Origin of the sequence: Mangrovibacterium sp. (assembly GCF_041596335.1) — a bacterium.
Taxonomy (GTDB): Bacteria; Bacteroidota; Bacteroidia; order Bacteroidales; family Prolixibacteraceae; genus Mangrovibacterium.
Genome location: NZ_JBFHIT010000041.1, coordinates 1 through 43,039, shown reverse-complemented (window position 1 = coordinate 43,039; position 43,039 = coordinate 1). Strand labels below are relative to the sequence as shown.

The following is a 43,039-nucleotide window of genomic DNA, read 5'->3' as shown; positions in this document are numbered from 1 at the left end:
TATTCCGAAACAAGGTTTTGGAACGAGACATCGCCCGGATGCTAATGCTTTGAAGCGGTCCGATCAGGCGGTGCAAGAAAATCGAAGCTAGTTTTAGTGAGGCTCTGGCACTCTTACGAAAATAAAAGAGATAAGGTAAACATTGGTGGCCCTGATCCGGTGTTTATTCGAAAAACAAGTCTGGGGATAAGCATGTAGAAAGCTTGTTGCTTCCTCGTTTGGACGCGGGTTCGACTCCCGCCAGCTCCACTAAAAATAAAACCACGCTGTAAATCAGTAACATACAGAAGTTAAATGTATGTTGGTTTTGTTTTTATGTATGTTTTCTTGTTTTGATAGTTTTTTTGTGTTGGGGAACGCGGGAAAAACTGAGAAAAATGAGAAGACAAAAATTGTTTAGAACACCTTATTTGTATGATGCCGGTGGCGACATACAAAAACCGTGGTGGATTGAATTCGGGTACCGCGACCCGAAGGATGGGAAAATGAAACGCAAGCGTTACCAGGAAGGATTTGCGGAATTGCGTACAAAAAAAGCCAGGATTGAGCTGGCAGATGTGCTTATCAAAAGTATTTCGGCTAAGCTGCAACGTGGGTGGACTCCTCTCGACGATAGCAACAACCAGGTTGTGTATGTTGACGAGCTGGAGTATCATCAGGCAGCAATGGTGTATGGCCGCAAACGGAAAGCGAACAAGAACATCAGGTTCTATGCAAGCGAGTATATCACGCAAATCAAGGATACCAAAGCAAAAAAAACTTTCGAAAGTTACCGGGGAAAAATCCGTGAGTTCATTGCCTGGCTCGAAAAATCGAAATTGGTTGATAATGACTTGTCAACATTTGACAATGCGGTTATCCATCAGTTTTTTGATTACCTGATTTCGGAAAGGAAACTGGCCAAGCCTACAGTTGAAAAATACAGAATTACACTTTGCAAGTTCTTCAGGCATTTAATAAACCGTAAAATACTGGTAGAGCATCCGGTTCATGATATCGATATTCCGGAAACGGATGAAGATTTTTCGGCCATGCCTTTTTTGGATGACGATTTGGAGAAATTATTACCTGCAATCCGCGATGAAGATCCTCAATTATTTTTGGCGGCGCTGCTGCAGTACTATTGTTTCATCCGTCCGGGTAACGAACTGTTAGGATTGCAGGTTAAGCACGTCAATTTTTCAGCACGGACAATATTTGTCCCGAAAAATATTGCCAAAAAACGGAAAGAGAGGGTGGTTGACATCCCAAACAAATTATTTGACATACTTCAGTTGCACGGAATTCAAGCCTTTGGGAAAGAAATGTTTGTGATTGGCCCTAACGGACGACCAGGCAAACGGCAAATTGGTATTAATACACTGCGCAACCGGTTTAATTTGTATCGGGAAAATCTTGGATTGTCGATTTCATACAAATGGTATTCGTTCAAGCACACGGGAGCAGGTAAATTATTGGAAAGTGGTGCAACCTTGGTTGAGCTGATGAATCAACTGGGTCACTCTGATTTAGCTTCAACATATAGGTATGTGAGACAGCATTTTGGGGAGCGGTCGGAGCATGTGAGGGATAAGTTTCCTGATCCTCCGGGATTATGATGAATTGCATGGATGTTATCTTTTAATTTAGAGTTTCGGGATTGATATCCAGAAAATCGGGATAATATATATGAACCACCCCTACCCTCGCACCGACAAACGCACTCCTCCCGAAAAATCGGGATAAACTCTCCTTCGAATAAAAGGAGGGGAAATTTAAGTACACTAAAAAAGCCGTCCCTTTTGGAACGGCTTTTCAGAATTAAACTAACTAAAACCTAACTTATGAAAAAACTTATACTTGATAAGTATTTTTATACCGGAGCCGGTTGCCAGCCGGAGCCGGTTAACAATTATCTGCTGTTAATGGATAACCATAGTTCGAATTTTGTTGATTGATTTTAGATGCGTGCTTTTTAATATTGTTAGCTGCATTCATCTTATTATCAGAAGGCGGCTTTTTTAATACGTATTTTCCTTTAAAACTATTATCAATCGTAACTGCTGCAGGAATCTTTACTGGAGTAACTTCTTCAGCTACCAGATTATTCACTTCAAATAGCTCGCAACTGCATAGATCCGCAACAGCGGTATATTCAACAGCGAAAACGGTTGATACCTGGTCCTGCGGTGCATACTGAAGCTCGTCAGTTTGGAATTGCGGGATGGGAACCGGCGGAGGCGAAGCATAGCAGGCCACCGCAAACATAAAAGTCATGAGAATCAAAAAATTTTTCATCGGTGAAATTTTTAAATTGTTATTAATTGAAAATCGAATTTATTGGGAATTAGGGAAAAAGGAAAGGACAGGTTTGCGGGATGCAACCCGGCATCCCGCTTTACAAACCCATTATTCAAACTGTCGATTAATTTCGTTTGATTGGGACCATCGAACTAAATGTTTCTGGACATTGTTTGTAAATAATGTAAATAATTAATGAGAACGCCGGGTATATTGGTCAGCCGCCCGTAACTGTTTTATTTTGAATAGGATTATAGAAGCGGGAATTTGCCAGTAAGCTTGCGGAAAAAGCGCGACCAGATTAGAAAGCCAATAACAGCGACGAAAACAATCACTACAATCAGTTTCCAGGGAATGTATTTTTTGATTTTGGTCTTTACTTCGGTTTCATTACTTATTACCTGTTCAGTAACCAGGTTGACGGTTTCGCTAACTTCGCTCTCGGCTGTCTGTTTAAGTTGTATTTCTTCAACAACTTTGGTTGTTTTATTTTTACCTGAAATAATTTGGCGTTTGATTATTTTTTCAGCGTATTGCTGGCCCAGCGAATCGGGTTTACTAAGTTCGGTAATGGTTTCCTCAATAAACGTACTGTCGGTTTCTGTTACACTCCCGGCAAAGGTTGAAACCGCCTGAGTATCTGTTTTAGCAACCACTTCTTTTGAAGTATTCAGCTCTGAAACTGTTTTAATTTCAGTTTCACTTTTTACGAACTGTTTTTTTGTTTGGCAGGAATTGAACCACAATAGGCACAATAGGGCACATAAGAAAAGTTGGTTTTTCATAGCCGTAATTTTTCATGAACATTAAAACTCGGACAGGCTTTGTTGGCATAATCGTTATGCCCACTTAGTTTTATGATTGTTGGATATCGTTCTTTCAGGTACCCAATCAGCATTTGAACCGATTCGAATTGCGCCGCCGTGAAGTTGTTTTCAGCGCGGCCGGTTTCGCTTATGCCGCCAACCATGCATATGCCGATGGTTCCGCTGTTGTGGCCTTCGCAATGTGCGCCAATTTGCTCAACAGGGCGGCCATCTTCCTGCGCTCCGTTGCGGCGAATGATGTAGTGATACCCAACGTCGCGCCATTTGTTTTGTTGCACATGAATTTTACGGATCCAGTCGGCGCCTATATCCATGCTTGGTTTTGTGGCGGAACAGTGGATGATGATTTCGGTTAGTGGTCTCATTGTATATCTTTTTCGTTTAAATCAATTCCGGTTTTTTCCTTTACTTCTGTTCGCATGTATTTACTGAGCGCCCGGAAAACCGGCCAGTCGGAAATTACTGTTGCGTTTTCGAGGATTGACCAAAATTCGAAGCCCACAAAAAACCAGGCTGAACATTTGGCAAAAGTGATCCCTTGAACGCCCATTTCAACATCGATACTGTGTGCAAGGCTGATAACAGTAAAGGCAAGCAGCAATTTTGACCCGGTGCGCCAGAGTTTTTTGCTTTGCACACCTTCGCGCTTTACGAACCCAGCCCATGCGCCGGTAAATAAATCTATTATAATTGCTGCGAATGTTACTATTACAAATCCCTCTGCAGGGGCGAAATAGCTGGCAGCAGCAGCCAGGAAACCGGCAATAATGTTGCCGACATGCAGAATTACAAAATTGATTGTGCGATCCATCTTCAAAAAGCGTTTGTTTTTTTATTAGAAAATAGCCCGCCAGTTGCCTTAAGGAAAGGACAAAAAAAATGGGATCTCGTTTTTCAAAATCCCATTTTATTATTGATAAATTTTGTTTTAAAGTACGGTCCAGCCTTTGGCTGTGGCGATGGATGGGTCACTTCCTGCGTACCCGTCATTAGATGAAACATCTAATGTGTAAGTTGCACCACTAACGGTTGGCAATTCGGTGTATATATCATTTAGGCATCCTGTTGTAAGTGCGGCATATATCAAAATTGTGCTTCCGCCTGTCGTCCAGCTTGTGTGACTCCAATCAAATGCAATATTTGTAAGTTTGTTTAGTTTATTGTAAATATTTACTCCCAATTGTATGGAAGCGACTTTAAATTTTGGAATTGCTATTTCTTTTATATTAGGATAATCTGAGGCTACCATGTAAAAAGACCCAGAGATACCAGTTGACCATTCATAATCTCCTGATATATATTCCAAAGCATTATTTCCCGAAATTTTCCAGAAATAATTTACAAAAATAGATGCAGCATTTCCGATAACATAATCTGGTAATCTTATTTTTTTAATTGACATATTATTTCCTGCAATTACGCTAGTAGGGGAATCGGTTGCTCTAGGCCATTCAAGTTCATCTAGTGAATAACAGTCTGTAATTACTTTTGGCTTCCCTGCAAACCCTTTTGTTTCGCCATTAAACTTTAATATTTTTAACCCATAACATTTATTTGCAAATGAATCGAAATTTGCATTTAACAACATTTCAGGTAGATTAAAAGAAAGTAGCCTTGGGGATTCGGCAATAAACCCTTGAACATTTGTTGCGTTTGGAAAACCGCCTATTACAAGCGATTCCAATAATGAATTTTGGTAGAAACAGAATGTGCAATCCAACACTGAATTTATAATTGGAATTGATGCTGATTTTAATTTTGTATTTCGGAAAGTGCCATATACCGTTGTCAATAATGGTGCAGAAAAACCTGTGGAGAATGTAATTTCCCAAAGGTCAGAAATATAAAACATAGATTTGATGGTTGACAATTTAGGCAACGATATATCAAATGTGAATTGCTCGATGCTACTGTTACTAAACATCAATTCCATTGTCGTCAATTCGTTTAAAGTGCAATAAAACTTGACTTCTTTTATTGATTTATAATACTGGAAAGCCCCATATAACTCCTTCATGTTTGGCGTGTTGGCATACATTGCAATTGTACCGACCTGAAATGCAGATGAACTTGCAGAAGACACAAGCTTTGTGAAATAGCGGCCTGCCGTAACTATTGAGATTACCATTTTCACAAATTGCGTAGGTGATGGCGGAATTGCAATAGAGGCATAATGCGTGGAGGTGCTACTTGAAGTCACATCTCCCAAAAGGTTTTCATCGCTATCATAGAATGTATATTTCAACGCACTTGACGCGTTTATTGATACTGTCATTTTATTGAAAATGCTCATCAGTGTACTATCCATTATAAAAATAATAGTTTCGGGCGGCACATCGATGTCGACTACTGTTATTGGTGCCACAAAAGGGACATTTGGGTTAGGTATATAGCCATTTTCAACCGTGCAAATATTTTCAGGCGTGAAGCCCGCAGCCGGGCAAATTACGTCCATCAAATCCTGATCTAATTTTAGGTTTCCAACTTTTATGTAATGTGACATTTTTTGATTGATTAATTATAAATGATTATTGATTAAATAAAAACTCCGTACAGGCTTACCAATCCGGCAGCAGTTGCGGTTATGGTTAGTTTTGTGTAGCGAGGCATATCAGTATTCAGGGCAATGTCAACTGTTGCATCAGTACCCTCACAAACCATTGAAGTAAATTTCATGTTGTAAGGAACATTGTACACAAACTCATCACCGGCTTCTTCAAAATCCAGGTGGAGTTCAGGAGGAGCAGCTCCGCCGGTTCCTCCACCATCTTCACCGTCTTCACCGTCTTTCACATCAAAATCAAATGTTGTTGCATCAGTGAATGTTATGCGGTAGGTTTTGGTAAGGCCAACCGTTGTATGAAGCACAATGGATGCAATGCCGCGGCCATCATCACCATCAAAATAATCAACTCCTTTAACAGGTGTTACTCCATCATCACCATCCTCTCCATCCTGCACGGTAAATGTCGAGGTTGTTGCATCAGTGTAAGTAATTGTGTAAGTTTTTGTAAGGCCAACGGTTGAAGTGAGTACGATTGAAACAATGCCGCGGCCATCGGTACCACCTCCACCTGCAGTAATTTTTTGCCAGATTCGGTTTTTTATTGCGTAAAATTCATCTGCTTCGAATTCGCCAGGGATCGAAAGTTCCTGTTTGTCGGTAATTTCCAACAACTGTTTTGAATTTTCGGCAATTGTAACAGGCGGGTGAGTGTCGCCAATTACGCCAACAATGATGGCGGCGGCGTCGTTGGTATAGCTGTCGGAGGTTCGCACAACAATTGTGTCGATGTGGAGGCGGCCCTGTTGTGGCATCCAGCTGTCGAGGGCATCGAGTTCGGCAGGTGCAGCAGCATAGGCATCGGCAAGGCTTGTATATTGTGCGCTTCCCATTACCGATATAATCTTCCGGGAAGCAGTGCCAATCTCGTTTGTGGCGAAAATATGGTACAGCACATAATTCATATCGTCCGCCTGAACTACTGCACCGCCCGTGTTGAAGCAGATGCGGGATGCGCCTTTATATATAGCATACCCGGCAACATTGTGGTAACGGGGTACAAAACCCTGTTGATACAGAATCGGCAGGCTGTCGGAACTGGAGGCAATGGTGAGTTCAAAATCGTCATGCAGCATAACGCCGCCCACAACACTGAATTTGGCGTGGGCATTGTCGGAGCCATCGCCGCCAAAGCTTGAACCAGTAATTACAAGTCCGCTTTTTCGCCGGGCATGGAAAGCCTCGTGGAGATACATGTGCATTTGTGGCTGCCACTCCGATCCGTGTCGGTCGTCGCCGAAATGGAGGGCTTCGTTGTTTGTGGCATCCCAATAAACGTGGGCAATAACTGTTTTTGTTTCGTAAATTTTTGTTTTCTGCTCCTCTGTGGGATTGAGCAGGGAAAAAACCTTTTGCGAATTTTTCTCCGGATCGAAATCGAAATAAAAAATATAAAGCCCTTCTGAAATTATTTCAGAAATATCAATCGTTTCGATGGCATTTTTGATATGGAAATTAAGTTTGTTGCGGAACTGGAAAAATGCGAATTTATAGCCAGTTGGGGCAATTGAAAATAATTTTGCGCCATTGTCCCAGTTTAGTACTGTGTCGGGAGCCCCTGCAAACCAAAACCCACTCCACCTCATAAGTACAGGATCGCGCCAAAGACTGTCGATCAGGTCTTTTATTTTTTTGTTTGTCCACCCTTCCCGCGGGGAGTTCAGTAAGTTTGAAATTAATTCGTACTTTCCGTATTCCATTTTGTTTGATTGATTTTACTTTTAAATTTTATAACCCCTAATTGTTGTTTTGCCGATGCTGTTGAACCCTATTTCGACATCCATTTCATCGATAATAAATTCGCCTTCGCGGGTGCTGAATTTGCCCGTGATATTGTTGGCAACATGCAATATTGCGTTTATAGGCATGTTAAAAACTGCCTCTACCGCGAGCCTGTTTTTCCACATCCTCGCCCATTTTTCCCATCTTTTTTTGAAAAGTCCATTTTCGCCCTCCCAATACAGGCTTTTTGTGTGTGTCGACGTGCCGTAGATGAATCGCAAAGAGAAATCGTTGTAGGTGCTTGCAAACATTTGAAGGTTTCCTTTCTGCCGTACAATAGGCATATAGTGGTTATATCCGTCATATTGCAAGGTAGAAGCCGGTGAATTTATCTCCTCTTCGTCATCCGCTGTGCCATAAAAATAGGGCTGCAACCCTGTACTGACAGCCACCCATCCCACTGCATCGGCCTGCACATTTTGCTGGTATTCGGTTTTTTGGGTTTCGGCTACCCACTTGTATTCATACACTTTATTATCGGAAAGCACGAGGCGGAGCTCACCAATTTCGGGTGTCAGCAGCAACAAGTCGGAATAATTGTCGACCGGTTCTCCGTAATCTTCGCGGCGGTGGCTCAGATCTTCGAAACTGTCGCCAAATTTCCCGTCGTCTTTATCATATTCCTGCGTGAATTTCAGGGTAACATCTTTTGTTTCGTCGATTTCCCAGGTTTCGATATGATAATCATCCAATTCAATCGTTGTGCTTTCGGAAACCCCGTTCCTGTCGATGATGTCGACTCTTTTCCCGCTTTTGAAAAAGAAAATATAGTTGAGCGTATTTTGCACGCCCAGTATAAAATTCTTGAAAGAAACCTTTGGGAGCAGATCAGAATAATTGAATTTGACAACTTCCCACAGCGTGTTTGTTACGATGTTCAGATAATAGTCTTCGTAACGCTGATTGTCTTTGTTCCATTGCTGCCAGTATTCTTCTGTGGTAATAGTAAGCGGGTTTACAATGTTGAAATTATTGTAAATTTTTATGTTTTTCAGGAACGACGTATCGTAGTTGTCATCGTCGGTCATGTCGTTCCTGTCGACAAAAAACTGGTTGAGCCTCATGCTCTCATTTATGGCGTAACGCAAATAAATGAAGGGCGAAATAATGCAGGCTGATTTAATGTCGGCAATATTGTAATTATTTACAATCCACCCGTAGTTTTCGAAGTGGTCTTTTTGAAAGATAGACCAGCTTTCGTCGCGGGTATCAGTATAGCCATCTTCATCGGTATAGTTTACAGGCGCCGGTACTTCCGACCCATTCCCTTCCCAGAATATAGGATTCTTTATTTTTGATGTCTCGTAATTGTCGATGTCGTCGTTGTATTCTTCTTTGTGTTCAAAGTTTTGCGCTGTTGGCCAAGCGAGCTGCGTGATGAACTTGTTTTTCATTTCGTCGCCAATCACTCCAATGTCGCATTGCAGCCATGCGCTATATGATTGTGCTGTAGCTTTCTGGATTTGCAATGTGCCAGACAGCAGCAGAGCGCCACTCCATCTTGCCTCGAAACCTGGGAACTTTGCAGCGTTACCTGAGATATATTTTTCAAACCTTTCGGGGTAGCCAAACAAAGCCCTGTTGTTGTCGTTTACCGGAATTTCGATTCCCATTCCTACGTCGCCCGACACTATATCTGTTTTGCAGCACGGGTTGATGAATGTTATCCGTATGGATGCGGATTCGTCGAGCAAAAGATCGCGGTTATTTATTTTAAATTCGAGCATGGTGAGTTTAGGGTTTAGGATTTAAAGTGTGTGTGGCGGGAATTACCCGCTCCGCTTCGCTCGTCCCCCTTTGCAAGGGGGACACTACCAAAATGATGTTTTTGTGTTCGTTCATGATTCTTGTCAATAAGCTTCTTCGATTTCAATTTCCACCGATTGAAGGTCGGAGATTGAATCGGTGAGGTCGAGTTCGGTGCTTGTGATGATTACAGGCACCAGTACATATTGTGAAATATCGGTAGAACCATCGGCCGGGGGGATGGCGAGCCAGGCATTTTGGGTGTCGAGCAAAATATCGATGGCCTCCATTTCGGCTTTTGTTTTGAATCCGCTGTTGATTGTCCATTTCCGGGTGCGCGATTGTCCGCCAACAAAGCGGGTGCGGTTTTTTGTTGTTTGCCCCGACTGAAACGGGCGGGAAGTGACGGTGCGTTGCCCCGTTGGGTTGTATTTTACTGCGCCGTTAAGCCAGATTGTATCGATGCCGCCAATCTTGTTATCGACAAAAAGGTAATAGTTGTTTTCCTTGTAGTCGTGGTCGATGATGAAAGTGCGTTTTTCGACATTGGGTGTGCTATCGATCCATACTTCGTAATAGAGCAGTTTTGCGCCGGAGATATAGGGGTAGAATTGCAGTCCGCGTGGCTGTACGCTGAACTCGAACATGACATCGTACCACAGCGTGCCGTCGCCTGAATAGTTGACTGTACTGCCATCATCATAATATGCTTTTGCCTTGAGTGAAAATGCGAGCGTAGTTGTTGGCGATTTCCACCACAATTTCACGGGAGTGTCGGGGCCTATGTATTGTGTAGTTGGCATGTAGGTGAGGAATTTCCCGCCCTCGGAGAAATGCGTGAACCATGTTTGCCCAAGTTCGTTGAGCCGGGCGAGCATCAGGCTGTCGAGCTTGCCTTTGACGACAAAGATTGTCCCCCACACAGCCTGGAATGATTCCTGAAGGTTTCCGTCGCTGTCGATATAGCGTTCGCCTGCATACAATTGCACGTCGTACACCTGGTTTGGGTAACCGTGCCAGCGTCCTTCGTACTCGTTGGGTATAGGCCATTTTAAATCGACATTTACCGGCTGGTCGACATAGCCTGATATGTCGAATTCGGCTTCGCTGTTGTCGTCGGGTGCAATTGCATCGATGAAAGGAGATCCAAAAAGCACATTGTCGGCGCTCACTATTTTGAGCAGTATTTTATAGTCGGTAGCGCCGGAAGGGATGCCGCCTGTTGTTGCCACCACTTTTATGCGGTTGCCGGAGAGGTGGGTTGAGGTGTTTGTTATATCGGAAAGTGTGATGCTCATAGTCCACGTGTATTTTGAATTTCTGTATAGTTTTTATCTGATTTGCGGATGTCCTCGATGGAGGTGTAGATTTTGAGGTTTGAAATTACTGTGGCAAGGTCGTCGAATTTTTTGAGGATGGCGGGGTCGGAATACGAACCACCCCCTGCCCCATCCTTGGAAGAAGAAGGGGGGGAAATGGAATCAGTTGGAGAAGCGAAACCGCCGGAGGAATAGCCTTTGGCTGGGATGGCCTGAACGATTTGGCGAAGGTCGAGACGGGCAAGGGATCCGTTGCGGCGGGCGATTTCCATAATGTCGATGATGGGGCGGAGTTGTGGGTTTTTTGTGCCTTCCTGCGGGATAACGTATTCCTCTTTGTGTACGATTCCTGCGGGTTCGTATTTTCCTCCGGAACCTGTGTCGCCACCGGCTGAAAATTCGGGGATTAGCTTATTAAAAAGAAACCCGGCTGCCCCACCGGCTATTGCAGCAGCAATGATATTGATTGGAAACGGTACACTTTTCAGGGCCTTTAAAGCAGCAATTGTAACGGCTTCCGCTATATAAGCCTTAATTTGTTGGCGGATAGAGTTAAGTATTGCTTTTCCAGCGTCCTCAATTGTTTCTGCATTTTCGATGGCAGCCATACCTGATTCAACAGCAGCGCCTATTGCAGCTTCTTTTGCTTTTTCCCTGGCTTCTGTTTTCTTTTCTTCGGATTCAATGGTTGCTTCAGTTTGTTTATCAAGCTTTTTCTGATAGTCGTCCATGTATTTGTCCATATCCGAATCGATATCGGCAAACATTTTCTTTTCATCTTCCAGAATTCTTTCAGTAATCGACTGAGAAATTTCCATCATTGCGTCGAACTGTTGTGACCAGGCTAATTTTTTATCGAGGATTTGACCTTCGATGGAAAGAAAATCCTGGTTATGCTTTTTGTACAGCTCGCGCATGGCTGTAAGGTTTGCCAATTCGAGCACGTACATTTCATCATCATACTGTTTTTTAGTTAGTTTTTTCTGAAGAAACTGTTCTTTTAGGATGTTTTGTTCTTTGGTGAAAGCAGATTCAAGTGATTTTTTGATGGCTTCGAAATTGCCTGAAGTTACAAGTCCTCCGCCACCTTCATCTGGTCGTTTTTTTAATTCAGTATCAACATTTGTGAGATGCTTTTTAAGGTTAACAAGGCGTTGCTGATTGGTTTTATTTTCATCTTCCAATTCGCGTGTGATAGCAATAGCTCTTGCGTTTGCTTGTGCCGTTAGATTAATCTTCTGAATCTCAGTAAGGTTTTTTTGTTTCCTTAATTCTGCAATGCGTTTAAGTTCAGCATCTTCATCAACTGCTTTTTTTGCTTTCTGTAACAAAGTAGCATGGAAATTTTCCTCCTCTTTAACCTGAGCCTGTAAATCATTTTTCAGGTTTTCGAGCTGTTCTTTTGAAAGATTTTTAACGATGGATGCTCTTTCTTCGAGGGTTTTGCTTTGGCCCAATAATTCATTACCTCGTTCAATTTCGTCGTTGAACCTTTTTTGTGATTTTTTTGCATCATCGGCTTTTTGGCTAAAAAGATAGAAAGCGGTTGCAGCGGTTGTAAGCAAACTGATTATTAAACCAACTGGATTTGCTTTTATAGCTGTATTAAAACCTTTAGTTATTGTAGTGGCCAAGGTAGTAACACTGTTGTATATTTTTGTGGACCAGGTTGCGGCATTAACTGCAATTGTGTAGCTTCCAATTGCAACAGCGGCGGTTATCAAAGCTTTGCGATTGTCGAAAAGAAACTCAATAGTTATACCCAACATTTTTATCATTGCTGATCCCTTGTGAATAACTGAAGTGTAAGCTGGAGCTAAGCGCTCTCCCAGTTCACGCTGCATTTGTGCAAATACTTTCTGTGCTTTTTCGAGGGTTGCCTGAGCATTCTGGTTTTTTGTATTGAATTCCTGTTGTATTGAAGTTCCTTTCACAAATTCGGCATTGCTGTAGGCTTGCTTTTCGCGGAGTTTGTCGATGTTGTTACCAAGCGTGCTGAGCACGGCTGTTGAGCGTGCGCCATCCAAACCAAGTTCGCCAAGGTTGGTTGCCATTTCGGCAAAACCGTCGCTTGTTCCTTTTGCACCTTCCAATACTTTGATGAAAGCCTCATTTGCATCGGTGTCCAAAAGCTTTGTGAATTCAGCCACTTCTATTTTTGCAATTTTGGCATAGCTGGCAGTTTTTGTGAACATGGAGCTAATGACCTTTGCATAAGTAGTTCCGGATACTTCGGAAGTTTGCCCCAGCTCGTCAAGTGTAGCTCCAAGCCCAAGTACCTGGTCGATTGAAATACCGGCAGCCGGTGCGATACCTGCTACCCGCTTTGCAAATTCAACCAAATAGGCTTCGTTGGCAGTTCCGGCAGCACCAAGACTGTTGATGGCGGATCCAACTTTTAGCAGGGATTGTTCAATACCGAATTTATCCTGAAGCTTGAAAATATCGACCAATTTACCAAGCTGGTTGATTGATTCTTCCACATCGCCGCCCAGGTCTTCAGACAAGGCTACCTTTATTTTATCGGCAGCACGAACAAACCCGAGTACATCTTTCTCTGCAGTTATTCCGAGTTTTCCGGCAACTCGCGCCAGGTCGAGTAAGTTTTGCTGAGAGGTTCGCGTGTCGATTTTCTCCAGTTCCTTGTTTAATGACATTACCTGGTCTTTTGTTAGCCCGGTAGTTTTCATTACGTCTGAAACCTTATCGTCGAATTCGGCAAAAGCTTTTATTGATGACTTAATTGTGAATGCAATACCAGTGAGTGAAGCGATGGCGGCGGTTGCCATGCCAAAATATTTATTGAACCCATCGGCAACCCGGGAAGTTAGTGAGCGCTGGGTTCGGAGTTCATTTGATATTTTATTCAGCTCAGTACGCACCAAGCCCATTTTTTTACCGTAGGCGATATATTCTTTTGTGCCACGGTTGAACTTATCTTGTTCCCTTGACAATTCGCGGAGGGCTTGCTTAAGTTCTTTTGGTTTTGCAGTTGAAAGATTTTTAAGGATCTCGTTGGTGTCGAAAGTAGCTTTCCGAAACTTGGATGCTTCCTTTTGAACTTTCTTCATCTCGCGTTCAGCATCCTTCATGCCTTTCATGTCGCCACCGGCCATGGCTTTCTGCATTTTTTCGCGCCACTTGTCGGCTTCGTTTTGCAGGTTTTTCAGGGCTGATTTTGCCTGTTCGTCGTTTAGATATACCGGAATCCTGGCTTCTTCGTTTATGGCCATTGTATTTGCAGCTTTATTTTAAGCCAAAATACAATTGGGGTTGGGGGTTGGAAAGGACAAATTTAATGCGTGAATGCGTGAATGAGGGGATGCGTGAATGGAAGAATTTTGCTAATTTTTAGGAATGTTTTCAGGGCGGCGGCCAAGTTCGGTCATTGCTTTTTCGAAAAGTAGGTTTAAATCGGTTTTGCTGTCGCGGTCTTCAAAAAAGATATTCACTTCAACTGCCTTGAGTATTTTTAGCCAGTTGTCGAGGCTGGGACAGTACCTCAACTGAAACATGCGGCTCACGTTTGAGCGTTGCAAGCCTGTTCGTTCGGCAATTACTTCCTGTGTTATGCTTTTTGATTTGGCAATTTCTGCCAAAAAAAGCACCAGGGCTTTCCAAGTGTCCTGGTGCGGATTTCTGATTTCGTTATTCATAATATTTCGATTTCTGAATTATTTCTGAACTCTTCGTAATAATTTCCGCCTGCGTGAATGGTGCAGCGACCAGTACCGCTAAGGTGAAAGTATGGAGAAGATTTTTTCTGGTCTTTTTTCAGGCCAAAAGCAGTTCCTGTAATTTTTTGATATTGCTCGGATGTAACATTACCAAAGTAATCAACGCTTTTACGTGATTTACTCCAGTTTGCAGTTAATTCAAGACTAATTCCTTTTACCCTTATTCTAATAATTTCTGGATTGGCTGCAATAATTGGTTGCATTACTTCGGTACGAATTGCTTCGTTGGTTCCTGACTGAAATTGATTCCCTTGTGTTAATTCGTTGAATGTTGTCATTTTTCTTTTTGCCGTATTGTCCGGTTGCCGCCCGGTTTCTTTGTTATTGATGAATCAAAGATAAGCATTATTTTAATACGTTGTATCAAATATGATACATTTTATTAAAATTATTTTATTTTTTTTGAACGGGCTTGTTCGTATTTCAAATCGTTGACCGGGTGCATGGCAAAAACAATTTGGCTGGCCACCTGTTCGCCAAATTTTTCGACAAGGATTTCTTTCAGTCGCATCACTTCGCGGTAGAAAACGCGGGAGTACCACTCTTTGCGTTTGCGCACCACATCGTAACCAACATCGCCATCGTTGCCTTTGAATATTTCGCGGCCAACGCCCATATCTACAAATACACCGTATAATTTAAAAGAAAACTCTACTTTATCCACGTCGTTACCGGCAGCGGTAAAAAGGGCATTTTCAAGGCTTTTATATAGTTCGCCAGTGTCCCAGGCTTTAAGTTCGGTAATGCGTTCGCGCCAAATTTTCAGGGTAATATCGGCCCATGCACGAACGGTTTCTTCTTTATTCCATTGTCCAGGCTTCGGCATCGAATACAAGGTTTACCGGGTTTTCTACATTGAATATAAAATATAGTCCGCTGCAACCAGTTGCGAACGCCGGAGGGACTTCGTAGAAGCGCACACGCTCCAGGTCGAGAACCTGTATCGAATTTTTATCTTTTATGAGGCGGCTCATAATGTGGTGGTAGATTGTTTTTGCTTCTTCCAGCACCGCAGCGCGTTGCTCCATGTTGCCATAATCGGCTTTTCCCAAAATAAAAACAGTGTAGGGCCGCCGTTCAAAATATCCGCCATTGCGGAAGGTGGTCCCATCCTGGCTATCGTCGACAGCAAAGAAATATTTTTCGCGGCGCGAGTTTTCCAAAATACCTTCGAGGGCATTCAGTCCGCTTACTTTTACAAACTTGTATTTATCCTTGAGCAAATTTAACTGGCCGTGGAGCTGCTGCAGGTATGGAATTGGATTGAACATGTCAATTTATTATTGATTGGTGATTATTGATTATTTGTTGTTTTTATAGGCTTCTTCGAGGCGGGCGGCATCGAGGGCGCGTTGCTCCATCTCGTCGAGGGCATTCCAGACGGGTTGGTTCATTAGCTGGTTGTTGAGTGTGATGTTTCCGCCGGATAACTGGTGGATCATGCCGTTAATGTAGTTGCGCACATTGAAATCGCCCGATGATTTTTTGCCCGCAAAAAGGTTGGGGCAGCGTTTTGGCACCAATGCCCGGAAACCGATGTACCACATAAAAACCGAATTTTTAACAGCTGGATCCACTTTTGCAAACTGCTTTGCACGGGATTGTATTTTATCGGAGTTCCACCTGTGCCAGGGGCGGCGGTAGAGAACAGCCATAAGTTTGTTCAAATGTTCGTCTTTCCGGGTACCCACAAAAGCAAAGTAATAGTTTTCGGCCATCAGATATTCGCCAAAAGTGGCATTGTACAGGCGAAAATGCCGGGCGCGGGCAAAATTAATCCAACGCACCGGGCGCACTTCTTCAGTGTCGAGCAGAAAGCGGCATTTTTCGGCCATTTGTGCCAGCAATTCGGTATCGATAATTGTGGGTTTCCGGATTGATTTGTGTTTGAAATACATATCATCCCCAATCCCTGGGGATTTTACAATCTTCAAATTACTCAAGAACAAGAAAGCTTTTATAAGAAATTCAGTTTCGGAATATCCCATCAGGAATAAGCGGGAAATGAAAATTAGTTGCCTTTGTGTAAGGTTAAGTAGGGTTGTTGGAATTGTTAGTTTCAATGCTGTCATTTTTGTATTTCTTTTTAAATTGTCCGGAAAGCCACTTTAGATCATCTGTGGGCGCAAAAAGTATCCAAAGAGAAAAACCAAAAACCATTTTTATCCTTCGCCAGAGATAATATTTGTTTTTCATTGATATATGCTGCTAAAGATTTGGGAATCGGCGGTGTTGGTATAGTTTTCCGACATGCGGGCCAGGTATTCAGAGCTATTGGAATAGGTTGTGAAACTTGCCAAATTATTGTCGATATAGCGCAGGGCATCGGCGGCAATTTTACGAGCTGCTTCGTGGTTGCCGGTAAGCAGGCAACCAAGGCTTTGTTTAATCAACAGCGACACCTTCAGGTCATCGGCTCCCAAATCTCCGTCGCGCTGCTTTTCAATCAGTTCGGCAATATAATCGGAGCTGAGCACGGGTTCAATTCTAAGCATTGTTTCCTGGATAAGTTTCGGTCGCAGCTTCAGGAAATCTTTGCGGGTGCCTGTCCATTCGCTAAAAGTTTCGAGTTCGTGGGCAGTTTGGATAAGGCAATCAGAAAGGATGCTATATGCAGGGGAACCTTTCCAATCATCGTGATAGATATCTGTTTGCTCAAGGAAATCAATCAGGTTTTCCACTTCGTTGTCGCGGCGGATAAGGCACTGTTCGCGCAGGCGTTCAACACGCTCTTTGCTGGCCGGTACACGGTTGTTGGCACTTATAACACCAAACCCTGAATTGGTATGCACCAGGTCGAGAAAAGGGATGGCATCCCAGTAGGCGTGGTTGGCAATTACGCTTATGCAAAGCTGCAGCAAGTCGGCATCAGCAAAATCTTCAATGTCGATGGCTGCATACAAATCTTTGCCCAGCACATTGTTTTTAATCCACAATTCGGCGCTGTTGCAGTAGGGCTTCAGGTCTTCAAATTTTTCGACTTCGGCAGCGGTTGGCATGGCTGCTATGAATTGATCAATCGTTGTTAGTATCATCGGGCTGTGTTTTTTGTGATGTTTCTTTGGCGTCGGTTTTTTGGTCGAGAGTAGTGAGCATGAGGTCGGGAATATCGAACTCCAGTTCCCATCCGTTGAATTCGATAAGCACATAATAGGGGCCCATCATAATATCGCGTGGCAATTTCTCCATAGCCTGTTTCATAGTGAACAGCTCGCGGGCTTCGGTGCCGTTTATGTTTTTCCCTTTCCCAGGGGAACTGCCAATTAGGGATGGATGCACACCCATTGCATAGCTGACAATATTGGCGGCCTCTTCGGCATCCTCAATGTAGTCGCCACCTTCCTTTTCGCCACCAACACGCTCGATGCGGACCATTTTTTGTTCCTTGCCGTTGGGGTCGATATAGTAGGTGCTGAACCAGCTTTTGTTTTGGTTTTCGACACCGGAAAGAAAAGATTTTATGTTTTCGATTTCGAGTTTTTGGCGGGCTTTCTTTTTTTCAGGGTCGGTAATTTGTTCGGTCGAAAACAGTTTATTGAAATAATCTTTGTGCAATTCAACCAGGTACTTAATAACCATGCCATTTTTCATTTTGGCAATTTTGGCGATGGGTATCATGGCTTTCAGTACCGACCACCCGCTGTTGAACGTGCTGGCATAGTATGGGAACGGATAATACTTCATTCCCGGTGTTGGAACGCGGTTGACGATTGCAAAAATACGTTCCTTGGTTGGCGTGTCGTTTTTGCCCGTTTTGGGGTTTGGTTCTTTTCCGAAGCGTATCATCAAATCGCCAATCGGGTCGTCTTCGTCGAGCAGCGGGATGGCGGTCACATTTTCATCTTCAGGTTTGTCTTTCCAATTGGCATAGAAAATATTTTCGATGCGGCCAGTGTCGGGGTTGCAGGTTTCGAAACGGCAGTTGATGGCTTCTTTGTGGCGGATTTGCACCACTTTTTTTCCTTCGTTATCGACAATGAGTACCAGTACCGAAAAGAAAAAATGTTTCATGTCGGTAAACTGTTCGCTCCAGTACTTTACCATGTTGTTGCGGCGGAAGAAACGTTTTATTTCGTCGGTGGCAACCGGCTGGCCTTTTTCGGTAACAACAAACCCACGGCCATAGGCTGTAGCAATGTTGAACCACATGTTTGAACTCATTACCTCGTCGGCACGTATTTTTTCGAGCATCTGGCAAGGCTGCTCATTGTCTTCGCCCCAGGGAACGTAGCCGCGATAACCTTTTTTAATGTCTTTCGGCTTCACGTCTTCATAATCGAAGATATTGCGAGAATCTTCGGTAAACACTGCACCAAACTTATCGACAGGTCCGTCGATTTCGTGGATGCCCAAACTTGTAAATTCGTCGGTAATATTTTTCATACGAAAACCTCCTCTCCGTTAATATTGAAAATGTGCAGGGCTTTTACTTTCCGGAACTGTTCGGAATCGAGCCACTTAAAGTTGAACGAGTTGTTGTGGAAATTGGAACTTGTGCACACCACATTTGTTGCTTCAACAATTTCGCCATTCTTTTTCCAGAATGAAATATCGATGGGCTGGTGTGTTTCGATTATTTTTCGGGCTTGTGCCAGGTGCAGCATATCTTTTTTTTTTTGGAAAGATAGTGGGCGGGGCGGTGGTGGGAAAGGACAAAGAGGGATGGGTGAATGAGGGAGTGGGTGAATGAGTGATTAGGTAAAGAAGAAATCAATCGACAAAAAAAGCCGAAAGGATTTCTTTGATGTCTTCCACCAATGAAATTCTTTCAGCTTCAGGTAAATCTTGTTTTAACTTTTCGAGCAATTTATCTAATCGCTCCTTGTATTTTTGTGTATTCATAAAAGCCCCTCCCATCTTATTTGCACAACACAATTCCAGAAGGAATAAATGTATTAAGACAGAAAGGGCCAATTTTTGACCCTCCTGTCCTTCTGGAATGAAAATAAACGTTGTGTTGTGCGGTGTAAAGATAGGAAAAAGTTATTTTGTGAGATATGAAATTTCGCCATTTTCATATTTAGTAGCCACACCGTCCATAATCAACCACGACGCTCCAGCCAAAGAAGATTTAGGTCCACAACATTCAATTGGCGAAGATTTTGAATCAAATTCCTCAATTGTGTATGAAATAAGGTCGGGCGTATTGTACTTTCCGGTGATTGTTAAAATTGAAAGATCTTCTTTTTTGTCTATTTGAACCGAAATTTTAACATCAACATTGGCTATTTTTCCCATCCCGTATTTACAAGTTTTCATTTTTGTTACAAGTATGTAGAAATCTTTATCTACGGTTTCGAGAACAAATCCGTTATTTAATAAAATTCTTCCAATTTTTTTTAATGCTTCAGGTTCAGCATCAGATGTTGAAACAAGAATAACATTTGATTTTTTTTGAGCCTGTGAAAAAGAAATAAATGGTAATGCTAAAAGTAAAGTGAACAGTAATTTTTTCATAATGATTTTGGTTTTAAGGTTTAAATAATTATTTATGGCGGAAATCCCAAGGAGCAATGGCATCATTGTGCGACCAAAGTCCAACTTTATTTTTTCGGGCTTCAACTTCTAATTTGGCCAATTCTGGATCTTTGTTGTATTGCTTATAATGCCAGGCCATTCCTTCCTTTATGAGCTGGTTGTTAATGCAGGTATCGCCTACAAAAACAAAAGCCAACATTCTTCCATATCTATCAGTCCCGGATTGTTCGACCCTGACATTTTTTTGAAAACACAAATCGACTGTTGCCTGCTTGGCACGTGTTCCAAAATCTTGTTTAGTTTCCGGACAATCAATTCCTTCAAGGCGGATTTTAATCTGTTGATTTTCATCAGTCAAAACAACTATAGTATCGCCATCGGTTACACCAATTACCTTTGCTGTAAAAGTTGTATTTGTGATTGATAAAAACAGTAACGAAATAATAAGAATTAACTTAGTCATCACTTAACATATGTTTTGTTTCCCTTACTGTTTATATAATATTTACCACCTCTCGGGCCAGTATAAATTGTTCTGCCAGAACCTGTTGTTCCTGAACTTTTCGCTGGGGAAGAAGCTGCTTTGGATGGCGTGGAATTTGGTTCATAGGTAGATTTATGTTGCCAGCAATATTCTGAGCCTGCATCTGCTTTTCTTGAGCATCGAGTACCTTTTGATGTGATAGCCTTGCATTGTCCGCTGGTTTGCGGGCTTTCAGTTGTTTCTTCAACTAAGTTCTGGGGTTGTGGGGCATTTGAATTGCTATCAATTGTGGCTAATTTCTGAATAAGTAACCTGGTTTCATTTTTAACCTGATCCAGTTCAGTTTTCAGTAATCCATTTTCTTTTTTCAAAGAATTTATTTCAGTCATTGTTTCTGACTGCGATTTCTCCAGATTTGCGATTTTGAGCTCCAAATCTTTTTTTGATTGGGCATCAATTTGGGTCACAAGCAAGGAAAATAGCACGATTAAATAATAAGGAAGAATTGATTTTTTCATGATGGTTTTTTAAGGTTTATTATGAACCAAAATTACAAAAATTTTTGGGGAAATAAGTTGGTTGGACTTTTGGTAATTTTTTCATATACGTACCAGTACGAGCGGGCGAAGTAGTGGAAGTGTTTGAAAAACTGGCAAACAAACCCGGTAGAGCGATTGCAAATGATGTAAAGAAATTTGCATTTTATGCAATAAAATTTGCGTAAAACGCAATAATCGCGGAACTCCTTTTCTGGCGCGCCCAGGATAGCACATGGCTATCCCTGCGGAGTTGTTGCGGTACAACGTCTAAACCCTCGTTTTTTCAGGTCTTTTTAAGCCCTTCACCTCAAAAAATATCGGAAAAAATATCTGGCTCTTATGCGCGCAAGTAAAAAACAACTATAAAAGTGAATCTTCAAACTGTTCTATCGGTTCGGGGTTGTGGTTTTGTTGTGGCTGGGTGGTGGCTTCGTTCGGGTTGTGAACCTGTGTATTTGCGAAAAGGTAACAGATAGGCCAATACTTAAATTCTGCGGGTTCGTCGCTTCCCTCCGGTACCTGCTCAAATTTTCGTGGCTGCCCCCAAAATAAAAATGCTTTGCTGCCTTTTTTAACCGTGCAATCTTTTTCTTTCCATTGGTTGAAAGTGTTGAACTTCTCAATTTCGGGGTTTTCTTCTTCGTACATTTCCCGAAGTCCTTCGTTAACTGTTTCGTAAACTCCCTCTTTAACTGCCAGTCTGATTGTTTGGCTCAATGCTATTAAGGTTTTGCGCTTCTCTATATATTGCGCTTTTCTGGATTCTTTTGTATCTTTGCTCATGATGTCAAAATTTAAAATGTGTTAAACGTTTTGATTTTTGAAAAAAAGGGGAAATGAGGTTTCCCCTTTTCGTTTTTTAGGCTTCAATCAGCTTTTTCAGTTCGTCCGCTTTCGCTTCTACTTTCGCCAATAGGTAGGTTAAAACTTCGCCAATCAAAATTGGATTTTGCAGGGCAAAAACTTGTTTTCTGTTGTACTTGTTACCTCCCTCGATACTCAAAACAAAGTCCTCGGTTTCAAACTCATTTTTTGCGGCAATCTCCGCCAGTGTGTCCAGGTGTGTTTGTAAATTTTCGGCGCTTGCCTGTAACCTGGTCAACTTTCTAATCAACTCCTTTTTTTCGTTGAAATACTCGATCCGTGAATTTAGATCGGTTGGCACGGCTTTGAGTTTCGCCGTTAACTCGTCAACTCGTTTTTGAAGCTCCTCAACTGTGATCTGTTGCGGGTCGGTTGCTTTTGTGGCTTCCGTTTTTTTTACTTCCATTACGGGCAGATTTTGCCCCTTTGCCTTTTCGGCATTAGTTTTTGATGTCATAATTTAAAAATTTATGTTAAACATTTCTGAAATATGGGTTTAACTCCCTCATTTCGTTACACTAAGATACAAATTATCCAAATAAAAAACAAGCACAAAAAACTGTATATCAGCATGTTAAGGCATATTATAATATTAAAGGAGGAATACAAATTGGCAATTGAACTAAAAAATATTTTTTAACAAAAATGTATCCTAAATGCCATTTAGTTAGTGTCCGGGGTTTAAAATGTTATGTATCTGAGTGTCAGTTAAAAAATTTGTTCAAACTTTCAAAAAGTTTGATTGAGAGGATACTCTCCCCGCCTCGCCCTGAATCGTTTTGGTAATTACTTTTTGAAAAATTCGCCTTATATGCCTGTTGTCTGGAATTATTCTAAATAGTGGCGGTGGTGTGTGGGGTCGTGCGTGTGAATAGGTAATTACCCATTACTAAAGATGCTTACAATGCTATCATCATATTCATCATTGACAGCGAACTTATTCATACCGATAAATAATGTGTCCCATGCGTCTGTGCCATCCGTGCGATGTTCGAGACAATCTTCTTCTGTCTCTCCAAGCTTCTCGCCTGACTTATCTTTCTGAAATCCTTTTGATGTGATCTTAACACCGGTATTTTCCAAAGCCAATATCAGTGCCTCGTTATTGGACTTATTGAATAAAGGAAATAGATACTTCTGTCCTTTCAATGCTAAATGGATCATGCGATGTTTATCACGGTGTGGAACCGGGTTGCCAAGATGGATTCTTTCCACTGACCAATTCAATCGCTCGAATTCTGAACAGATAACAGCAGCAAAATCATCATCTCCAACAGCATAGTTGGTGCCAAGTGCGGTGTTGTCATAATAATAGATTACTGTTTTGTTGTTGTGGTGGCGGTAGTACTTGCAGAAGTCCTGCACCAGCTCACGAATCTTTCGCTCATACTTCACATAGAAGCTCTTGAGCGTTTGCATCTTTACTCCGTGCCTCTGGCCAGCAACCAACCAGTTGATATTGGCATTATAGTCAAATGCAATGCAGATAGGTTTTTCACGGTCGAGGTCGCCATCCTGCAGGCAATTATCATCCTTGTCCTGGTAATTGTAATTCAATCCATCCAGATAGCTATTGTCATACGCATCATAATAATGGATGCTTTCCTGCATTGCTGAATAGAAATTATCCCTTTGGTTATTGATTTTCTTACATAAAATGGAAGTCTGGAATACCAATGGCGGCAAATCGCGCTTCATTTGCTTAATGTACCTTTCGCCTAATAGCAAAAGGTTCTCGATGCTGGACCACTCACGGTAATACACTGCTATCGATCGCAATTTAGCCAGGGCAATATCCAATTCTCTCAGATAAGTAGCATGAAAAGGTTTCGGGTCAATTTTCATTCGCTGCTGCACTTCCCAACGCTCGAAAATAAGTGAGTGAATTATATCAATCAATTCCTCGTCCATTTTCTCCTTATAAGTCAAAAACCAACTACCGGCTTTTGTGGTTGGCATATCTGAAATAATCAACATGCTATGATGCCAGGGAATATGTCCAAAATGACCGCGAAATCCACCATTCGCCGGAAATGTTTCCTCCTTCAGTTTTTGAAATTTAAGAAATTTGGCTTCATCTAACAGAATGCCGTCAAGTGTCAAGGAGTTGGAAGTTCCTGCACGGTCTTGGGAAATAAAGCGCCAAATAGTGCCATTGTACCAAATCATTGCATGCTCGTAACTTGGCGGGTCTATAATTGGTTTTGCAAAGTTGCTGTTTTTGGGCGGTTTGTGGCCAATGTGAAAATGCAAGTCGCGTTTATACCCCATTTCTTCTAAGGCCTGAAGTGTGCCGGGAAGTGTTCTGGATAAAAGTTGCTGAAAAGTATTCCCCACAACCCCTTGCGTTGAGCGCGGCATACTTTGGGTATTCCGCAAAACAAATGGAGCTGCAAACCCATGAGATTTGCCTAAACGCCTTCCACCTGCAATTACCGATGTGTGTGCACCGGTGTACATGTACTCAAGCTGTGGATCGTTATAATAGATTTTCTTCCTCGTCGCTGTCATCTTTAATCATTTCTTCGTAAGGCACATCTATAATTTCAATTTCAGCATGGTATTTTTCAAGCATTTTGTTCTTTTTCGCCCTGATATCGGGGTCTTTTTTCAAGCCCAGCGGCGTTGGGTCATCTGTTGGCTCAAATGTTTGCGGCACAATTTCATCAAACGGCAGCGGCTCAGCATCGGGTTTGTCGAGCATGTTGTATTTGCCCAGTTTATCAGCGGCCAATGCCATCGCTTTTGGGTCTTTTTGGATTTCAGCAAGCGTATAGGCTTCCTCAAGCATGGTATTTACCCTATACCGAATCCATTCCTTTCCCGGGTTCTTTACGTCTCCCAGTAAAACTTTGATGATTTGGATGTCTTCATAGGCCGTACTTTTCGCTACGCCAAATTCGTTCATCAGCAAATCGCGGATATCGGGTTCTCTTTTTGTCGGGAATTCATACCAAAAAGTATAACCGACCCTAAGGCGTTTGATTCTCTCCAGATATACTGCAGGAATATTTTCCTCTGTATCGTAGAGGTGTTTTCGGCAAACTTCTAATGTAGTGGGGCGTGGCATGTTATTCGTTTTGTTCCTGGTCTATCCTGAACCGGTTAACCATTTCAACTGCAAGTGGGCTTCCTAATTTAGCGAGCTTCAGCTCCTGTTTTCGCAGCTCCAAAATGGTTTCCGCTTTTCCTGTTTCATAAGCTTTGTAAGCTTCACTTGTTCGGTGTTTGATATTCCGTTTAAATTCTTCGGCATCAACATCAATCAGCAAAGCAATATGATTGGGTCTCATTAGCTGGCTTGCCAATTCTTTAATAATTTTCAATTGCTCCTCCGAATATTTCATTCGCATCAATCATGTTTTGGCGTTCTTGTAAAACCGATTTCAAAAGGCTGGTGTAAATTTCTGGCATGGTGCAAACCATCCCACATTCAATCCTGTTTCCTCTGGTTTGGTTTTGGCTTGTAACTACCGATACATTCCAGTGCTTATTTTTCAGCAATACCACCTTTGCGTGGTTATTACCTAAATGAAGCTCTTCGGCTATGTTTTTTGTGAATAAACTTAACCGAAGTGCTTTAACCGCTGTGCGATGGTCGGCAATCATCGCCAGGGAACTTATTAAACCGTTGTTTTTCATCTGCAGCAGCTTTCTCACAAATTCTTCCGATACCGAGAATGTGGCGAGTATCAAATCACCTGGTCCGGTTTCATCCAGAATAAATTCCAATAAATGATAAAGCTGGAAGTCAGAAGTAAAATAAGCCTGCACCGGATTACAGGCCAACGGTTTAATGTGTTCCCTTACTTTTTCTAACATTCAATCCCGGCTTTTGCCAGTTCGCTAAGTGTTTCCGTAGCAAATTCCTCTCCGGCATCCTTCAACTCGTTGTACCTGGCTTGAATGATTGCTTTCACTTCGTCAATCTTTTTATCCTGGACATTTCCATCTGCCAGTTTCTTCAGGTTTGTAGAAATGTACTTCCGGTTTGCATTGATGCGTTTATGGTCGATGGCCACCGGTTCTTTTTTTTCTTCAGCTTCTGCACCAGGTTGCCATGCGTCAATAACATCCCAGTTTTTGCGGATAGCACTGTCCAGTTCATCAATCCGTGCCAGTAATGGGGCGCGGTCTTCCGCAGGGGCTTTTCCCATCAGCTTCAGCTTTTCGTGTGTCGAGCGGATTTCTTTATAAGCATCGCGGTTGTTGTCCCAAAGCTTTTGGATTTCTTCCGGAAGATCCTCATACTTCACTTCTGTGTCGTTGCGGACAATCTTCAAACGTTGCGGCCCTGGTTCTGCATTCGTTTGGTCAATTACCTGGTCGCTGTGTGGTTCTTTTTTCCCTGTCGTTTCATCAACCGGCGCATCGGCTTCTTTTTTCTCTTTTTTCCCGGCTTTCTTTTTCGCTTTTGCAGCCAGACTTTTACTTTTTGCCTCTTCATATTCAAAGGCTTTTTTTAACTCATATTCCAATTTTTTCGGGTTCTGTTTCCGCGATAAATTTTGGAGCAAAACTCTGTTCTTTGAAAATTTGCCCAATAATGCCAGGCCAATTCCATAGTCTTTTTCTTCTGATTCAATCCATTCCTGTAATTTCATATCTACTGTTTTTTAATTTATCCCAAATTAGATATTCGGTAATTACCATCGAAGGACAAAAAAAAGCCCTATCCGAATTTTCGGACAGGGCTTTTATTTTTTTTCTCCCATTCAGGGAGCAATCGGTTTCTATAAAGCAGTAGGATTTACTTCTCCTGTGCTATCGGTAATCAATCCGTCATAGAACGGGAACGGACAAACATCGGTAGCCTCCACTTCGAGCATAGTTCCCTTTTCCGAAGTTGGTGAACTTCCGGTCATTTGAGTTACTTTTGTATCCGTCAAAAACTTTTCCGATCCACAAACCCTGAATTTTCCACCATCGCGCTCCTGGTATATGTAAACCAAATCGGTATTGGCGGCCAACTTTGCAAAAGCGGTTGCTTCAACTGTGGTTAACGAAGTCACCACTTTAAACTTATTGGCATAAGTTTTACAGCGGATTTCGCCTTGTTGTTCCGATGTTGGTTCCGACTTAACATCAATACAATTGATGCGTTTCCAGAGCGTTGCTGCCTCAAGCACAAAATCACCGGCAAGTGTCACTTCTGCCTGAGCATCGGCAGGAGCAGCAGCAAACTGTGGCCAGGAGATTATCTTCGATTTCTCAACATACCACAGGTTGGCATATACCCCGGGGACAGACACTTGTCCGTCAACCCAGTCTAAATTTCCAAAATTACTCATAGCTTATCCTCCTATCCTGCGAAAAGTTTCGAAATCATCAATTCCTTTTTGTCCAAAGTGGCATATTGCACGCCAAAGAACATTGCCAAAATGAATTGCAGTTTAAAAGCATTGTCGCCCCTGCGAACTTCTACGCCTTCGTTTGCAACACCATTACCGTAGCCGTAAATCATGTTCTTTTTGGTCGAACATGTGATATACTGAGAGCCTGCTTTGCCAACAAGTGGGACAATTTCCCAACGTTTACCGGTGCCCATCAAATACATCTGCTCGAAGCCGGCGTTGTATGGCGTTGATCCAACAACATTCAAATAATCCTCTTCGTAGGCAACCAACAAGTCAGGATCAACCATCATGTTTACTTTTTTGGCTTTCATCTCCGGAGAAGCTTTTTTGTAAACTTCGCGCAAAGCATCAACAGCGTTGGTATTGTCAATTGCTTCGGTTTGTGCATAATAATTGCCCAATGCTGCGGATATCTTGGTTGCGGTAATTTCAGTAGCTGCAATTGTGTCAAAACCGTTGAACAATTTTGCGGTTGTGGTACCGGCATCATCACGTACAGCACTAAATACAGCTGGCCCAAGGTATGAAAGAACGGAATCCATAATTGCAAACAACATGGCTTTGTTCATGTCCGAATCTTTGATTCCATCAGAGTTGGCTTTCATTTGCGCCCAAATGGTTTGTTTCAACTGGTTAGGGTCGAATAGCTCAACCATCGATCCCAGGAAAGTTTCAAGTGTGCGTTCCTTGATGTCGGTGGTGTCAATCTCGTTATTGTCACCGGTGTAGGGCCGCAATTGCGAGTTGGCAAAAATTTCGCCAATAGTTTGCTTGTAAGTCACTCCCGGATAGCCGGTCATGTATGGCAAAATTTCACTGATGCCAATCGAAGGCAGTTGAAGCAACGCCTTTTCGTATTTCTGTGCCGATTTGTTCAGCTCGGCAGCTGATGTTGCTAAATTCATTTTCTATCGTGTTAATGAGTTGTACAATTTAATGTCGTCAGCTGTCAATCCGTCTTCCACATCGGCACCGCCTTTGTCGGTAGTTTCAGTGGTTTTTTTGTTTTCTGCACCGGGTCCCTTTTTCAAAGTTTCCACCTGTGCTTTCAGGGTTTCAGTTTCTGCATCTTTATCCTCGATGGATTTTTTTGCAGTAGCCAGTTCGTTTACTGCCGCATCCTGTGCAGCCTTCGCGTCCGATAATTCCTTTTCACGTGTTTTCACGTAATTGAGAACATCATCTTCGGTAGCGTAATCTTCCTCTTTGAGGCCGTACGCTGCTCTAATCTTATGAATGTCCATATCTAAAATATTTAAGTTTTCGGGTGATTGTGCAATGCGGTTAATCCAATCGGGAAAAAGGGTGTTTTTTGGTTCAAATAGTTTTACCAAATCAGAAAATTTCAATGCTGAAGCATTTTTCGGCACATTCTCGGCTTCGTCTTCCTCAATGTTTTCATACAAACCGGCGGCTTTGGCTTCATCGGCAGTTAGCCAGTGGTCGGTATAGTCAAAATATTTGGCTACAACATCATCTTTTTGCAAGCCAGTTTTTTCACAAATTGAGGTTACCAGCACATCCTGCACTTTGTCCAGGGTATTCAATGTTTTTTCAATTTCCCTGCGGTTGCCAAAAGTGCCAACCATGGGCGCGTGCAACATCAAAAGGCTGTTTTTTGCCGGATGTACGTTTACTTTGTTGGCAGCCAGCAATAGAACTGCTGCCATCGATGCACACAATCCATCGTTATAGGTGTGCACATCTTTCGGGGAATTTGCAATAGCATTGAAAATGGCCAGGCCATCAAAAACAGATCCGCCCGGGGAGTTTATCCTCACATTAATGTTGTCGTGGTCTTTTTCAAGGTTCTTGAAATCGGTAACAAAACGGCGGGCCGTAATGCTTTCTTCCCACCAACTTTCACCAATTACGCCATAAATCAGCACTTCGGCAGTTTTTGAGATTTTGTTTGAAACGATGTCGTAATACTGGTTTTCCTTGCTCATTGTATCAATACATTAATGTACAATACAATGCTATTGTAGAAATAGGGCAAAACAAAGGACTGCTATTTTAAACCATGGGGCATCGTGTTGGTGCGCTACGGGTAACCGAGCAATCGTAACCATTAAAAGAACCAGGCGTGCCATCTAATCTGCGGGTGAATGTAAAATTAGCTTTGAAAATGGCATCACCAATGGTATAAACCCGGTTATTTGCATCAGTAATTCTAAAAATACCACGCTTCCCGATCATGCTGTCAAGCTTGTTATCAGTTTCTGGTTTCACTTCAGCTATTTTAAAATCAAAAGCAAATGAATAATATATATTCCCGTTTTGATTTCCTGTGGGTTCACTAAATATACCCGAATGAGGGATAATATCCATCTGCTCAAATTCGCTGCCGGTGTTTGGCATGTATTCCACTTTCGTAATTACTCCACTATTCATGATTAAAATTTTTATTGTTTTTTACTGCTTTTTTGCATTTGTGATTAAAACATTCATTGCTATTGAACCTATTTTAAACAATTAGGGTTAAATCATTTTTTACCATCCTATATATCAGCAAGTAACAACTCTTCAAAACGTTTTTCCTCCTCTTTTCTGCCGTTGCGATAGTCTATTTTTTTAATCGCGTCGAAATTTGCCGAATTATTCCTGATGTTCAGTCCGCGGAGAATGGCCTCGACAATTTGTTTCTGAGTGTATTTTTTTTTGTACCCTTTTTCAAATTTACGGTCAACCCACTTCCTGAACTCATATTCTATCCCATCCTGTATCTTTTGTTCACCCCAGGTCGATACCGATAAAAAGTGGAAACGGATATAGTGGTGGTTCACTTTGTTTATTGGTAAAATAAACACAACCGGGTTAAGGTCGAAAGGTCTTTTTACAGGAAGATCGTTTGTGATGATATTCGAGTGGATAAGCTTACCGATATCGGTGTTTCGGCGCACAATAATTTCCCGCTGATTGGTCGGGATTTTGAATTCATACCTAACGTATGACTCAAGTACAGGATTCAATGAAATTTGAATTTGCGGTTTTGTGGAATAGTCAATATTCATGGTTTGTTTTATTAAACCAGGAACTGCAACCGGTTCAAAGATAACATAAGTTTGCAAATTAGGTATTGATATATGCTAATTACATACTAGGTTTAAAGTTACAGTACACAATATTTTTAACTAAACTGAAACACACCCCTTGTGAAAAACCCTTTTTTATTCGTGCAGCCGTGCAAAAGTACGCTAAACTTATAAAGTATTGATTATCAACGATTCTAAAAATTTAGTACGTACTAAGTACAAATCGTGCAAAATAGTGCGCAAAAAGTACGCTGTAAAATGCTGATTTTCAACGCTTAAAAAAAGTACGTACAAAAGCACAACTGTATTACCTGTTTTTAATATGGTCTTTTTTCAAAAAAAGTAATGTAAAAAAGAAAGAAATATATATACTATATTCAAAATCAACTTATTACGGTTTTATTTTGGTCGATTTCGGTACAAATGCACTATTTGCAACAGTAATGGAGGGGGGGGAGCGCAAAATTGAAAAATCATTGAGATATTAATATCTTTTATTGTGTGCGTAACAACAACAGCGGCTGTATTGGCCGCTGTTGTTGAAGAATTAATATGTTATTTGCCACTTGAATAGCAACTCCTGCGAAGAATTAAAATGTTATTTGCCACTTGTAAGAAACGACCGATAACAGTCGCTCATATTTTATTCCGCAGGAATCGGAACGAAACATAGCTTCGTGTTATAGGGCTTTTAATCCCACGGGTTCTCGCCAGTAATTTCCACAAAGACTTCTTTTAATTGCTTCACTTTTTCGGGTAAGGCAATACCAAGTTGTTCAACGTGTATTTGTGGTGGCAAAGGCATCTTTAATGCGTGCGCAAGGTTGTCAAGTGAATCAATCAACTGACCAAGTGTTTCAAATTTGTCTTCCGTTTTCATCGTTTCTTAATTTGCTTTTTTGTCCAAAACTTGTGTCACTTCGCACAGTAACCGGTCGTTAACCATCGCTTCCTGATCAACATGCCATATCTCAATTACATTGTTGCTGTTTCGAATCAGTTTGTAAGCAAATACCGGGTTAATGTGGTTCGTCTGCTTTATCTTGCCAAGGCCAACCGGGAACAATCTTTGTAAATCATCCATATTATCCCACATGGCACAAATGCGGCCTACCATCATTTTAACTTTTGCATCCATTAAAGACTGCGCCCTTTTTTTGTCGTTGAATTCTAACATGATTGTAGTTTTAGATCACATCCACTGTTCATAAACCATGTAGTTCCCCAGGTCGCCATCATCAAGTGCCATAATATGATCAAGCATATCTCCCTGCCTTTTGTCTTCTAAGGTAAAAGTGGTACCGGTTGGCCTGTGGATAACCAAATAATTATTGGTAGTGGCCAATTCAAACCTTTCTATCAAAGTAGCCGTCAATTGGAAGTTACTGTCAACTATGAACATGAAGTTCTTTTTGTCGAAACTTCGCGCTTGCAAATCTATGTCCTGGCATCGCTTGTTCAGCCAGTTTACATCACTTGTTTTGGCTTTGAAGGCCGATTTCAACTCATTCAATTTCTGTTCGTCAATCAGGCAATGCTGAAATGTTTGAGCAAAATCCTGCAATTCCTTGTGGGCTTTGTTTTTTGGAACATAAAAATGCCCCGAAATAAAATACTGTTTCATAATTATTGATTTTATAATGAGCCTTGATGAATGTAATTGGCATCATCACATGGATCAAGGTCGGGTATTTTAACCGTCTTTTTTTGCCACTCAATCATTTCTTGTGCGTGGTTTTCTACCATTTCCGCCATAGCAGGTTGTCCGCCATCGAGTCTCAATTTGGCTGCCCATCTTAAAAGCAACTCTGGCGCAAACTTGTCTTGTGCTCTAAGCAAAAATACTGGCTCATTGGCTGGTATTTTGTTCTCTGGGTCTTGGATCCTGTTGTAATCCGCTCTTGCATGTTTCATAATTATTGATTTAAAAGTGATAGTTTCCTGTATTCCGAAACTGTAATTTCTTCGCAATCGGCTGGTATTTCACAGTCCCATTTTTCGAAAACTTCAAAAAGGAAATAATCGGGATTGTTGTATGAAAAACCTATGTTTTTAAAAGGTGCGCCATCGAAACCAATACACATATTTAGCTCATGTTTACTGACTTTTGTGAGGGCTTCAAGCCTTTCATACATTGCTTTCCCTGGTTTTGTATTTCTTCGTGGGACAGCACCTGCGTCTGTATTTCTCCAAACCTTTGGGTCTGGTGTTTGGTCTGCGAAATATACAAACTCGATACCACCAAAAGCAGCCCATCTGTCGGATCTCCATTTTTCGAAACCAATTTCATCAGCTAAACTTTTAGCTTCTTCAAAAGCTTTTTCTTCTTTCTCAACAATCGCCTGGAATTTCTTCCCGGTTTCTGAAGTTCGTAAAGTTTTAAATTTCATACTTTCAATTTTAATTTAGTTATCTGGTCGATTCCTTCGCGAATTCGATATTTCTCTTCCTCAATTGTTTTCAGCCTGCTCCGGCTTACTTTATCTCTCGTTTTTTGGCTTGTGGTCATGGGCGAAATATTGCCGGGTTTAAACCTTGTTGCTTCGCTGTTGGGAATACACCAGCCTTTCATCCCCTTCGTGGCATTTGGACCTCTTTTTGCTCTTGCCAGGTATTGAATGTGCTGCTTCCTTTTTTCCAGGAATCCTTCCTCTTTTTCCAGTCCCATTTCCCTGGCTTTGCGCACAAGTGTGCGCCAGCTCACACCCAGATCAATCGCCAACTGTTTGTTGTAAGCGTATTTGAATTCAAACTTCATCCGGTGAAGCATTTCTTCAGTCCATTCTGTTTTTATTCCTTTGGCCATAACTCAAAATGGCAAATCCCCGTCCATATCTTCCGCACTTACTTCGCCAACTTCCACATTGTTTGGTGCCGGTTCCTGGAATCCCCATAAAACCATATTCCCCAAAATTGGCATGGCATGTTTTTGTTCGTCGCTCATTTTTTCCGTTACCTCTTTTGGTAAGCTTTGTTTAACCAGGTGCGTATCCTTGCGGTCGCCAATTTTCTCTTTAAGCTCGAAGCCAATCAAATCGAGGTAAACTCCTTTTTCGCCTTTTATAAGGTTGTTTCCCGCTATCGGGATTACAAGGCATTCAATGTCGCCTGATTTACCTTTCATTGTGCGCACAGCGCTCTGTAGTTGTCTTAAATTGATTTTTGCTGAAATGTTTCCCATTTTTTTAATTTTTAAATTGTTGATTTTTAAATGTGATTTCCTCTGTTTTATAAAATTCAGTGTAATCTTTATTAAAGCTGATATAGCCTTGAAATAGTTTCCCGTCCATCCATTCTTTGACGCTTGCAATAAACTTGTCCGTATTTTCAGCTTCGCAAATCATGCTAACCTTTTTGCGCTCCCCAGGTTTCATTTTATCCAGGAACTGCCAAACCTTTTGTTTGTATTCAATTGTCGCGGTGTTCATATTGTGTGTTTTTAAAATTCAGCCACATTCCACAACGGACTGGCAATGGTGAAATATTCAGTTCCGCCACTTTTATCGTCAATTCCATCGAACATTTTATCCGGGTGGTTTCTCTTCCATTCGCCATAGTCAATGCCATCTTTGTTGGCTTTGTTGGGGTTGAAATGGAAGCCTTTATATTTGCAATAGTTTTTCATCCGGGTTTTAAAATTGGTGGTGGTAACATACCTCAGCGCGTGTGGTTTTTCCTTCATAAAATCCGCCCACAATTCTCCCCTGGCTTCGCGGTTGTTCAGTGCGCTGAATTCGTCGATTGGCGACCCGTCGGGGTTGCACGCAAACTTCACGTCGGCCCACTGCATAAAGTCCTCTCCAATTTTCTGGCGAAGCATGCGTTTTTCAATCCCTTCCATTGGCGGCTCTACTATGCCTTTGTTTTTTCCCTGCCACTCGTCGCGGATGCTTTGGAAGTACAATTGCAGGCAGGTGGCCATGAGGTTAAAAAACAAGTTCCACTGTGTTTGCTCCCATTCCGTGAAGAAATTCACGCCAAAATCATCGATAGGCTTGTGGTCGTCGTTGTACCAATCAGAGAAGACTATGTATGCAATCCTGTCGCGGAAACTTGCACCTTCGCCATTGATGGCGTGGTTTGTGGTGCCATATACTTTGGGCGTGTCCCCTTGCTCCAGGCTGAACCGTGCACCGCCTTTTACGTTTACCTTCAGCTTTCCGGTGATAAGAGTGAAGAAGTGTTCAAAATCAATATTTGCCCGCATGTCATCAAGGAAAATATTCATCGTTTTTTCGTTAACATCCGAAAAAAGGAACTGGTCATCAGTAATTTTTTTGTCTTTTCCGTTGATGTATTCCTGTGGGATTACCTGTTCAATACCAACACCTATAATGCTTTTTCCGGTTCTACCGTTACTGGTTCCAACCTCGCTCATTCGGCCATCCATGCCAATCACAGCTTTCAATTCGCTTGCATTCTTATAGTCGTGCAGCAGGTAGCCAATAGCAGTTAGTTTATTAACCAAATGCCTGTTGTTCATAAACTGCTCTTCCATCAGCGGTGCATCATCTTCGTTGCCGGTCTTTTTATATTTCCGCTCTGCTTTCCAGGTAAAATTGCTCGCATTGCGCAGGAATTGGAGGAACTGGCATTGCTCCCCCTCAGGAGAAATGTCAATAAAGAACTCCCGGTTCTCAATGTGCCTGTACTCTTCAGCTACCAATGGGCGAAGTTCATCGCTCATTTGCGTTACCTGCAGCAGCGGCTTTGTTGCCGATACTTTTGCATCGATTATTTTGTCTTCCCACACAAAATTCCTGAATTCACCATAACTCATTTCCTTAATACCATCAGCTGTAATCTCCCATATTTTTTCATTGAAAAACAGGCATTGACTGTCTTTTCCGGCTTTCTCGATATTGGGCTGAAAAAATTTGAGGTTGCTCAATTTTTCGTGACCAAGATATTGCGGGCCGCCACGGTAAAGCATTTCCAGTACATCATATTCCTTGATTTCTTCGGTAAATTCGGTAACAAAATCTTTCATTGCGTAGTTATCGACCTTGTGTACCACGCGGTTTTTTACCTGTATAAAATCCCATGTGCCCGATTTCATTTGTGTGCGGTGGAAACCACGGTTGCGGAGGAAATTAAAGCAGCGCCGGTAATGGAAATGGATTTCTTCGCGTTGCTGGCCGGTGCGCGATTCTTTCACTTGCAAATCCCAGTACTGTTCGCCTGGTTGCAGTTTTTCGGCCAATTCCAGTTGGTCTTCTTCGTTAAACCGGCGCTTGAATTTTTTGAGGTAAAACTCCTTCAGGTCGCCAATTTCTTCGCGGTGTTTTTTTGCGAATTCAACAGGGTCGTTCAGTAACCACAGGTCGGCCAGTTGCTGATCGTTCATGGTGGTTATTTTATGCATCTGCACAAATTCGTCATAACCCTGTTTTTCGTGCATGGCATAATCAATGTGGTCAAGCAGTTCTTTTTCGTTTCCAAAAAAGCTGCCCACCATCAGGTCATCAATCCCCTTCAGGTTCTTTTCGTTTGCCCTAACATGCCCAAACCAAATTTCAACGCTTACACCAACGTTTACCATGGTTTGCATGTACTCCTTGTAATTTTTTACAGCATAGAAAAACGATTGTGGCCGCTGATCGATATGATCGCCATTTTTCAACCCGGTTGAAAGATTATCCCAGTCGCTGTCGAGCATAAACACCACCTCGTCAACTTCGCAGGCCTGAATAATCAATTGCACTTCCGGAGGAAGACTTTTGTCTTTCCGGCCAATGTTCTGAATACCCATCACGCCGATTGACATGATGCCGTGTTTGCAGCACTTTTCGGCCTTTTTTTCGCCCTCCTGGATAAACAGGCGTTTTATTTTCTTCCGGTATTTAAAAAACTCACGAATTTTCTGAGGTATGTAAATATGGGTACCACTGCCCGATGGGCTTTGGTATTTTATCGGTCGCCCCTGTTTGTCGAGGTGTTGTTCCGGGTTCTGCCAGCGAACGCGAATGAGCTCAAACATTTTCGTGCTTTTCTCGGGCTTGTACATTACAGGGTTCCCGTCGAGGTCGTGGTAATATATCAGCATATCATCGGCACTTCCGCCAACTGTATATTTGCCGTATTGGTCGCGCGTTCCGCTCATGAATGCCGGTCGGCGGTGTGTGGCATTGTCTTTCTCGAATTCGATTTCAACATCTTCCGAAGTCAATCCGGAGTCGCGCAACTGCCGGTCGCTGAAAGTCTGCAATCGCCTTTCTTTCTGCGCTTCCCTGGCGTGTGCCAAACGTGCTTTTCGGTCATCATCGCTTTCAAGTTCGATGCTGTGAATCCCGGCAAGGTGTTCCAATGCCTCGGGGTATTTCATGCCCTTAATGTCCATCAGGTATTTTATGGGGCTGTTGGTCCCCCAGTCGCAGCTCCAGCACTTTGCAATTTGTTTACTAGGGTTGAACATCAAACCCTTTTTCTTTTTTGTATCGATTTTTCCGCAGCTTGGGCAAGCGCAGTAAAACTGCCTTCCGGCAGGATTCAGGTCGGTCAACACATCTTCAAGGCGCGATATCGCTTTTATTTTTTCAGCAATTGATTCTGGTATCACAGATATTTCAGTTTAAAGTTCAATGTTTAAAGTTCCTGTCATCATGAGCGTAGTCGAAAGATGTTTCATTAATACAACCTCCTCACAACTTCTTTAATCGGCGAACCCCAGTAGAGTTCTGCCGGGCATTTCAGTTCGTGGCCACCGGCGAATTTCACAGCAAAGTATTTGGTGTTTCGCGTAATTATTTGCTGCACTTTTACCGGTTCCGAGAAATTTATCAAACCCTTGTACTTTGGATTTTGCATGGCAATACCGATAAATGATTTCAGGTTTTCCTGCAAAAGCATTGTTTTCAAAATATGCCGCTCCGATGGTTGCAACCACTTCCGGTCTTCGTATTCCAAATAATCGAGCACACTTTCGCCCCTGCTTTCAATAATTTCGATTATGGGTTCATACTTTTCAGGTATCCGCTTGATTACGCGGCCTTTGATTTTGACTAAAATAGTGCCTTGCCCTTTTCTTCTGATTCTTAGCATGGTGGATTTTTTTTATTGGTTTGTTGTTTTTACATGCTTTCCCTGCAAAGTCCTTTGCAATCGTATTTGCATACTTCGTTTGTTTTATAGCAAATTTCAGGTTTGCCGTTTGTTGAAATCACTTTGAATTTTACCACCCAAACCCATGGATTGTCAGACCAGCGAATACCATGGACTTCGATGAAGCTTTTATTGCGCTCATTTACCAATTGCCATAAAGTTTTAAATGAATCTTTGGCTGAACGCAATCGATAAATAAATTGGGTTGTATTATAGGCTTCTGCTATATAATCTAAATAATGTTGGCCGCCTGAATGTAGTTTTATTCCTTCCGCTTTTGCATCACCTTCCGAGATGGCCTGTAACCTCTCCACTTTCACTTCAGTAATTTCTAACCAAATACGGGCTGCTGCTTTAGGCATGTGGATGGATGGTTTCCACTTCCCTAATTCGTCGCCTGAGCGTGTAGACGCCCTGAATTGGAATTCCCCTTTTGGCCATTCGGTAAATGTTTCCCTCACCCAAAGCAAATCTCCGGGTTGGCCGTAAGGACAGGAAACATTTCTATCAACCTTTTGAATTATTTTGTTGATGTTGACATCTGTAAGTTCTGAATGTGTCCAATGCTGATGTTTGCAAATTCGCCTGGTCTGTTTTTTCCTGTCTTCCAAAATGGCTTGTACCATTGGTAAGCTGAATAAAATAGGGTGTTCTTTCTTCATTGCCGTTGGTTTAAGCATAAGGTGTTTCGTTGTGTAATTTTGAAATCACTTCAGAGAATTTCTCCTGGAATAATTCTTCAGAAATATCTTTTCCGGTTTTAATGCACATCAAGTAATCTTCTACATAATCCTTTGGTGCGTCAAATTTTTTTACCCAAAGATTGTCTGGTTCTGTGCATGTGCTATATACTATGTTTTCAGCGTGATGGATTGCAAAAAATTCATGTTTCCCAAAGCGCAGATAAGTATTTTTCTCCCTGTTGCCACACTCGATTTCATCGTGATGGTGTTCTTTTATTTTTCCCATTTTATGTGTAATTTAAGCTACAGTAACATCCTTTTCCGATTCGGGTGTGTCCATGCGGGCAGTTCTGTCAATGTCGAGGAGTTCTTTGAATTCTGTAATTAGTTTATTGAAATTATCCCTCGAATAAATTCTTTCATAGTCGGAATAGCGGTCTCTGTTTTCCGATTTTTTTGTTCCTTTAATTTCACACGAATAAAAAATTTCTCCTTTTTCGCTACATTCAATTGAGAGAGATACTCCGTAATCTATACCTGTTTCAGCACCATATTCGCTGGCAATATCCAGCAGGTTTTTGCGCAGTTCGGTTAATGTCGTTAGTTTTTTCTGATCCCTGGTTCCGGTTACATACCCAATTATTTTATCGATTTTTTTAGCTATGTAAAAATAACCTGCGCCATGCTCCGATGCGCTATCCTGAGCTTCAGTGAAAAAACTGTCGGCCTTACTTTGCAGGCCTTGTAAATCTTTTAAAAGTTGTGCTTTCATAATTTTAATTTTAAATTGATTTGTATTGATTATTTAATTCTCCACTCTTTCTTCAACCCCTGCCAGCAGCTCGCGCAATTCATCAAACCACTTGATGCAGTTGGCGGGTATCATTAATTTCAGTGTGTCTTGCCTTCGCTCGATGTAGCGTTGCATTTGTGCAGCACTATGGATAGTTTGGATATGGTGCAGAATGGTGTTGGGCTCTTTGTTCAGCGATGGCGGCAGGTATCCTACGTTATGTACTATCAGGTTCAGTCGCTGCCTGGCTACTTTGCGCAGGAAACGTTTTCCGGATGATAGGTAGTCGAGTCGGTTCATAACCATTTCCGTTTTAAGTTTCTTAATTTCAAGCTCCCGTCTTTTCTGCGGCCAACAATCCGTTTTTTCTCGCAGTAGAATTCAATTGAGTTGGTAATGATTTGAAAGTGGCGCGAATCGGCCAGCATTTCGGCAGCAAAACCCGAATTGATTTTCCTGAAATTCAGGATTACAAGCGTATCGACCATGTTGATGTTATCGAATTGATATATCTCCAGTTCCTTCTCCCCTTTGTCGATGGTAACTAAGTAGCCAATTTGTTGGGTATGCGCTGAAAGTGCGCCGGATAAGAAAAGCACCAATACTGAAAGGAGTGCTTTTAATCCTGTATCTTCCGGTTCGGCATATTTACATTTGCCATATTCGGCATGGTAACATGCTCCCCAATCGCCAACGGTGCAGGTATTACAAGGCTTGGTTTGTTTCACAAGCATATCTGCAAACCATGCTTTTTTAGGGCGGGTTGTTGGTGTGTTATTTGTCATTTTTCCGAGGTTTTACGGGTGTAACAACAAATTCAGGGCTTTCGGCGGCATTTTCGCCAAGCAATATTTCGCTTTTATTTTCGGCAAAATGTTCGCGTGCAAATTGCAGGAACTGGTTGAGCAGTTCGTCGGTAGATAGCTTTTTCATACTCCGGTGGCTATTAATTCGGCAATCAAACTCATGTCGCCTAGTTCTTCCCAGTACATTGGAAGCTGCAAAGTGGCGGCCAGTTTTATCTCTTTGCGTGCGCCAAAGCTGTCGCGCCAATCACTCTGTATATATATGGCTTTGCACTCGCGCAATTTCGACATGCAGATGTGCATTGCTTCGTGCCAATCGGTTTCGGGTGCAATGCCCAATTGCATCGGGTTCACAATGTTTTGTTCATCGAAGCCGGCAATCATCAGTTGCATTTTTGTCAAGGCAAACTTTGTGTAGGCTTCGTCATGCGGCAAGCCTGTATATTTTCCGGCGATGTATATTTTTATTTGATTCATAATTTTTGTGTTTTAAAAATGAGCGCCCGGTCAATACCAGGCGCCCTGGTTGCTATTCCTGGTAGTGTTTAAAAAAATTTATATATATAATTCATTAAAAGAACGTTGGCGGCTGTCATCACGCCATTTGCGCACATGAAAAATAAAATGACGAACCTGTCTATGCTACAGTAATTGCACAAGCCGGTGGAGTTGGCCGCAGCACGTATGCTACGGCCTGTCCTCTCCCTTGCAGGCTTCCCAGGTCCCCGGTGGTGTATGTTTTTCATTTAATTTAATTTTAAGGCTATTTTGTTGATTACTAAAGGACTGTTAAAAGTCGGACGGGGAAAATTAAAATCAATCACGTTCAAATTAAACCTAAAACCTTTGCGGTACCGTCCGCTTTTATCAGCATCCATCCCGATAATCGGGCAATCTTTTTTCAATATTTTAAAGAGCGTTTTGAAAAAGCGGTGGCTGTGGCAGTGTTGAAAAAGCAAATCCAAAAACTATCACTTTTGGCCACCGCTTTTGTGTTTTTTTAACAGAGATAAGCCGTCCGGGGCGATTGGACGTAAAGTGGACTATTTGAATGCCCCGGAGGCTTTACAAACCCTATGTTTTTATGTTAATGATTATTTCGACCATGGTTTTGTGCTTTTTGCGTAGGGAACGCGGTTTATATTCCTATTTCTGCGGCCCTCGCTGTGAGCGCTGCAGTATTTCTTGCTTCTAATTTTTCACGGAGTTTGGTAACGCGGCTCTTTAATCCCGGTTCGCTCACGTAGAGGGAAGCTGCGGTTTGCCTGAAATTGTCGCCACGTTTAAGGGCTGCCAGGGTTTGCACATCGGTGCTGTTCAATCCCGATGCACGACCGCACAACTTGCCGCGAAACTGACATTCATGGTCATCGCATGCATAATTAAAACTGTCGGCAGTGAATTTACCGTTAATGAAATCGGGTGTTGAATCCAAAGCACCGATTACGCAGCGATACCACATTTCGAATGCCGATGAAAAGGCGGTGATACCTTGTTTGCGCAAAATTTCTTGACTGGGTTTGTCTTTTAGGAACTGGTTTGCAATCATATCCCTCAATTTTAGCGGAGCGTCGCTGAACCGCATTTTCATCCCGTTTTGGATGATCCATTTCTCGCCTGCATACCAAAAGGCTTCAACTCCTTCAAAAATGCCGGCGGGCATGGTGTTGTTTTGATTTGTTTGTTGTAATTTTGTTTCCATAATCTTAGCAGATTTAAGCCCGGGGAGGTGTTGACGCACCTTTGATCCGGGCTTTTTTGTTTATATTATTGATTTCGTTTAATAAGCGGATCCATTTCATTAATCAGCTTCATTGAGGCATCCTTTTCTTCATTCTTCTTTCGAATTTTATACAATTCTATCAAGCCTTTAATGGCCCGAAGCTGAAGCGCCGGGCTTGCGTCTGATTTTCTGATTTTGTCAATTTGTTCCAGGTAATAATTTTCCATTGTTATTGATTTTATATTAAACACTTAAATCTTTATTCAATTGATTTTGCAGAGCCAGTTTGATATAGCTTGATTCACTCATATTCATTTTGGTCGAAACCTCTTTGATAACTCTCCTCATTTCTGTAGGAATTGCTGCGTTAATCCGGTCGTCATTCCGCTGCATTAAAAAATTCATACTATTTGATGTTGTTGTGTTCATATTTTATACTTAATTTTCTATGACAATATTATGAAGAATTGCGATAATTCGCAATATGTGGCGAATAAAAACCGCCAGATATTGCTTATTTATAATTAATATAAACAGAATATGTTGAATTACAATAAAATAGATTCTACAATAAATTTTCAGAGAACGCCAAAAACTGCGATTGCGGAACATTTAGGAATACCTGAAAGCACTTTAAGAAGTCGATTGGAAAGAAAAAACTTAACACCTGATGATGTGGAAGCATTTGCAGATTTCTTTTCTAAGCCGATTGCATTCTTCTTCGACAAGGAAGAAAACGAGGTCAACGAAAAACCTGAAACATACAAATTGAAGATAATTAACTGCCCTGAGTGCATAAAAAAGCAAAAAGAACTGGATGATTACAGACAAAAATATATTGAATGCCTGGAGGAATTAGCGGGTAGGCAGAAAAAAACTTCATGAGGGTAGCCCACAATGCAGCCTGGGAGAAAAAGCCGAAGGGCGGCAACCCATTCATTAAGACAGGTAATCCATTTTTGGATTTTTGACAATTAACCTTAATAAATATAATATGCTTACAAAAGATTGTTTTTACGTGAAAACAGAATCAGGGAGGAAAATAAACCCAAAATCTATTCAAGTGATAAGCTGCTATTCACCCAGCTACAGATTACAAGCGAAAGACCCTGAACTTGATGATGGTCCGTTTAAAGTTTTGGCCATAAAATGCTATAAAATTGAATTTGAAGGTTATGGCGAAATGTATACAAATATTATTGAGTGCCTTGGAAGTCATGGCCATGTGGAAGAATTATTCTACAACACTAAAAGTCATGACGAATTAATTATCAATGATGTTTACTGGGGCGAAGTGAAACATTCTGGCGGATTCGATAAAACTGAAGAAAAATAATTTGGACGCGGGTTCGACTCCCAACTACTCAACATACACAAAACAGGTACGCATACATACCAAAATACAAATTTAAAAAGAAATACACGAAATACGTTCCGCAATCACACTGGGAAACATTGAGTTATGGAGGGTTGGTGTATCCCGCCAGCTCCACTTTTTCAATAAGCAATACAAAGCAAACTCCTGTAAGTATCACATTTACAGGAGTTTTTTGTTTTTAACTTCAAAAATATCTTTGTACTCCTTTTCAATTTCCTCAACTTCATTTTCCTTTAACGAAGAAAACTCATTCGATAAAGCTCTTTTTGAAAGTACTCCATTATTCTGCGCCAGGAATCTAACAAAAGTCGCAACCAATTTATCCGGCATTTCAAATTTATCATCAAGGAAACGTTTAAATTCATCGTATTTATAAATGTATTTCACATCATCGGGCATTATCCGGTTAATCGTGTCGGACTAACAGTCAAATAAAAATTCTGCTTGCTTGGTTGCATCATAATAACGGTAATAATCCATTGTCTCATTGATAACATCAACATTATGATCTACAGTTGTTTTCCATTCAATTAATTCAAGTACC

57 protein-coding genes and 1 other RNA gene are annotated in these 43,039 nt (G+C 41.8%); 4 read left to right on the top strand and 54 right to left on the bottom strand.

The window, feature by feature from the left end:
• Positions 1-252, top strand: a transfer-messenger RNA (tmRNA) gene (ssrA, locus tag ABZD21_RS14045); the annotation flags it as partial.
• A gap of 125 nt (positions 253-377) precedes the next feature.
• A complete protein-coding gene (locus ABZD21_RS14040) occupies positions 378-1,598 on the top strand; it encodes a tyrosine-type recombinase/integrase (RefSeq protein WP_372775681.1) in 1,221 nt (406 codons plus the stop codon).
• A 286-nt stretch (positions 1,599-1,884) separates the two neighbouring features.
• Here the strand turns inward: ABZD21_RS14040 and ABZD21_RS14035 are convergent, their stop codons facing one another.
• From ABZD21_RS14035 to ABZD21_RS13775, 53 genes are all read right to left on the bottom strand, one after another.
• On the bottom strand, positions 1,885-2,277 hold the full coding sequence (locus tag ABZD21_RS14035) for a hypothetical protein (RefSeq protein ID WP_372775679.1): 393 nt from the start codon (positions 2,275-2,277) through the stop codon (positions 1,885-1,887).
• 254 nt (positions 2,278-2,531) lie between these two features.
• Positions 2,532-3,065 carry a hypothetical protein gene (locus ABZD21_RS14030; protein ID WP_372775677.1) on the bottom strand — a complete coding sequence of 178 codons (534 nt, stop codon included), beginning with the start codon at positions 3,063-3,065 and terminating at the stop codon, positions 2,532-2,534.
• Positions 3,062-3,472 carry an N-acetylmuramoyl-L-alanine amidase gene (locus tag ABZD21_RS14025; protein WP_372775675.1) on the bottom strand — a complete coding sequence of 137 codons (411 nt, stop codon included), beginning with the start codon at positions 3,470-3,472 and terminating at the stop codon, positions 3,062-3,064. Before ABZD21_RS14025 ends, ABZD21_RS14030 begins: the two co-directional genes overlap by 4 nt.
• A complete protein-coding gene (locus ABZD21_RS14020) occupies positions 3,469-3,918 on the bottom strand; it encodes a phage holin family protein (protein ID WP_372775673.1) in 450 nt (149 codons plus the stop codon). The genes ABZD21_RS14025 and ABZD21_RS14020 overlap by 4 nt, the downstream gene beginning before the upstream one ends.
• Before the next feature lie 117 nt (positions 3,919-4,035).
• A complete protein-coding gene (locus ABZD21_RS14015) occupies positions 4,036-5,610 on the bottom strand; it encodes a hypothetical protein (protein ID WP_372775672.1) in 1,575 nt (524 codons plus the stop codon).
• 32 nt (positions 5,611-5,642) lie between these two features.
• Positions 5,643-7,370, bottom strand: coding sequence for a hypothetical protein (locus ABZD21_RS14010; protein ID WP_372775671.1), 1,728 nt, complete (start codon positions 7,368-7,370; stop codon positions 5,643-5,645).
• A gap of 21 nt (positions 7,371-7,391) precedes the next feature.
• On the bottom strand, positions 7,392-9,179 hold the full coding sequence (locus tag ABZD21_RS14005; protein WP_372775669.1) for a hypothetical protein: 1,788 nt from the start codon (positions 9,177-9,179) through the stop codon (positions 7,392-7,394).
• Positions 9,180-9,302: 123 nt separating this feature from the next.
• Positions 9,303-10,496, bottom strand: coding sequence for a hypothetical protein (locus tag ABZD21_RS14000; protein WP_372775668.1), 1,194 nt, complete (start codon positions 10,494-10,496; stop codon positions 9,303-9,305).
• The gene (locus tag ABZD21_RS13995) at positions 10,493-13,750 is read right to left on the bottom strand and encodes a phage tail tape measure protein (protein ID WP_372775666.1); all 3,258 of its coding nucleotides are present in this window, start codon (positions 13,748-13,750) and stop codon (positions 10,493-10,495) included. The genes ABZD21_RS14000 and ABZD21_RS13995 overlap by 4 nt, the downstream gene beginning before the upstream one ends.
• Before the next feature lie 111 nt (positions 13,751-13,861).
• Positions 13,862-14,173: a helix-turn-helix domain-containing protein gene (locus ABZD21_RS13990; protein ID WP_372775665.1), complete on the bottom strand. Its 312-nt coding sequence runs from the start codon at positions 14,171-14,173 to the stop codon at positions 13,862-13,864.
• The gene (locus ABZD21_RS13985; protein WP_372775664.1) at positions 14,170-14,532 is read right to left on the bottom strand and encodes a hypothetical protein; all 363 of its coding nucleotides are present in this window, start codon (positions 14,530-14,532) and stop codon (positions 14,170-14,172) included. Before ABZD21_RS13985 ends, ABZD21_RS13990 begins: the two co-directional genes overlap by 4 nt.
• A gap of 110 nt (positions 14,533-14,642) precedes the next feature.
• Complete coding sequence (locus ABZD21_RS13980) at positions 14,643-15,080, bottom strand: hypothetical protein (protein WP_372775663.1); 438 nt, start codon at positions 15,078-15,080, stop codon at positions 14,643-14,645.
• Entirely contained in the window at positions 15,055-15,525 is a 471-nt protein-coding gene (locus tag ABZD21_RS13975) for a hypothetical protein (protein ID WP_372775662.1), read from the bottom strand. The genes ABZD21_RS13980 and ABZD21_RS13975 overlap by 26 nt, the downstream gene beginning before the upstream one ends.
• Before the next feature lie 30 nt (positions 15,526-15,555).
• Entirely contained in the window at positions 15,556-16,326 is a 771-nt protein-coding gene (locus tag ABZD21_RS13970) for a hypothetical protein (protein WP_372775661.1), read from the bottom strand.
• Between the two features lie 120 nt (positions 16,327-16,446).
• The gene (locus ABZD21_RS13965) at positions 16,447-17,289 is read right to left on the bottom strand and encodes a DUF6712 family protein (protein WP_372775659.1); all 843 of its coding nucleotides are present in this window, start codon (positions 17,287-17,289) and stop codon (positions 16,447-16,449) included.
• On the bottom strand, positions 17,270-18,637 hold the full coding sequence (locus tag ABZD21_RS13960; protein ID WP_372775658.1) for a hypothetical protein: 1,368 nt from the start codon (positions 18,635-18,637) through the stop codon (positions 17,270-17,272). Before ABZD21_RS13960 ends, ABZD21_RS13965 begins: the two co-directional genes overlap by 20 nt.
• Complete coding sequence (locus tag ABZD21_RS13955) at positions 18,634-18,858, bottom strand: hypothetical protein (RefSeq protein WP_372775657.1); 225 nt, start codon at positions 18,856-18,858, stop codon at positions 18,634-18,636. Before ABZD21_RS13955 ends, ABZD21_RS13960 begins: the two co-directional genes overlap by 4 nt.
• A 106-nt stretch (positions 18,859-18,964) precedes the next feature.
• Positions 18,965-19,096, bottom strand: coding sequence for a hypothetical protein (locus tag ABZD21_RS13950; protein WP_372775656.1), 132 nt, complete (start codon positions 19,094-19,096; stop codon positions 18,965-18,967).
• A 141-nt stretch (positions 19,097-19,237) separates the two neighbouring features.
• Complete coding sequence (locus tag ABZD21_RS13945; RefSeq protein ID WP_372775655.1) at positions 19,238-19,711, bottom strand: hypothetical protein; 474 nt, start codon at positions 19,709-19,711, stop codon at positions 19,238-19,240.
• Between the two features lie 28 nt (positions 19,712-19,739).
• Entirely contained in the window at positions 19,740-20,195 is a 456-nt protein-coding gene (locus tag ABZD21_RS13940; RefSeq protein ID WP_372775654.1) for a thermonuclease family protein, read from the bottom strand.
• A complete protein-coding gene (locus ABZD21_RS13935) occupies positions 20,195-20,734 on the bottom strand; it encodes a hypothetical protein (protein ID WP_372775653.1) in 540 nt (179 codons plus the stop codon). Before ABZD21_RS13935 ends, ABZD21_RS13940 begins: the two co-directional genes overlap by 1 nt.
• A gap of 381 nt (positions 20,735-21,115) precedes the next feature.
• Entirely contained in the window at positions 21,116-21,538 is a 423-nt protein-coding gene (locus tag ABZD21_RS13930; RefSeq protein WP_372775652.1) for an ArdC-like ssDNA-binding domain-containing protein, read from the bottom strand.
• Positions 21,539-21,614: 76 nt separating this feature from the next.
• Positions 21,615-22,076, bottom strand: a complete 462-nt coding sequence (locus tag ABZD21_RS13925) for a hypothetical protein (RefSeq protein WP_372775651.1) — start codon at positions 22,074-22,076, stop codon at positions 21,615-21,617.
• 422 nt (positions 22,077-22,498) lie between these two features.
• A complete protein-coding gene (locus ABZD21_RS13920) occupies positions 22,499-24,130 on the bottom strand; it encodes a hypothetical protein (RefSeq protein ID WP_372775650.1) in 1,632 nt (543 codons plus the stop codon).
• A complete protein-coding gene (locus ABZD21_RS13915; protein ID WP_372775649.1) occupies positions 24,099-24,689 on the bottom strand; it encodes a hypothetical protein in 591 nt (196 codons plus the stop codon). The genes ABZD21_RS13920 and ABZD21_RS13915 overlap by 32 nt, the downstream gene beginning before the upstream one ends.
• Position 24,690: 1 nt before the next feature.
• Positions 24,691-24,972, bottom strand: a complete 282-nt coding sequence (locus ABZD21_RS13910) for a hypothetical protein (protein ID WP_372775648.1) — start codon at positions 24,970-24,972, stop codon at positions 24,691-24,693.
• Entirely contained in the window at positions 24,932-25,441 is a 510-nt protein-coding gene (locus tag ABZD21_RS13905) for a hypothetical protein (protein WP_372775647.1), read from the bottom strand. The genes ABZD21_RS13910 and ABZD21_RS13905 overlap by 41 nt, the downstream gene beginning before the upstream one ends.
• The gene (locus ABZD21_RS13900) at positions 25,435-26,223 is read right to left on the bottom strand and encodes a hypothetical protein (RefSeq protein ID WP_372775646.1); all 789 of its coding nucleotides are present in this window, start codon (positions 26,221-26,223) and stop codon (positions 25,435-25,437) included. The genes ABZD21_RS13905 and ABZD21_RS13900 overlap by 7 nt, the downstream gene beginning before the upstream one ends.
• Positions 26,224-26,352: 129 nt before the next feature.
• Positions 26,353-26,910, bottom strand: coding sequence for a hypothetical protein (locus ABZD21_RS13895; RefSeq protein ID WP_372775645.1), 558 nt, complete (start codon positions 26,908-26,910; stop codon positions 26,353-26,355).
• 11 nt (positions 26,911-26,921) lie between these two features.
• Positions 26,922-27,881, bottom strand: a complete 960-nt coding sequence (locus tag ABZD21_RS13890; protein ID WP_372775644.1) for a hypothetical protein — start codon at positions 27,879-27,881, stop codon at positions 26,922-26,924.
• Between the two features lie 3 nt (positions 27,882-27,884).
• On the bottom strand, positions 27,885-28,925 hold the full coding sequence (locus ABZD21_RS13885) for a head maturation protease, ClpP-related (RefSeq protein ID WP_372775643.1): 1,041 nt from the start codon (positions 28,923-28,925) through the stop codon (positions 27,885-27,887).
• Between the two features lie 67 nt (positions 28,926-28,992).
• Positions 28,993-29,370, bottom strand: a complete 378-nt coding sequence (locus tag ABZD21_RS13880; protein ID WP_372775642.1) for a hypothetical protein — start codon at positions 29,368-29,370, stop codon at positions 28,993-28,995.
• 107 nt (positions 29,371-29,477) lie between these two features.
• Positions 29,478-29,990 carry a hypothetical protein gene (locus ABZD21_RS13875; RefSeq protein WP_372775641.1) on the bottom strand — a complete coding sequence of 171 codons (513 nt, stop codon included), beginning with the start codon at positions 29,988-29,990 and terminating at the stop codon, positions 29,478-29,480.
• A 712-nt stretch (positions 29,991-30,702) separates the two neighbouring features.
• Positions 30,703-30,891: a hypothetical protein gene (locus tag ABZD21_RS13870; RefSeq protein WP_372775640.1), complete on the bottom strand. Its 189-nt coding sequence runs from the start codon at positions 30,889-30,891 to the stop codon at positions 30,703-30,705.
• A gap of 6 nt (positions 30,892-30,897) precedes the next feature.
• Positions 30,898-31,188 carry a hypothetical protein gene (locus ABZD21_RS13865; protein ID WP_372775639.1) on the bottom strand — a complete coding sequence of 97 codons (291 nt, stop codon included), beginning with the start codon at positions 31,186-31,188 and terminating at the stop codon, positions 30,898-30,900.
• A 15-nt stretch (positions 31,189-31,203) separates the two neighbouring features.
• Positions 31,204-31,635: a hypothetical protein gene (locus tag ABZD21_RS13860; protein ID WP_372775638.1), complete on the bottom strand. Its 432-nt coding sequence runs from the start codon at positions 31,633-31,635 to the stop codon at positions 31,204-31,206.
• 11 nt (positions 31,636-31,646) lie between these two features.
• The gene (locus ABZD21_RS13855; protein ID WP_372775637.1) at positions 31,647-31,925 is read right to left on the bottom strand and encodes a hypothetical protein; all 279 of its coding nucleotides are present in this window, start codon (positions 31,923-31,925) and stop codon (positions 31,647-31,649) included.
• 2 nt (positions 31,926-31,927) lie between these two features.
• Positions 31,928-32,401, bottom strand: a complete 474-nt coding sequence (locus ABZD21_RS13850; protein WP_372775636.1) for a hypothetical protein — start codon at positions 32,399-32,401, stop codon at positions 31,928-31,930.
• Positions 32,398-32,817, bottom strand: coding sequence for a hypothetical protein (locus ABZD21_RS13845; RefSeq protein ID WP_372775635.1), 420 nt, complete (start codon positions 32,815-32,817; stop codon positions 32,398-32,400). Before ABZD21_RS13845 ends, ABZD21_RS13850 begins: the two co-directional genes overlap by 4 nt.
• 3 nt (positions 32,818-32,820) lie before the next feature.
• Positions 32,821-33,192: a hypothetical protein gene (locus ABZD21_RS13840; RefSeq protein WP_372775634.1), complete on the bottom strand. Its 372-nt coding sequence runs from the start codon at positions 33,190-33,192 to the stop codon at positions 32,821-32,823.
• A gap of 4 nt (positions 33,193-33,196) precedes the next feature.
• Positions 33,197-33,439: a hypothetical protein gene (locus ABZD21_RS13835; protein WP_372775633.1), complete on the bottom strand. Its 243-nt coding sequence runs from the start codon at positions 33,437-33,439 to the stop codon at positions 33,197-33,199.
• Between the two features lie 11 nt (positions 33,440-33,450).
• A complete protein-coding gene (locus ABZD21_RS13830) occupies positions 33,451-36,570 on the bottom strand; it encodes a CHC2 zinc finger domain-containing protein (protein WP_372775632.1) in 3,120 nt (1,039 codons plus the stop codon).
• 68 nt (positions 36,571-36,638) lie between these two features.
• A complete protein-coding gene (locus ABZD21_RS13825; protein ID WP_372775631.1) occupies positions 36,639-37,052 on the bottom strand; it encodes a hypothetical protein in 414 nt (137 codons plus the stop codon).
• Between the two features lie 29 nt (positions 37,053-37,081).
• Positions 37,082-37,774 (bottom strand): hypothetical protein, encoded by a 693-nt coding sequence (locus tag ABZD21_RS13820; protein ID WP_372775630.1) that lies wholly within the window; start codon positions 37,772-37,774, stop codon positions 37,082-37,084.
• A 10-nt stretch (positions 37,775-37,784) separates the two neighbouring features.
• Positions 37,785-38,081: a hypothetical protein gene (locus tag ABZD21_RS13815; protein WP_372775628.1), complete on the bottom strand. Its 297-nt coding sequence runs from the start codon at positions 38,079-38,081 to the stop codon at positions 37,785-37,787.
• A 12-nt stretch (positions 38,082-38,093) separates the two neighbouring features.
• Complete coding sequence (locus ABZD21_RS13810; protein WP_372775627.1) at positions 38,094-38,567, bottom strand: hypothetical protein; 474 nt, start codon at positions 38,565-38,567, stop codon at positions 38,094-38,096.
• Between the two features lie 33 nt (positions 38,568-38,600).
• Positions 38,601-38,888, bottom strand: a complete 288-nt coding sequence (locus tag ABZD21_RS13805; RefSeq protein ID WP_372775626.1) for a hypothetical protein — start codon at positions 38,886-38,888, stop codon at positions 38,601-38,603.
• Positions 38,885-39,373: a hypothetical protein gene (locus ABZD21_RS13800; RefSeq protein ID WP_372775624.1), complete on the bottom strand. Its 489-nt coding sequence runs from the start codon at positions 39,371-39,373 to the stop codon at positions 38,885-38,887. The genes ABZD21_RS13805 and ABZD21_RS13800 overlap by 4 nt, the downstream gene beginning before the upstream one ends.
• Complete coding sequence (locus ABZD21_RS13795) at positions 39,363-39,521, bottom strand: hypothetical protein (protein ID WP_372775623.1); 159 nt, start codon at positions 39,519-39,521, stop codon at positions 39,363-39,365. Before ABZD21_RS13795 ends, ABZD21_RS13800 begins: the two co-directional genes overlap by 11 nt.
• Entirely contained in the window at positions 39,518-39,871 is a 354-nt protein-coding gene (locus ABZD21_RS13790) for a DUF4406 domain-containing protein (RefSeq protein ID WP_372775622.1), read from the bottom strand. Before ABZD21_RS13790 ends, ABZD21_RS13795 begins: the two co-directional genes overlap by 4 nt.
• Before the next feature lie 661 nt (positions 39,872-40,532).
• Complete coding sequence (locus tag ABZD21_RS13785; protein WP_372775620.1) at positions 40,533-41,096, bottom strand: helix-turn-helix transcriptional regulator; 564 nt, start codon at positions 41,094-41,096, stop codon at positions 40,533-40,535.
• A 65-nt stretch (positions 41,097-41,161) separates the two neighbouring features.
• Entirely contained in the window at positions 41,162-41,344 is a 183-nt protein-coding gene (locus ABZD21_RS13780; RefSeq protein WP_372775619.1) for a hypothetical protein, read from the bottom strand.
• Positions 41,345-41,360: 16 nt separating this feature from the next.
• The gene (locus tag ABZD21_RS13775; RefSeq protein ID WP_372775618.1) at positions 41,361-41,546 is read right to left on the bottom strand and encodes a hypothetical protein; all 186 of its coding nucleotides are present in this window, start codon (positions 41,544-41,546) and stop codon (positions 41,361-41,363) included.
• Positions 41,547-41,657: 111 nt separating this feature from the next.
• On the opposite strand from ABZD21_RS13775, the gene ABZD21_RS13770 reads away from it, so the two are divergent.
• The gene (locus ABZD21_RS13770; protein WP_372775616.1) at positions 41,658-42,002 is read left to right on the top strand and encodes a hypothetical protein; all 345 of its coding nucleotides are present in this window, start codon (positions 41,658-41,660) and stop codon (positions 42,000-42,002) included.
• 109 nt (positions 42,003-42,111) lie between these two features.
• Positions 42,112-42,453, top strand: a complete 342-nt coding sequence (locus tag ABZD21_RS13765) for a hypothetical protein (protein WP_372775615.1) — start codon at positions 42,112-42,114, stop codon at positions 42,451-42,453.
• A 201-nt stretch (positions 42,454-42,654) separates the two neighbouring features.
• Here the strand turns inward: ABZD21_RS13765 and ABZD21_RS13760 are convergent, their stop codons facing one another.
• Positions 42,655-42,882: a hypothetical protein gene (locus ABZD21_RS13760; RefSeq protein ID WP_372775614.1), complete on the bottom strand. Its 228-nt coding sequence runs from the start codon at positions 42,880-42,882 to the stop codon at positions 42,655-42,657.
• Between the last annotated feature and the right edge of the window lie 157 nt (positions 42,883-43,039).

Excerpts from the sequence above, each read along its gene's own strand:
- ABZD21_RS13800 (WP_372775624.1), bottom strand. The coding sequence starts at position 39,373 with ATGACAAATAACACACCAACAACCCGCCCTAAAAAAGCATGGTTTGCA.
- ABZD21_RS13790 (WP_372775622.1), bottom strand. The coding sequence starts at position 39,871 with ATGAATCAAATAAAAATATACATCGCCGGAAAATATACAGGCTTGCCG.
- ABZD21_RS13995 (WP_372775666.1), bottom strand. The coding sequence starts at position 13,750 with ATGGCCATAAACGAAGAAGCCAGGATTCCGGTATATCTAAACGACGAA.
- ABZD21_RS13795 (WP_372775623.1), bottom strand. The coding sequence starts at position 39,521 with ATGAAAAAGCTATCTACCGACGAACTGCTCAACCAGTTCCTGCAATTT.
- ABZD21_RS13820 (WP_372775630.1), bottom strand. The coding sequence starts at position 37,774 with ATGAAGAAAGAACACCCTATTTTATTCAGCTTACCAATGGTACAAGCC.
- ABZD21_RS13910 (WP_372775648.1), bottom strand. The coding sequence starts at position 24,972 with ATGCGAATGAAATATTCGGAGGAGCAATTGAAAATTATTAAAGAATTG.
- ABZD21_RS13960 (WP_372775658.1), bottom strand. The coding sequence starts at position 18,637 with ATGAAAAATATTACCGACGAATTTACAAGTTTGGGCATCCACGAAATC.
- ABZD21_RS13805 (WP_372775626.1), bottom strand. The coding sequence starts at position 38,888 with ATGAACCGACTCGACTACCTATCATCCGGAAAACGTTTCCTGCGCAAA.
- ABZD21_RS14020 (WP_372775673.1), bottom strand. The coding sequence starts at position 3,918 with ATGGATCGCACAATCAATTTTGTAATTCTGCATGTCGGCAACATTATT.
- ABZD21_RS14035 (WP_372775679.1), bottom strand. The coding sequence starts at position 2,277 with ATGAAAAATTTTTTGATTCTCATGACTTTTATGTTTGCGGTGGCCTGC.
- ABZD21_RS14010 (WP_372775671.1), bottom strand. The coding sequence starts at position 7,370 with ATGGAATACGGAAAGTACGAATTAATTTCAAACTTACTGAACTCCCCG.
- ABZD21_RS13815 (WP_372775628.1), bottom strand. The coding sequence starts at position 38,081 with ATGGGAAAAATAAAAGAACACCATCACGATGAAATCGAGTGTGGCAAC.
- ABZD21_RS13895 (WP_372775645.1), bottom strand. The coding sequence starts at position 26,910 with ATGAGTAATTTTGGAAATTTAGACTGGGTTGACGGACAAGTGTCTGTC.
- ABZD21_RS13835 (WP_372775633.1), bottom strand. The coding sequence starts at position 33,439 with ATGAACACCGCGACAATTGAATACAAACAAAAGGTTTGGCAGTTCCTG.
- ABZD21_RS14000 (WP_372775668.1), bottom strand. The coding sequence starts at position 10,496 with ATGAGCATCACACTTTCCGATATAACAAACACCTCAACCCACCTCTCC.
- ABZD21_RS13980 (WP_372775663.1), bottom strand. The coding sequence starts at position 15,080 with ATGCCGAAGCCTGGACAATGGAATAAAGAAGAAACCGTTCGTGCATGG.
- ABZD21_RS13865 (WP_372775639.1), bottom strand. The coding sequence starts at position 31,188 with ATGTTAGAATTCAACGACAAAAAAAGGGCGCAGTCTTTAATGGATGCA.
- ABZD21_RS13765 (WP_372775615.1), top strand. The coding sequence starts at position 42,112 with ATGCTTACAAAAGATTGTTTTTACGTGAAAACAGAATCAGGGAGGAAA.
- ABZD21_RS13840 (WP_372775634.1), bottom strand. The coding sequence starts at position 33,192 with ATGGGAAACATTTCAGCAAAAATCAATTTAAGACAACTACAGAGCGCT.
- ABZD21_RS13925 (WP_372775651.1), bottom strand. The coding sequence starts at position 22,076 with ATGACATCAAAAACTAATGCCGAAAAGGCAAAGGGGCAAAATCTGCCC.
- ABZD21_RS13875 (WP_372775641.1), bottom strand. The coding sequence starts at position 29,990 with ATGAATATTGACTATTCCACAAAACCGCAAATTCAAATTTCATTGAAT.
- ABZD21_RS13930 (WP_372775652.1), bottom strand. The coding sequence starts at position 21,538 with ATGAGCAAAGATACAAAAGAATCCAGAAAAGCGCAATATATAGAGAAG.
- ABZD21_RS14040 (WP_372775681.1), top strand. The coding sequence starts at position 378 with ATGAGAAGACAAAAATTGTTTAGAACACCTTATTTGTATGATGCCGGT.
- ABZD21_RS14025 (WP_372775675.1), bottom strand. The coding sequence starts at position 3,472 with ATGAGACCACTAACCGAAATCATCATCCACTGTTCCGCCACAAAACCA.
- ABZD21_RS14030 (WP_372775677.1), bottom strand. The coding sequence starts at position 3,065 with ATGAAAAACCAACTTTTCTTATGTGCCCTATTGTGCCTATTGTGGTTC.
- ABZD21_RS13785 (WP_372775620.1), bottom strand. The coding sequence starts at position 41,096 with ATGGAAACAAAATTACAACAAACAAATCAAAACAACACCATGCCCGCC.
- ABZD21_RS13855 (WP_372775637.1), bottom strand. The coding sequence starts at position 31,925 with ATGAAACATGCAAGAGCGGATTACAACAGGATCCAAGACCCAGAGAAC.
- ABZD21_RS14005 (WP_372775669.1), bottom strand. The coding sequence starts at position 9,179 with ATGCTCGAATTTAAAATAAATAACCGCGATCTTTTGCTCGACGAATCC.
- ABZD21_RS13905 (WP_372775647.1), bottom strand. The coding sequence starts at position 25,441 with ATGTTAGAAAAAGTAAGGGAACACATTAAACCGTTGGCCTGTAATCCG.
- ABZD21_RS13850 (WP_372775636.1), bottom strand. The coding sequence starts at position 32,401 with ATGAAATTTAAAACTTTACGAACTTCAGAAACCGGGAAGAAATTCCAG.
- ABZD21_RS13945 (WP_372775655.1), bottom strand. The coding sequence starts at position 19,711 with ATGAAAAAATTACTGTTCACTTTACTTTTAGCATTACCATTTATTTCT.
- ABZD21_RS13870 (WP_372775640.1), bottom strand. The coding sequence starts at position 30,891 with ATGAAAACGGAAGACAAATTTGAAACACTTGGTCAGTTGATTGATTCA.
- ABZD21_RS13985 (WP_372775664.1), bottom strand. The coding sequence starts at position 14,532 with ATGACAACATTCAACGAATTAACACAAGGGAATCAATTTCAGTCAGGA.
- ABZD21_RS13975 (WP_372775662.1), bottom strand. The coding sequence starts at position 15,525 with ATGTTCAATCCAATTCCATACCTGCAGCAGCTCCACGGCCAGTTAAAT.
- ABZD21_RS13890 (WP_372775644.1), bottom strand. The coding sequence starts at position 27,881 with ATGAATTTAGCAACATCAGCTGCCGAGCTGAACAAATCGGCACAGAAA.
- ABZD21_RS13940 (WP_372775654.1), bottom strand. The coding sequence starts at position 20,195 with ATGACTAAGTTAATTCTTATTATTTCGTTACTGTTTTTATCAATCACA.
- ABZD21_RS13900 (WP_372775646.1), bottom strand. The coding sequence starts at position 26,223 with ATGAAATTACAGGAATGGATTGAATCAGAAGAAAAAGACTATGGAATT.
- ABZD21_RS13860 (WP_372775638.1), bottom strand. The coding sequence starts at position 31,635 with ATGAAACAGTATTTTATTTCGGGGCATTTTTATGTTCCAAAAAACAAA.
- ABZD21_RS13915 (WP_372775649.1), bottom strand. The coding sequence starts at position 24,689 with ATGCCACGCCCCACTACATTAGAAGTTTGCCGAAAACACCTCTACGAT.
- ABZD21_RS13770 (WP_372775616.1), top strand. The coding sequence starts at position 41,658 with ATGTTGAATTACAATAAAATAGATTCTACAATAAATTTTCAGAGAACG.
- ABZD21_RS13970 (WP_372775661.1), bottom strand. The coding sequence starts at position 16,326 with ATGACAGCATTGAAACTAACAATTCCAACAACCCTACTTAACCTTACA.
- ABZD21_RS14015 (WP_372775672.1), bottom strand. The coding sequence starts at position 5,610 with ATGTCACATTACATAAAAGTTGGAAACCTAAAATTAGATCAGGATTTG.
- ABZD21_RS13775 (WP_372775618.1), bottom strand. The coding sequence starts at position 41,546 with ATGAACACAACAACATCAAATAGTATGAATTTTTTAATGCAGCGGAAT.
- ABZD21_RS13935 (WP_372775653.1), bottom strand. The coding sequence starts at position 20,734 with ATGAAAAAATCAATTCTTCCTTATTATTTAATCGTGCTATTTTCCTTG.
- ABZD21_RS13780 (WP_372775619.1), bottom strand. The coding sequence starts at position 41,344 with ATGGAAAATTATTACCTGGAACAAATTGACAAAATCAGAAAATCAGAC.
- ABZD21_RS13920 (WP_372775650.1), bottom strand. The coding sequence starts at position 24,130 with ATGACAGCGACGAGGAAGAAAATCTATTATAACGATCCACAGCTTGAG.
- ABZD21_RS13950 (WP_372775656.1), bottom strand. The coding sequence starts at position 19,096 with ATGAATACACAAAAATACAAGGAGCGATTAGATAAATTGCTCGAAAAG.
- ABZD21_RS13880 (WP_372775642.1), bottom strand. The coding sequence starts at position 29,370 with ATGAATAGTGGAGTAATTACGAAAGTGGAATACATGCCAAACACCGGC.
- ABZD21_RS13990 (WP_372775665.1), bottom strand. The coding sequence starts at position 14,173 with ATGAATAACGAAATCAGAAATCCGCACCAGGACACTTGGAAAGCCCTG.
- ABZD21_RS13845 (WP_372775635.1), bottom strand. The coding sequence starts at position 32,817 with ATGGCCAAAGGAATAAAAACAGAATGGACTGAAGAAATGCTTCACCGG.
- ABZD21_RS13885 (WP_372775643.1), bottom strand. The coding sequence starts at position 28,925 with ATGAGCAAGGAAAACCAGTATTACGACATCGTTTCAAACAAAATCTCA.
- ABZD21_RS13825 (WP_372775631.1), bottom strand. The coding sequence starts at position 37,052 with ATGCTAAGAATCAGAAGAAAAGGGCAAGGCACTATTTTAGTCAAAATC.
- ABZD21_RS13965 (WP_372775659.1), bottom strand. The coding sequence starts at position 17,289 with ATGATACTAACAACGATTGATCAATTCATAGCAGCCATGCCAACCGCT.
- ABZD21_RS13810 (WP_372775627.1), bottom strand. The coding sequence starts at position 38,567 with ATGAAAGCACAACTTTTAAAAGATTTACAAGGCCTGCAAAGTAAGGCC.
- ABZD21_RS13955 (WP_372775657.1), bottom strand. The coding sequence starts at position 18,858 with ATGCTGCACCTGGCACAAGCCCGAAAAATAATCGAAACACACCAGCCC.